The organism is Streptomyces monomycini (assembly GCF_022271435.1).
GTDB classification, from domain to species: domain Bacteria; phylum Actinomycetota; class Actinomycetes; order Streptomycetales; family Streptomycetaceae; genus Streptomyces; species Streptomyces monomycini.
This window is the reverse complement of the sequence record NZ_JAFIQY010000037.1, coordinates 1-54,067: the sequence shown is the minus strand read 5'-3', so window position 1 is coordinate 54,067 and position 54,067 is coordinate 1. Positions and strand designations below refer to the sequence as shown.

General features: G+C 73.5%; 57 protein-coding genes (1 of these 57 cut by a window edge). 39 read left to right on the top strand and 18 right to left on the bottom strand.

Annotation, left to right across the window (positions count from 1 at the left end; all coding sequences use genetic code 11):
* From JXZ78_RS31085 to JXZ78_RS31070, 4 genes are all read right to left on the bottom strand, one after another.
* Positions 1–677, bottom strand: partial view of an acyltransferase domain-containing protein gene (locus JXZ78_RS31085; RefSeq protein WP_030019045.1) — the 5' portion only. The gene continues 565 nt to the left of window position 1, outside the view; only the first 677 of its 1,242 coding nucleotides appear in the window; the start codon lies at positions 675–677; its stop codon lies off the left edge, out of view.
* 34 nt (positions 678–711) lie between these two features.
* Positions 712–2,451 carry a fatty acyl-AMP ligase gene (locus JXZ78_RS31080; protein WP_030019044.1) on the bottom strand — a complete coding sequence of 580 codons (1,740 nt, stop codon included), beginning with the start codon at positions 2,449–2,451 and terminating at the stop codon, positions 712–714.
* Between the two features lie 124 nt (positions 2,452–2,575).
* A complete protein-coding gene (locus JXZ78_RS31075) occupies positions 2,576–2,791 on the bottom strand; it encodes an acyl-CoA carboxylase subunit epsilon (protein ID WP_030019043.1) in 216 nt (71 codons plus the stop codon).
* Positions 2,792–2,866: 75 nt separating this feature from the next.
* Positions 2,867–3,541 carry an antibiotic biosynthesis monooxygenase family protein gene (locus JXZ78_RS31070; protein WP_030019042.1) on the bottom strand — a complete coding sequence of 225 codons (675 nt, stop codon included), beginning with the start codon at positions 3,539–3,541 and terminating at the stop codon, positions 2,867–2,869.
* A gap of 217 nt (positions 3,542–3,758) precedes the next feature.
* Between JXZ78_RS31070 and JXZ78_RS31065 the strand changes: the two genes are divergently transcribed.
* From JXZ78_RS31065 to JXZ78_RS31025, 9 genes are all read left to right on the top strand, one after another.
* Complete coding sequence (locus tag JXZ78_RS31065; RefSeq protein ID WP_030019041.1) at positions 3,759–3,977, top strand: hypothetical protein; 219 nt, start codon at positions 3,759–3,761, stop codon at positions 3,975–3,977.
* A gap of 90 nt (positions 3,978–4,067) precedes the next feature.
* Positions 4,068–5,828, top strand: a complete 1,761-nt coding sequence (locus JXZ78_RS31060) for an acyl-CoA dehydrogenase family protein (RefSeq protein ID WP_030019040.1) — start codon at positions 4,068–4,070, stop codon at positions 5,826–5,828.
* A gap of 47 nt (positions 5,829–5,875) precedes the next feature.
* The gene (locus JXZ78_RS31055) at positions 5,876–6,733 is read left to right on the top strand and encodes a 4'-phosphopantetheinyl transferase family protein (RefSeq protein ID WP_238783482.1); all 858 of its coding nucleotides are present in this window, start codon (positions 5,876–5,878) and stop codon (positions 6,731–6,733) included.
* 70 nt (positions 6,734–6,803) lie between these two features.
* On the top strand, positions 6,804–7,574 hold the full coding sequence (locus tag JXZ78_RS31050; protein ID WP_050502256.1) for a thioesterase II family protein: 771 nt from the start codon (positions 6,804–6,806) through the stop codon (positions 7,572–7,574).
* 30 nt (positions 7,575–7,604) lie between these two features.
* Positions 7,605–8,429: an AfsR/SARP family transcriptional regulator gene (locus tag JXZ78_RS31045; protein ID WP_030019037.1), complete on the top strand. Its 825-nt coding sequence runs from the start codon at positions 7,605–7,607 to the stop codon at positions 8,427–8,429.
* Between the two features lie 116 nt (positions 8,430–8,545).
* Positions 8,546–8,815, top strand: a complete 270-nt coding sequence (locus tag JXZ78_RS31040) for an acyl carrier protein (protein ID WP_030019036.1) — start codon at positions 8,546–8,548, stop codon at positions 8,813–8,815.
* Complete coding sequence (locus JXZ78_RS31035) at positions 8,812–9,591, top strand: SDR family NAD(P)-dependent oxidoreductase (RefSeq protein ID WP_238783481.1); 780 nt, start codon at positions 8,812–8,814, stop codon at positions 9,589–9,591. Before JXZ78_RS31040 ends, JXZ78_RS31035 begins: the two co-directional genes overlap by 4 nt.
* Positions 9,591–9,980, top strand: coding sequence for a SchA/CurD-like domain-containing protein (locus JXZ78_RS31030; protein WP_030019034.1), 390 nt, complete (start codon positions 9,591–9,593; stop codon positions 9,978–9,980). Before JXZ78_RS31035 ends, JXZ78_RS31030 begins: the two co-directional genes overlap by 1 nt.
* Positions 9,977–10,429 carry an anthrone oxygenase family protein gene (locus JXZ78_RS31025; protein WP_030019033.1) on the top strand — a complete coding sequence of 151 codons (453 nt, stop codon included), beginning with the start codon at positions 9,977–9,979 and terminating at the stop codon, positions 10,427–10,429. Before JXZ78_RS31030 ends, JXZ78_RS31025 begins: the two co-directional genes overlap by 4 nt.
* Before the next feature lie 107 nt (positions 10,430–10,536).
* Here the strand turns inward: JXZ78_RS31025 and JXZ78_RS31020 are convergent, their stop codons facing one another.
* On the bottom strand, positions 10,537–10,935 hold the full coding sequence (locus JXZ78_RS31020; RefSeq protein ID WP_033037350.1) for a SchA/CurD-like domain-containing protein: 399 nt from the start codon (positions 10,933–10,935) through the stop codon (positions 10,537–10,539).
* 175 nt (positions 10,936–11,110) lie between these two features.
* On the opposite strand from JXZ78_RS31020, the gene JXZ78_RS31015 reads away from it, so the two are divergent.
* The 11 genes from JXZ78_RS31015 to JXZ78_RS30965 all read left to right on the top strand — a co-directional run bounded on the left by JXZ78_RS31015 (position 11,111) and on the right by JXZ78_RS30965 (position 19,077).
* Positions 11,111–11,446, top strand: coding sequence for a TcmI family type II polyketide cyclase (locus JXZ78_RS31015; RefSeq protein WP_030019031.1), 336 nt, complete (start codon positions 11,111–11,113; stop codon positions 11,444–11,446).
* Between the two features lie 52 nt (positions 11,447–11,498).
* Positions 11,499–11,933 carry a cupin domain-containing protein gene (locus tag JXZ78_RS31010; RefSeq protein WP_030019030.1) on the top strand — a complete coding sequence of 145 codons (435 nt, stop codon included), beginning with the start codon at positions 11,499–11,501 and terminating at the stop codon, positions 11,931–11,933.
* The gene (locus tag JXZ78_RS31005; RefSeq protein ID WP_030019029.1) at positions 11,930–13,219 is read left to right on the top strand and encodes a beta-ketoacyl-[acyl-carrier-protein] synthase family protein; all 1,290 of its coding nucleotides are present in this window, start codon (positions 11,930–11,932) and stop codon (positions 13,217–13,219) included. The genes JXZ78_RS31010 and JXZ78_RS31005 overlap by 4 nt, the downstream gene beginning before the upstream one ends.
* The gene (locus JXZ78_RS31000; protein WP_030019028.1) at positions 13,216–14,448 is read left to right on the top strand and encodes a ketosynthase chain-length factor; all 1,233 of its coding nucleotides are present in this window, start codon (positions 13,216–13,218) and stop codon (positions 14,446–14,448) included. The genes JXZ78_RS31005 and JXZ78_RS31000 overlap by 4 nt, the downstream gene beginning before the upstream one ends.
* Before the next feature lie 29 nt (positions 14,449–14,477).
* Entirely contained in the window at positions 14,478–14,939 is a 462-nt protein-coding gene (locus JXZ78_RS30995; RefSeq protein WP_030019027.1) for an SRPBCC family protein, read from the top strand.
* 10 nt (positions 14,940–14,949) lie between these two features.
* Complete coding sequence (locus JXZ78_RS30990; RefSeq protein ID WP_030019026.1) at positions 14,950–15,405, top strand: anthrone oxygenase family protein; 456 nt, start codon at positions 14,950–14,952, stop codon at positions 15,403–15,405.
* Between the two features lie 58 nt (positions 15,406–15,463).
* Positions 15,464–16,216 (top strand): SDR family NAD(P)-dependent oxidoreductase, encoded by a 753-nt coding sequence (locus JXZ78_RS30985; protein ID WP_030019025.1) that lies wholly within the window; start codon positions 15,464–15,466, stop codon positions 16,214–16,216.
* Positions 16,216–16,539, top strand: coding sequence for an antibiotic biosynthesis monooxygenase family protein (locus JXZ78_RS30980; protein WP_030019024.1), 324 nt, complete (start codon positions 16,216–16,218; stop codon positions 16,537–16,539). The genes JXZ78_RS30985 and JXZ78_RS30980 overlap by 1 nt, the downstream gene beginning before the upstream one ends.
* Entirely contained in the window at positions 16,529–16,840 is a 312-nt protein-coding gene (locus JXZ78_RS30975; protein WP_030019023.1) for an antibiotic biosynthesis monooxygenase family protein, read from the top strand. The genes JXZ78_RS30980 and JXZ78_RS30975 overlap by 11 nt, the downstream gene beginning before the upstream one ends.
* A gap of 39 nt (positions 16,841–16,879) precedes the next feature.
* Positions 16,880–17,743 (top strand): NAD(P)-dependent oxidoreductase, encoded by an 864-nt coding sequence (locus JXZ78_RS30970; RefSeq protein WP_030019022.1) that lies wholly within the window; start codon positions 16,880–16,882, stop codon positions 17,741–17,743.
* 128 nt (positions 17,744–17,871) lie between these two features.
* Positions 17,872–19,077, top strand: a complete 1,206-nt coding sequence (locus JXZ78_RS30965) for a nucleotide disphospho-sugar-binding domain-containing protein (protein WP_030019021.1) — start codon at positions 17,872–17,874, stop codon at positions 19,075–19,077.
* An 80-nt stretch (positions 19,078–19,157) separates the two neighbouring features.
* On the opposite strand, the gene JXZ78_RS30960 is transcribed toward JXZ78_RS30965, so the two are convergent.
* Complete coding sequence (locus JXZ78_RS30960; protein WP_030019020.1) at positions 19,158–20,012, bottom strand: LLM class flavin-dependent oxidoreductase; 855 nt, start codon at positions 20,010–20,012, stop codon at positions 19,158–19,160.
* Positions 20,013–20,272: 260 nt separating this feature from the next.
* Between JXZ78_RS30960 and JXZ78_RS30955 the strand changes: the two genes are divergently transcribed.
* Complete coding sequence (locus JXZ78_RS30955; protein WP_030019019.1) at positions 20,273–21,487, top strand: FAD-dependent oxidoreductase; 1,215 nt, start codon at positions 20,273–20,275, stop codon at positions 21,485–21,487.
* Between the two features lie 168 nt (positions 21,488–21,655).
* Here the strand turns inward: JXZ78_RS30955 and JXZ78_RS30950 are convergent, their stop codons facing one another.
* The 3 genes from JXZ78_RS30950 to JXZ78_RS30940 all read right to left on the bottom strand — a co-directional run bounded on the left by JXZ78_RS30950 (position 21,656) and on the right by JXZ78_RS30940 (position 25,221).
* Complete coding sequence (locus JXZ78_RS30950) at positions 21,656–22,408, bottom strand: SDR family NAD(P)-dependent oxidoreductase (RefSeq protein WP_030019018.1); 753 nt, start codon at positions 22,406–22,408, stop codon at positions 21,656–21,658.
* Positions 22,409–22,687: 279 nt separating this feature from the next.
* Positions 22,688–24,016 carry a lysine N(6)-hydroxylase/L-ornithine N(5)-oxygenase family protein gene (locus JXZ78_RS30945; protein ID WP_050502255.1) on the bottom strand — a complete coding sequence of 443 codons (1,329 nt, stop codon included), beginning with the start codon at positions 24,014–24,016 and terminating at the stop codon, positions 22,688–22,690.
* Positions 24,017–24,207: 191 nt separating this feature from the next.
* On the bottom strand, positions 24,208–25,221 hold the full coding sequence (locus tag JXZ78_RS30940; RefSeq protein WP_030019016.1) for a methyltransferase: 1,014 nt from the start codon (positions 25,219–25,221) through the stop codon (positions 24,208–24,210).
* Between the two features lie 246 nt (positions 25,222–25,467).
* On the opposite strand from JXZ78_RS30940, the gene JXZ78_RS30935 reads away from it, so the two are divergent.
* The 3 genes from JXZ78_RS30935 (at position 25,468) to asnB (ending at position 29,948) form a co-directional block, all read left to right on the top strand.
* Complete coding sequence (locus tag JXZ78_RS30935) at positions 25,468–27,072, top strand: FAD-dependent monooxygenase (protein WP_030019015.1); 1,605 nt, start codon at positions 25,468–25,470, stop codon at positions 27,070–27,072.
* A gap of 228 nt (positions 27,073–27,300) precedes the next feature.
* Positions 27,301–27,999, top strand: a complete 699-nt coding sequence (locus tag JXZ78_RS30930; RefSeq protein WP_050502254.1) for a thiaminase II/PqqC family protein — start codon at positions 27,301–27,303, stop codon at positions 27,997–27,999.
* Between the two features lie 83 nt (positions 28,000–28,082).
* Positions 28,083–29,948, top strand: coding sequence for an asparagine synthase (glutamine-hydrolyzing) (asnB, locus tag JXZ78_RS30925; RefSeq protein WP_030019013.1), 1,866 nt, complete (start codon positions 28,083–28,085; stop codon positions 29,946–29,948).
* A 25-nt stretch (positions 29,949–29,973) separates the two neighbouring features.
* Here asnB and glnT read toward each other — a convergent pair whose 3' ends face one another.
* Positions 29,974–31,332, bottom strand: coding sequence for a type III glutamate--ammonia ligase (gene glnT, locus JXZ78_RS30920; RefSeq protein WP_030019012.1), 1,359 nt, complete (start codon positions 31,330–31,332; stop codon positions 29,974–29,976).
* A 257-nt stretch (positions 31,333–31,589) separates the two neighbouring features.
* Between glnT and JXZ78_RS30915 the strand changes: the two genes are divergently transcribed.
* Positions 31,590–33,341, top strand: a complete 1,752-nt coding sequence (locus JXZ78_RS30915) for a tryptophan halogenase family protein (protein WP_050502253.1) — start codon at positions 31,590–31,592, stop codon at positions 33,339–33,341.
* 219 nt (positions 33,342–33,560) lie between these two features.
* The gene (locus JXZ78_RS30910; protein WP_030019010.1) at positions 33,561–35,117 is read left to right on the top strand and encodes a right-handed parallel beta-helix repeat-containing protein; all 1,557 of its coding nucleotides are present in this window, start codon (positions 33,561–33,563) and stop codon (positions 35,115–35,117) included.
* A gap of 147 nt (positions 35,118–35,264) precedes the next feature.
* On the opposite strand, the gene JXZ78_RS30905 is transcribed toward JXZ78_RS30910, so the two are convergent.
* Positions 35,265–35,744 (bottom strand): hypothetical protein, encoded by a 480-nt coding sequence (locus JXZ78_RS30905; RefSeq protein ID WP_157851505.1) that lies wholly within the window; start codon positions 35,742–35,744, stop codon positions 35,265–35,267.
* A gap of 125 nt (positions 35,745–35,869) precedes the next feature.
* Between JXZ78_RS30905 and JXZ78_RS30900 the strand changes: the two genes are divergently transcribed.
* The 6 genes from JXZ78_RS30900 to JXZ78_RS30875 are packed head-to-tail and all read left to right on the top strand — an operon-like array spanning position 35,870 to position 41,132.
* Complete coding sequence (locus JXZ78_RS30900) at positions 35,870–36,220, top strand: cupin domain-containing protein (RefSeq protein WP_030019008.1); 351 nt, start codon at positions 35,870–35,872, stop codon at positions 36,218–36,220.
* Complete coding sequence (locus tag JXZ78_RS30895) at positions 36,217–37,590, top strand: class I tRNA ligase family protein (RefSeq protein WP_063726047.1); 1,374 nt, start codon at positions 36,217–36,219, stop codon at positions 37,588–37,590. The genes JXZ78_RS30900 and JXZ78_RS30895 overlap by 4 nt, the downstream gene beginning before the upstream one ends.
* The gene (locus JXZ78_RS30890; RefSeq protein WP_050502252.1) at positions 37,587–38,696 is read left to right on the top strand and encodes an NAD(P)/FAD-dependent oxidoreductase; all 1,110 of its coding nucleotides are present in this window, start codon (positions 37,587–37,589) and stop codon (positions 38,694–38,696) included. Before JXZ78_RS30895 ends, JXZ78_RS30890 begins: the two co-directional genes overlap by 4 nt.
* A complete protein-coding gene (locus tag JXZ78_RS30885) occupies positions 38,693–40,075 on the top strand; it encodes an FAD-binding oxidoreductase (protein ID WP_050502251.1) in 1,383 nt (460 codons plus the stop codon). Before JXZ78_RS30890 ends, JXZ78_RS30885 begins: the two co-directional genes overlap by 4 nt.
* Positions 40,072–40,452, top strand: a complete 381-nt coding sequence (locus JXZ78_RS30880; protein ID WP_050502249.1) for an avidin-fold protein — start codon at positions 40,072–40,074, stop codon at positions 40,450–40,452. Before JXZ78_RS30885 ends, JXZ78_RS30880 begins: the two co-directional genes overlap by 4 nt.
* Positions 40,449–41,132 (top strand): SDR family NAD(P)-dependent oxidoreductase, encoded by a 684-nt coding sequence (locus JXZ78_RS30875; protein WP_238783480.1) that lies wholly within the window; start codon positions 40,449–40,451, stop codon positions 41,130–41,132. The genes JXZ78_RS30880 and JXZ78_RS30875 overlap by 4 nt, the downstream gene beginning before the upstream one ends.
* A gap of 81 nt (positions 41,133–41,213) precedes the next feature.
* Here the strand turns inward: JXZ78_RS30875 and JXZ78_RS30870 are convergent, their stop codons facing one another.
* Positions 41,214–41,888 carry a thiaminase II/PqqC family protein gene (locus tag JXZ78_RS30870; protein WP_033037348.1) on the bottom strand — a complete coding sequence of 225 codons (675 nt, stop codon included), beginning with the start codon at positions 41,886–41,888 and terminating at the stop codon, positions 41,214–41,216.
* A gap of 118 nt (positions 41,889–42,006) precedes the next feature.
* Positions 42,007–42,330 (bottom strand): antibiotic biosynthesis monooxygenase family protein, encoded by a 324-nt coding sequence (locus tag JXZ78_RS30865; RefSeq protein ID WP_030019001.1) that lies wholly within the window; start codon positions 42,328–42,330, stop codon positions 42,007–42,009.
* Between the two features lie 230 nt (positions 42,331–42,560).
* Here JXZ78_RS30865 and JXZ78_RS30860 point away from each other — a divergent pair, with 230 nt between their 5' ends.
* Positions 42,561–44,066 (top strand): peptide MFS transporter, encoded by a 1,506-nt coding sequence (locus JXZ78_RS30860; protein WP_106968724.1) that lies wholly within the window; start codon positions 42,561–42,563, stop codon positions 44,064–44,066.
* A 13-nt stretch (positions 44,067–44,079) separates the two neighbouring features.
* Here JXZ78_RS30860 and JXZ78_RS30855 read toward each other — a convergent pair whose 3' ends face one another.
* The 3 genes from JXZ78_RS30855 to JXZ78_RS30845 form a co-directional block, all read right to left on the bottom strand.
* On the bottom strand, positions 44,080–44,514 hold the full coding sequence (locus JXZ78_RS30855; protein WP_030018999.1) for a VOC family protein: 435 nt from the start codon (positions 44,512–44,514) through the stop codon (positions 44,080–44,082).
* A gap of 239 nt (positions 44,515–44,753) precedes the next feature.
* A complete protein-coding gene (locus JXZ78_RS30850) occupies positions 44,754–45,737 on the bottom strand; it encodes a cupin domain-containing protein (RefSeq protein WP_030018998.1) in 984 nt (327 codons plus the stop codon).
* A 56-nt stretch (positions 45,738–45,793) separates the two neighbouring features.
* The gene (locus JXZ78_RS30845; RefSeq protein ID WP_030018997.1) at positions 45,794–46,150 is read right to left on the bottom strand and encodes an antibiotic biosynthesis monooxygenase family protein; all 357 of its coding nucleotides are present in this window, start codon (positions 46,148–46,150) and stop codon (positions 45,794–45,796) included.
* 108 nt (positions 46,151–46,258) lie between these two features.
* On the opposite strand from JXZ78_RS30845, the gene JXZ78_RS30840 reads away from it, so the two are divergent.
* Positions 46,259–46,732 carry a MarR family winged helix-turn-helix transcriptional regulator gene (locus tag JXZ78_RS30840; protein WP_050502248.1) on the top strand — a complete coding sequence of 158 codons (474 nt, stop codon included), beginning with the start codon at positions 46,259–46,261 and terminating at the stop codon, positions 46,730–46,732.
* Between the two features lie 114 nt (positions 46,733–46,846).
* On the top strand, positions 46,847–47,830 hold the full coding sequence (locus tag JXZ78_RS30835) for a hypothetical protein (protein WP_030018995.1): 984 nt from the start codon (positions 46,847–46,849) through the stop codon (positions 47,828–47,830).
* A 61-nt stretch (positions 47,831–47,891) separates the two neighbouring features.
* On the opposite strand, the gene JXZ78_RS30830 is transcribed toward JXZ78_RS30835, so the two are convergent.
* Entirely contained in the window at positions 47,892–48,551 is a 660-nt protein-coding gene (locus tag JXZ78_RS30830) for a DUF2306 domain-containing protein (protein WP_030018994.1), read from the bottom strand.
* Between the two features lie 301 nt (positions 48,552–48,852).
* Between JXZ78_RS30830 and JXZ78_RS30825 the strand changes: the two genes are divergently transcribed.
* Positions 48,853–49,614: a TetR/AcrR family transcriptional regulator gene (locus tag JXZ78_RS30825; protein WP_030018993.1), complete on the top strand. Its 762-nt coding sequence runs from the start codon at positions 48,853–48,855 to the stop codon at positions 49,612–49,614.
* Positions 49,615–49,648: 34 nt separating this feature from the next.
* Here the strand turns inward: JXZ78_RS30825 and JXZ78_RS30820 are convergent, their stop codons facing one another.
* On the bottom strand, positions 49,649–50,596 hold the full coding sequence (locus JXZ78_RS30820; RefSeq protein WP_030018992.1) for a LysR family transcriptional regulator: 948 nt from the start codon (positions 50,594–50,596) through the stop codon (positions 49,649–49,651).
* 207 nt (positions 50,597–50,803) lie between these two features.
* Between JXZ78_RS30820 and JXZ78_RS30815 the strand changes: the two genes are divergently transcribed.
* From JXZ78_RS30815 to JXZ78_RS30805, 3 genes are all read left to right on the top strand, one after another.
* On the top strand, positions 50,804–51,706 hold the full coding sequence (locus JXZ78_RS30815) for an alpha/beta fold hydrolase (RefSeq protein ID WP_078624087.1): 903 nt from the start codon (positions 50,804–50,806) through the stop codon (positions 51,704–51,706).
* A gap of 64 nt (positions 51,707–51,770) precedes the next feature.
* Positions 51,771–52,616: a DUF4253 domain-containing protein gene (locus tag JXZ78_RS30810; protein ID WP_030018990.1), complete on the top strand. Its 846-nt coding sequence runs from the start codon at positions 51,771–51,773 to the stop codon at positions 52,614–52,616.
* An 88-nt stretch (positions 52,617–52,704) separates the two neighbouring features.
* Complete coding sequence (locus JXZ78_RS30805) at positions 52,705–53,853, top strand: winged helix DNA-binding domain-containing protein (protein ID WP_030018989.1); 1,149 nt, start codon at positions 52,705–52,707, stop codon at positions 53,851–53,853.
* Positions 53,854–54,067 lie beyond the last annotated feature (214 nt).

Here is a 54,067-nt window from a genome sequence, read left to right as displayed (position 1 = left end):
CAGACGGCCAGCATGCCGCCCCCGCCCGGCAGCCGCTGGGCACACCTGCCGGACAGCGCGGCCAGCGCCGCCGCCTCGGCCAGCGGCAGGGCCCCGGCGATCACGGCCGCCGCCAGCTCCCCCACTCCGTGGCCGACCACCGCGACCGGCCGCACCCCGGCGTCCAGCAGGGTCCGGGCCAGGGCGTAGCCGACGGCGAACGCCACCGGTGGCGACAGCGCGGCACGGTGCGGGCCCGGACCGCCGTCCCGGATCAGGGCGGCGACCGAACAGCCGACGTGCGGCCGCAGCGCCTCGTCCGCCTGGTCCAGGCAGGCGCGGTACGCGGCGGATCCGCGCAGGAGGCCGGCCGCCACGGCGGGGTGCGGACCGCCCGGGCCGCCGAGCACGAACGCCGGGCGGATCCGGCGGCCCGCGTCCCGGCGGACCCGGCGCGCGGTGAGCTGGTGCGCCAGGGCGCCCACGGAGGGGTACACCCAGAAGTCCTCGGGGTCGAGCAGCGGGCCGAAGCCCTCCTCGATCTCGCCGAACAGGCCCAGCATCGCCACCGAGTCCAGTCCGCACTCCGCGAGGAGCGTCTGGGGGCCGATCTCCCGGGACGCGTAGCCGGAGATGCGCCGGATGAGCCAGTGCAGCGGGTCCGGCTCGTACGGTCCGCCGCGTGGTGGTGCCTCCACGTAATCCCCCTTCGCTTCCCGCCCCCCGCGGGTCTCACCCGGCCAGGGCGGCGGATCCGGTGCTGAGGTCGCCGTCGAGCCGCTGGTGCAGCGGGCGGATCCGGCCGCGCAGGAACAGGTCGCGCATCGCCGAGCGCTCCACCTTGCCGCTGGTGGTGCGGCGCACCGTGCCCGGGCGGACCAGCAGCACCCCGCCGACCCGGACGTCGAACTCCTCGGTGAGGCAGCGCTCGACCTGGGTGGCGAGGGATTCGAGGTTCACGTCGAAGCCGGTGCGGGTGCGCAGTTCCTGGACGACCACGACCCGCTCCCGCTCCCCCGGTACGCCGAACGCCGTACCGGGCCCGAACAGCGCGCTGACGCGCTGCACCGTGCGCTCGACGTCCTGCGGGTAGAGGTTGCGTCCGGCCACGACGATGACGTCCTTGAGCCGCCCGGTGACGAAGAGCCGGCCGTCACGCAGCGCGCCGAGGTCCCCGGTGCGCAGGTAGCCGCCCTCGCCGTCCGCCGTGACGGCCTGGAAGGTGCGGGTGGTCTGGCCGGGGTCGCGCCAGTAGCCGCGCGCCACGCCCCCGCCGCGCACCCAGATCTCGCCGATCCGGCCTTCCGGCAGTACGGCCCGGGTGTCCGGGGCGACGATGCGGACGTCGCAGCCTGCGGCGGTCCCGCAGGACGCCAGGCGGCGCGTCGGCCGGCCCGGTACGGGGGCGCGCCACAGGTTGCGCTCCAGGGCTTCGGCGTCCACCGCGCACCCGTCATCCGGCTTCTCGTCCCGGCCGCCGGAGACCAGCAGGGTGGCCTCGGCCAGCCCGTAGCACGCCGAGAAGGCCTCGGGGCGGAATCCGGCGGGAGCGAAGCGCTCGGTGAAGTCCCGCAGCGTCGCGGGCCGTACGGGCTCGCCGCCGGAGACGGCGGTCCGCCAGCGGCTCAGGTCGAGTCCGGCCGCCTGCTCGTCGGTGACCCGGCTCACGCACAGCCCGTACGCGAAGTCGGGGGCGCCGCTGACGGTGATCCCGTACCGGTCGACGGCCTGCAGCCAGCGCACCGGGTGGCGGACGAACGTCTCGGCGGGCAGCATCACCGAGGTGCTGCCCAGCCACAGCGGGTGCAGCAACTGGCCGACCAGGCCCAGGTCGTGGTGGAGCGGGAGCCAGCCGCCCAGCCTGGTGCCCGGTTCGGTCTCCAGTGCCTCGTGCATCGCCCGCTGGTTGGCCAGCAGGTTGGCGTGGGTGACGACCACCCCGCGCGGGCGGCCGGTGGAGCCCGAGGTGTACTGGAGGTAGGCGACCGTGTCGGGGGCCAGCGCCGGGGGCCGCCAGGGGTCGGCGGCGGGCACCACGTCGGCGGGCAGACAGAGCGTGCCGCCGTGTCCGCACTCCGCCAGCATCCGCGACATCTCGGGGGCGAGCGCGGCGTCGGTGAGCGCCACGCACGGCGCGGTGTCGCGGACGATCCCGGCGATGCGCTCCATGTGGTGGGCCCGTCCGCCGCCCGGCGGGGCCGGTACGGCGACGGCGCCCGCGTACAGGCACGCCAGGAAACTGACGGCGAACCGGTGGCGGGAGCGGTGCAGGAGCAGCACCCGTTCGCCCGCGGCACCGTGGCTCTGCAGCCAGCCGGCGAGCCGGCGCGCCGAGGTGTCCAGGCTCCGGTAGGTGACCGTCTCCGGCTGCGGCCACTGCGCGCCGTCCGGCAGCAGGAGCAGGGCTTCCCGGTCCGGGTCCGTCTCGGACCGGGCCAGCATGACGTCGGTGAAGGTGCGATGTGCGGTCAATGCGTCCCCCTCGCGAGTGATGCCTCGGTGCTGTCCTCGAACGCGGGCCGGCGGTCCGGCGGCGCGCACGCCCGGGCCGCGGCGCACAGCGGTCCGTGCCGGCCGGTGGTGGCACGACGACGGATCATGGCGCGGACCAGGACACCGCGGAGCGGCGCCGGGAGGGCGTGCTGCCCCAGGAGGCGCGGCGCGGGGCACCGGGGGTCCCCGGGCGGCCGGGCGCCGCCGGGGAGAGCGGCGCCGCGGCGCTCAGCAACGTCGTCAGCACGGCGGTCAGGGCGGCGAGTTCGGCGTCGTCGGGGTGACCGCGGAGCACGGTGAAGAGGGCGTGATCCGGCATGGCGCCAGTCTGTGCCGGTCAGCTCGAACGCCGGTGGAACTCCGCCTGCGGAACGCTTGAGCCGGTCCATCGGGGTCAGCTCCGTCCGCCGACGGTCCGCACCCGCTCGAAGGCGAGTCCGGACGCCAGGTGGCGCAGGTGCCGCTCGCCTTCGAGGAAGCGGTCACCACGCGTGGCGGCTTCGCACGACGCGGCGCTGTCCCACCAGATGAGGCCGAGGTAGGCACGCGGTTCGACGGTGTACCGCAGCAGCAGGCAGCCTCCGCACCCGGGGTCGTTCAGGAACTGGCCTGCCAGAGCGCCGAATTGCGCCTCGAAGGCGGCCGCCGGGCCGGACAGCGTCACCCGTACCAGCAGCGCGTGTGCGGCTCCGGCCACGGCGGGGCCGTCGCCCAGGAGCCCGACCGCGACCGCCTGCCCGGGTTCGACGGCCGCCAGCTCACCGAGCCGGTCCAGCCGTGCGCAGACCGCGTCCGAGTGGACCGCGCCGAAAAGGTGCTCGGACGACTGCCAGAAGGCCAGGTGGACGTAGCCGCCCGGGCGGTCCAGGGATTGCAGGACCACTTGGTTCGCCAGGCCCTTCGCGAGGTTCCAGGCCCGTACCTGGCGGGCGAGTTCGTCCTCGAACTCCTGCGCGCCGCGCTCGTCGCCGAGTACGAACCGCACGACGGAGGCGACCTGCCGGCCCCGCTCCCCGCCTGAGACGGCGGGAGACGGCTCGCGTCCCTCCCCGCCTGGGACGTTCCACATCACTGCGCATCTCCCTCTCGGAAATCCGGTGATCACCAAGAACCGGAGGGCTCGCCTCCGGCATCCGGAACGGGCAGGTGCGGGGCCGGACGGCTCCGGTGGCACGGCAGCTCACGCGCGGGTGCCGCCGGGCCCCGCCGCGAGGGTTCTTCGAGGTCCGGTCGAGCACCGCTTGCCAGGCTGCCGCGCCCGAGCCGTAGCCGAAGGGACCGACACCATGCCACGTACCGACCGTTCCGCCGGACCGCGACCGGCCGGCGTGCTGCGCAGCCTGCTGCGTCCGGTGGCCCGCGCCCTCGTCATGTACGGCTGGCTGTGGCTGCCGGGCGTACCGCCCCAGGAGTGCTACGGCGCCACCTGGCCGTACGGGCGCGAGGACCCGGCACGGCCGGTGCGCGCCGGCAAGTCCAGCACGGCCGACTTGAGCGGCCCTTGACCGCGGCGCGAGGCCACGGGCACCGCGTGGGGGCGGCAGCCGCGAGACGGAAGCGGCGGACAGCGAGACAGCGAGGGGAAGGCGCAGACGATGACCGTGGCCACGAGCGCCGCCGGGCCGGGCCCGGCGGCGGGGGCCGGGGCCGCCCCGTCCGCCGAGGCCGCCGTGCGGGAGCGCGTCGCCCGGCTGGAGCGCGGCTTCGGGGACCTGGACGACCCGGGCAACCCGCTGGGTGCCGCGCAGTTCGTACGGGCGGACGCCGGACGGCGGCTGCTGCCGGCGGCCGAGGCGCTGCTGGACGGTTTCCGGTTGCAGGCCGAGATCGTGCCGGAGGAACTGGGCGGCCGGCTGGGGCGGCTCGATGTGCTGGCGCGGGTGCTGCGGGCGGTGTTCCGGCGGGACGCCGCGCTGGGGCTGGCCTGCGGGACGGGTCCGTACCTGGCCGCGGCGGCCGTGTGGGCCGGGGGCTCGGCGCGGCAGCGCCACCGCACCGCGGACCTGCTACTTGCCGGCGGCCGGATGGCCTGCGCCTATCCGCAGCCGGCCGAGGGCAACGCCTTCCTGCACAACGGTTTCACCGCTTCCCCGGACGGTGCCGGGTACCTGCTCGACGGCCGCAAGGAAGCACTCAACAACGCTGCCCGCGCGGCGTCCCTGCTGCTGTTCGCGCGCGTGGACGAGCCCGGCGGGGACGGTCACCGCGCCTTCCTGATCGACGCGCCGCAGGCGGACGCGCCCGGATTCCGGCTGCTGCCCCGGCGGTCCACCACCGGCGTCCGCGGCTGCCTCGTGCACGGCCTGGAGTTCACCCGGTACCCCGTGACGGCGGACCGGCAGCTCGGCACCGGTACCGGGGCGGAACTGGCCGCCCGTGCCTTCCCCGCCATCCGCAGCACCGGCCCCTCTATGGCGCTGGGGTGCGCCGACACCACACTGCGCACGGCGGTCGCCTTCGCTCGCGCACGCAGCCGGGCGTCGGTGCGCGCGCCCCGCACCCGTCGGACGCTCCAGGACGCGTTCAGCGACCTGCTGCTGTGTGACGCGCTCGCGCTGGTGGCCACCCGGGCGGCGCATCTGCTGCCGCGCGAGAGCGCCACCCTCAGCGCGGTGGTGAAGTACCTCCTGCCCATGTTCCTGACCGAGACGGCTTATGACCTGTCGGCGGTGCTCGGGGCGGAGTCGTACGCGCGGCAGGGCGCGTACGCGGTCTTCCAGAAGGCGCTGCGGGACCTGCCGATGATCGGTCTCGGCCCCGCGGGCAGCGAGGCGAGCCGGGCGGCCGTCGCGGACCGGCTGCTGCGGCTGCCCGGACTGCGGCCGCCACCCGAAGGGGCGGCCGGCGCGGCGCTGTTCCAGTGCCATGAGCCGGGGCTGCCCGCGCTGCGACCGCGGGAGTTCGTCCTGCCCGCGGAAGGCGACTCCCTGGTGGGCGGTCTGGAGGAGACCGTCGAGCTGGCCCGCGCGGCGGGCGGCGGCGAGCTGGACCGGGCGCTCGCCGGGTACGCCACCGCGCTCGGCCGTGAGCTGGAGCGGCTCCGGCGCGACTGCGCCCTGCTCGGCCGGTCCGGCGGCCCCGCGCGGGCCCGGGTGTACGGGCTGGTGGACCGGTACGCGCTGATCGTCGCGGGCGCCGCCTGCCTGGGGGTGTGGCGGTACCGCACCGGCCCGGACGACGGCCTGCCGACCGGGCCGGCCTGGGCGGTCATGGCGCTGGCGCGGGTCCTGCGCAGGCTCGACCCGGCGGCGCCCCGGCCTCCCGCGTCGGCCGCGGAACCGCTGCTCACCGCATTGCTGAACCGTTTCGACGACGCCCGCAGCTTCGACCTGTACGCGACCCCGCTCGGACGATGACCCCGCTCGGACGTTGCCCCCGCCCGGCCGATGACGAGGAGACGGCGATGCCCCACCCGCCCCGTACCCCTCCGCCGCGCCCCGTACGCCCCGTGACCGGGCCGCTCCCCGTCACCGACGCCTCCTGGCAGCCGGTGCGCCGGGAACTCCGCTCCACCGGCGCCTCGGTGGTCTACGGGGCCGTCGCCGACTGGCTCCCCGCCGACCTCGGCGACCCCCGGCTCGCGGCGGCGCTCGGCCAGGACCACGCGCGGCTCCGCCACCTGACCAGGCCCCAGGTCCGGCGGCGGTTCGTGGCGTCCAGACTGCTGCTGAAGACGGCGGCCGGCGCGGTCCTCGACGCCGCCCCCGAGGAGCTGGACCTGGCGTACAAACCCGGCGGACGCCCGTACCTGCGCGGCATCGACCAGCTCGACGTGAGCCTGAGCCACACCGAGGAACTCCTCGTGGTGGGGCTGACCCGGCACAGCCGCATCGGGGTGGACGTGGAACACGCCGACCGCCGGATGCTCGGCCTGGGCACCGAGCGCCAGATGTGCACCCCGTACGAACTGGAGGCGCTGCGCCGCGTCGCGGAGGACCGGCGCAACGGCGAACTGGTGCGGCTGTGGACGCTGAAGGAGGCCTACAGCAAGGCGATCGGCCAGGGGCTGCGCTTCCGGTTCACCGAGTTCGGGTTCGGTGCCCGGGGCGGACGGATCCGGCTGCTGCGGCCGGACGGCTCGCCCGGCGTCGGCGGGGAGTGGGACTTCGGCAGTTGGCGGGTGGCCGGCCGGTTCACGGTGAGCGCGGCCGTGCACGACCCCGGGTTCGGCGGCCGGCCGGGGCCCGGCGGGCGGTCGCCCTTCGACGCCGCGTCGACCGGGCCGCTGCCGCTTCCCGACCGCGGTTCCACCGCTTGTTGAGCGCCGTTCCAGCAGATGCGGTGACGCTCGTTCCGTCTCGCCTGCCGACATCGTACGGAAAGGAGATACGGTGCGTGCTCTTCACGGTTTCCTCGCTGCGCGATGGCCCGACGCCGGCTCGGCCCGCAGACTGCTGTGCTTCCACCACGCCGGCGCGGGGGCCATGTCCTTCGCCGGGTGGCAGCGGCGGGTCGGCCCGGGCGTGACGGTCCTGCCGGTCCGGCTGCCCGGCCGGGAGTCGCTGCGGCGCGAGGCCCCGGTCACCGAGGCGGCGACGCTGGTCGAGGCGCTCACCCAGGAGCTGGGGCCGCTGCTGGACGCGCCGTACGCCTTCTACGGGCACAGCCTGGGGGCCCTGGTGGCCTACCGGTTCGCCCACCACCTGATCGAGTCCGGGCACCGGGGGCCGGAGTTGCTGGCGGTCGGCGCGTGCCCGGCGCCGCAGTCGCCCTCCCGGCTGCTGACGGGCGCGGCGGGGGCCGGCCTCACCGACGAGGAACTGGTGGGCCTGCTGGTCGACGGCGCGAGCGTGCCCGAGGCGATGCTCGCCCGCGGCGGGTGGCTGCGTGCGACGCTCCGCACCCTCCGGGCCGACCTGCGGCTGGCCGCCGGTCTGCGCGAGACGGCGCCGGCCGCCCTGCCCTGCCCGCTGTGGGCGTTCGCGGGGACGGAGGACCCACTGGTCGACGTCGCGCAGGTCGGTGCCTGGCGGCACTGCACGACCGAGCGGTTCCGCCTGCGGACCGTGTCCGGCGGCCACTTCTTCGTCCGCGGCCGGGAGGCGCCGCGGGCCGTGGGAGAAGCGCTGCACACGGTCATGCCCGTGCCCCGTACCGCCTGAAAGGTTCGTATACAGATAGGGGATCCGCGGATGGACATCAGCGTACTGGGGCCGTTCAGAGCGGTTCAGTCGGGAGCGTCGGTGACACCCACCGCCGTCAAGCCCCGCAAGGTGCTCGCCCTGCTCGCCCTGCAAGCCGACCAACTGGTCTCGACCTCCTCACTGGTGGAGGAGGTCTGGGGGGAGTCGCCGCCGCGCAGCGTGCAGACCACCCTGCAGACCTACATCCTCCAACTGCGCACCCTCATCTCCGCCGCTCTCGGCGAGGACCGCGCGGGACTTCCGAACGGCGCGAAGAGTGTCCTGGTGACCGAACCCGGCGGTTACCTCCTCGACACCATGGGCGGGCTGGTCGACGTCCAGGAGTACGAGGCGCTGGCCACGGCCGGCCACCGGGCGCTGGAACAGGGGGACTGGGGCGGCGCGGCGAGCTGCCTGGGCCGGGCGCTGGCGCTGTGGCACGGCCGGGCCCTGGTCGACGTGCAGTGCGGTCCCCTGCTGGAGGTGGAGGTGACGCGCCTGGAGGAGTCGCGGATGAGCGTCCTTCACGCGCGGATCGAGGCGGACCTGAGGCTGGGCCGCCACCATGAGGTCATCGGTGAGCTGTCCGGGCTCGCCGCCCGGCATCCCTTGCACGAGGGCGTCCACGGACAGCTCATGGTGGCGCTGTACCGGGCGGGGCGCCGCGGTGACGCCCTCAACACCTACCGGCAGTTGCGTGCCGCGCTGGGCCAGCACCTCGGCCTCGACCCGTCGCCGGGCATCGAGGACCTCCAGCAGGCGGTGCTCGACTCCTCACCCCTGCTCGGCCTGGACGGCTCGCTGCCGCTCGGGCGCCTGGTCCGGGCCGGCTGACGCCCGGCCCGTGCCCGGGGCTCCGCCCCCGCCCGCTCTCCGCGTCACCGCGCACCGGGCCCCGGCCGCCATCCGGGACCGGACCCTGACCGCTACCCGAGGAAGGAACACGGACGATGAGCGACATCTCGCTGGCCGAACTCAACGAACTGCTGCTGGAGTGCGTCGGGGCACCGGAGGAGGGCATGAGCCTCGACGGTGACGACGCCCTCGACACGCCGTTCCTGGAGTTCGGCTACGACTCCCTGGCCCTGCTCCAGGTGACGGGCGTCATCGAGCGCCGCCACGGCATCGCGCTCAACGACGACGCGGTGGCCGAGGCCGTGACGCCGCGCCTGCTGCTGGACCTCGTCAAGGAGGCGCCGCGCGCCGGGGCGGCCCGGTGACCTCCCCGGCCCCCCGCTCTCCCGGCCCGCCCGCCCCGGGAGCCGGCTTCGACGGCCGCCGGGTGGTGGTCACCGGCGGCACCCGCGGCATCGGCCGGGCCGTCGCGCTGGCCTTCGCCCGGGCCGGCGCCCGCCTCGCCGTCGTGCACCGCAGCGGCGGCGAGGCGCCCCGGCAGGTCGCCGAGGAACTGACCGCCCTGGCGGGCACACCACCGGTCCTGGTGCGCGCCGACGTCACGCGGGCGGCCGGTGCCCGCGCGGTGGCGGACGCGGTGGGTGAACACCTCGGCGGCGTGGACGTGCTGGTCAACAACGTCGGGGTGGACGGTCACGCGAAGTTCGAGGACCTCACCGAGGCGGAGTGGCACCGGGTGCTGAACCACAACGCCACCTCCGTCTACCAGGTCACCCACGCGCTGGCGGGGCAGCTCGCGGAGGGCGCCTCGGTGGTCAACATCGGCGCCTCGGCGGGGCTGCGCGGGCGGCCCCTCGGCGTGCATTACAGCGCCTCCAAGGCCGCCCTGGTCGGTTTCACCCGGGCGCTCGCCAAGGAGCTGGGCAGCCGGGGCGTCCGGGTCAACACCGTGGCCCCCGGCGTGACCGCGGCCGGTCCCGGCACCGGCCCGCCGCCCCCGGTCGCCGAACGGATCGCCGCGATGACGGCGCTCGGCAGGCTGGGCCGTCCCGAGGACGTGGCGGGCGCGGTCCTGTTTCTCGCCGGTGACGCGGCCGCGTACGTCACCGGTGTCACTCTCGACGTAGACGGAGGAATCTGATGCCTTACGCCGCCATCACCTATCGCGTGAAACCGGGCCACGAGGAGGAGATCGCGGAGGTCTTCGCGGGCTTCCAGCGGGTCGACCGGCCGGAGTTCACCGGGGAGTCCGGCGAGCAGGCGGGCCGGCTGCTGGGCACGGCCGTGTTCCTCAAGGACGACGTGCTGGTACGGGTCATCCACTACGAGGGGGACTTCGCCGCCGTCGGCCGCCACATGGCCGCGCAGAAGGGCGTGCACGTCCTGGAGGAGAAGCTCGCCCCGTACCTGGCCGAGCGCCGGGACACCCGTTCCGCACAGGACTTCGCCGCCTACTTCCGCGACGCGACGATGCGCTCGATCGCACAGCTCACCGTCGACACCCACCCCACCGCGACCCGGGCGTCATGACCGGTGCGCTCGGCGTCGCGGCGCTGCTGGGCAGCGGCATCACCGCGGGGGTGCTGTTCGCCGTGGCGTTGAGCGTGCTGCCCGCGCTCTTCGCCATGGACACGGGCACGTACGTGTACGCGCACCAACTGCTCGGGCGCAACTGGGACCCCACCATGCCGGCCATCGTGCTCGGCAGCGCACTGGCCGACGGGGTGCTCGCCGCCCTGGCTGACGGTACGGCGCGGCTGCTGTTCGTGCTCGCCACCACGCTGCTGGTAGGGGTGTCGGCCGTGTCGCACCTGTGCAACGTGCCGATCAACCGGCGGGTGAAGGCCGTCACCGACCCCGCGGCACTGCCACCGGACTGGCAGGACCCGCGGCCCCTGTGGCGCCGCTGGCACCTGCTGCGTACGGGGCTCGCCGTCCTGGCCCTGGCGGTGACGGCCGCCGCGGTCACGGCCGCCTGAACTCCGGTACGGCCGTCACCGGAGCCCCGGCACGGCAACGACTCCGGCCCTCCCGCACGCCCGGTGCGGGAGGGCCGGAGGCGTGAGCGCGCGGCAGACCGCGGGGCTCACGTTCGCGGTGCCTCCTGTCCGGGCTCCTCCCGGTCGCGTACGGAGATCTCGGCGACGGTGGTCAGGAGACTGCGCCGGAACGTGGCCACGAACCCCTCCGTCGTGTCGGTGTCCCGGGGGCGGCTCAGGTACGGCTTGAGCTTGCGCTCCACCTCGCGCACCCCGGGCTGGCCCGCCATGTGCCGGGCGACGGCGTCCAGGTCGCCGGTGTACTCGATGACGCGGACCAGGGTGTCGTCGCGCAGGAAGACGGCGGTGGCCAGGATGGTGCCGGCCGCGCGGCCCCGCGCGTCGGTGACGCTGCTGCCGCGCACCCGCCGGAAGTTCCCGAAGATCTCGGCCAGTTCCTTCTCGTGACCGGGCTTGACGTCGTACGTGATCGCTGCGAACGGCATGGGGCGGCTCCTGGTGGCTCGGACGGGCTCCCAGTGCATCCGGGCCGGCTCGCGGGCAGCTCAAGGGGCCGTACAGCAGCGGCGGGCGGGCTGGACGCGTTTTCGAGCGGACCTCCAGACGCCGGTGCGACGGTCCCGACCGATGCTGTCCGTGGCACATTCCGGGAGGTACGCCGTGCACCGCACCCTGATCGTCGCCCGCCTCAAGCCCGACAAGACCGAGGACATCGCCCGGATCTTCGGCGAGTCCGACGCCACCGACCTGCCGCACCTGGTCGGCGTCTCGCGTCGCACCCTCTTCCGGTTCCACGGGCTCTACTTCCACCTCGTCGAGGCCGACCAGGACATCACGCCCAACCTGTACCGGGCCCGCAGCCACCCGCTCTACGAGGACATCAACACGCGGCTGGCCGAGTGCGTCGAGCCCTACGACCCGGGCTGGAAGGAGCCCAAGGACGCGATGGCCGACCCCTTCTACATCTGGACGAAGGACGAGGGGCGGGTCAGGTGACCCCCGGACGCCACCGGACCCGTCCCACCGTCCCCGCCGGGAGGAAACACCCATGACCACCGCCATCACCCGGACCGTCAAGGTCCCAGCGGGCGAGGTCGCGCCCAACACCAAGCGCGGCGGCGACCTCCGCGTCACCCTCAGCCCCCGCACCGTCGGCTGCACCTCGGGCTTCGGCGGCGTGCTGACCCTGGAACCCGGTGACTTCGTCACCGAGCACTACCACCCGTACTCCGAGGAGTTCCTGCACGTCGTCGAGGGCGACCTGACGATGACGCTGGACGGCGAACCGATCGGGCTCACCGCCGGCGACTCGCTGCTGGTGCCCATCGGGGTACGGCACCGGCTGGTCAACACCGGCCAGAGCGCCGCGCGGTGCGCCTTCCACCTCTCGCCGCTGGCGCCGCGGCCGGAGCTCGGGCACGTGGACACCGAGGAGGCCCAGCGCCCCGGGGAGGCCAACCCGGACGTGAGCGGGGCGTCGTGAGACGACGGGCCGTCATCACCGGTATCGGCGCCGTGGTGCCGGGCGGGGTGGGCCGGGAGGCGTTCTGGGACCTGCTGTCCGAAGGGCGCACCGCCACCCGCCGCATCACCCTGTTCGACCCGGCCGCCTTCCGCTCGCAGGTCGCCGCCGAGGTCGACTTCGATCCGGCCGCCGCGGGCCTGGAACCGCGCCGGATACGCCGGATGGACCGCGCCGCGCAGTTCGCCGTGGTCTCCGCCCGCGAGGCGGTCCAGGACAGCGGACTGGACTTCGCGGCACTGCCGCCCGAGCGGCTGGCGGTGAGCATCGGCAGCGCCGTGGGCTGCACCATGGGGCTGGAGGAGGAGTACGTCGTGCTCAGCGACCGCGGCCGCAAGTGGCTGGTCGACCACGAGTACGGTGTACCGCACCTCTACGGCTACATGGTGCCCAGCACCCTGGCCGCCGAGGTCGCCTGGGAGGTCGGCGCCGAGGGGCCGGTCGCCCTGGTCTCGACCGGCTGCACCTCCGGCCTGGACTCCGTGGCGCACGCGGTCCAGCTGATCGAGGAGGGCAGCGCGGACGTGGCGGTGGCCGGCGCCACCGACGCCCCGCTGTCCCCCATCACCTCGGCGTGCTTCGACGCGATCAAGGCGACGTCTCCGAACAACGCCGACCCCGAGCACGCCTCCCGCCCCTTCGACCGGGACCGGGACGGCTTCGTGCTCGCCGAGGGGGCGGCCGTACTGGTGCTGGAGGAGCGGACGGCCGCCGAGCGGCGGGGCGCCCGGATCTACGGCGAGATCGCCGGCTTCGCGAGCCGCAGCAACGCCTATCACATGACCGGGCTCAAACCCGACGGGCGGGAGATGGCGGAGGCCGTCACGGTCGCCCTGGACCAGGCCCGGCTCGACCCCGGCGCCGTGGACTACGTCAACGCGCACGGGTCGGGCACCAAGCAGAACGACCGGCACGAGACGGCGGCGTTCAAGCGCAGCCTGGGGGCGCACGCCCACGACATCCCGGTGAGTTCCATCAAGTCCATGGTGGGCCATTCGCTGGGCGCGATCGGTTCGATCGAGGTGGCCGCCTGTGCGCTCGCCCTCGAACGGCAGGTCGTGCCGCCGACGGCCAACCTGCACCACGCGGACCCGGAGTGCGACCTGGACTACGTGCCGCTCACCGCGCGCAAGCACGCGATGGACGTGGTGCTGAGCGTCGGCAGCGGCTTCGGCGGTTTCCAGACCGCGATGCTGCTGGCGCGTCCGGGCAGCGCGGCCGCCGCGGCCGGAAGGACCGACACATGACCCTCACCCGGCCCGCCCGGGCCCCGGTGTTCACCGGTATCGGCGTCGTCGCCCCGACGGGCCTCGGCGTCGAGGACCACTGGGCGGCGACCCTGGCCGGCCGTTCGGCGATCGGCCGGACCACCCGCTTCGACGTGTCCGGTTACCCCGTACGCCTGTCCGGCCAGGTACCGGGCTTCGACGCGCGGACCGCCGTACGGCCCGGCCGGCTGATCTCCCAGACCGACCACTGGACGCATCTGGCGCTCGCCGCCGCCGAGGAAGCGCTCGGGGACGCGGGCGTCGACCCGGCCGCGCTGCCCGAGTACGAGATGGCCGTGGTGACCTCCTCGTCCTCGGGCGGCACGGAGTTCGGCCAGCGGGAGATGACGGCGCTGTACCGGCACGACCCGTCCTGGGTCGGCGCCTACCAGTCGATCGCCTGGTTCTACGCGGCCACCACCGGCCAGCTCTCCATCCGCCACGGGATGCGCGGCCCTTGCGGCGTCCTCGCCTGCGAACAGGCCGGCGGACTCGACGCCATCGCCCAGGCCCGGCGGCTGACCGGCCGGGGCGCGCGGCTGGTGCTCACCGGCGGCACGGACGCCTCGCTGTGCCCGTACGGCCTGAGCGCGCAGCTCTCCACCGGGAAGCTGTCCACGGCCACCGATCCGGAGCGGGCCTACCTGCCGTTCGACGCCGGGGCGTGCGGCTACGTGCCCGGCGAGGGCGGTGCCGTCCTCGTCCTGGAGAGCGCCGAGGCCGCCGAGGCGCGCGGGGCCGGGACGGAGTACGGGCGGGTGCTCGGCCACGCCGCCGGATTCGACCCGCCGCCCGGCTCGGGGCGCCCCCGCGCGCTGCGCCGGGTCGTCGAACAGGCCCTGCGCGCCGCCCGGCTCGCCCCGCGCGACATCGACGTGGTGTTCGCCGACGCGGCCGGGGTGCCCGCCGACGACCGTGCCGAGGCCGAGGCCGTCGCCGCCGTCTTCGGACCGTCGGCGGTACCGGTCACGGCGCCGAAGACGCTCACCGGCCGGCTCTACGGCGGCGGCGCGCCGCTCGACGTGGCGACGGCTCTGCTGGCACTGCGCGACGGGGTCGTCCCGCCCACCGTCGGCACCCGGCGCCCCGCCCCGGGACTGGAGATAGACCTGGTGACCGGAGCGCCACGGGAAGCGCCGCTGCGGCGGGCGCTGGTCCTGGCGCGCGGTCACGGGGGGTTCACCTCGGCCCTGGTACTGGGCCGCTGACCAGCACGACGACGTGAGGAGCACGCACCATGAGCGGACACACCGACAACGAGATCGTCATCGACGCCCCGATGGACCTGGTGTGGCGGATGACCAACGACGTGCCACAGTGGCCCGGCCTGTTCAGCGAGTACGCCGCCGCCGAGGTGCTGGAGCGGGACGGCGACACCGTGCTGTTCCGCCTGACGATGCACCCGGACGAGAACGGCCAGGTCTGGAGCTGGGTGTCCCGGCGGACGTCGGACGCCGAGAGCCGAACCGTGCGGGCCGAGCGGGTGGAGACCGGCCCGTTCGCGTACATGAAGATCTACTGGGAGTACGTCCAGGAGCCCGGCGGCGTACGGATGCGCTGGGTGCAGGACTTCCACATGAAGGACGCGGCCCCGGTCACCGACGAGCAGATGACCGAACGCCTCAACCGCAACACCACGGTCCAGATGGCCCTGATCAAGGAGAAGGTCGAGGCCGCCGCGCGCGCCCTCGTCCGCTGAGGGGCCCCACGTGCTGGCCCTGTTCGCTCCGCTGACGCTGCTGCTCAACGGGCTGGCGGCCGGCGTGCTGTTCGGCACCCAGCTCGGCGGCTTCCCCTATCTGGCCTCCCTGCCCGTCGACCGGTACGTGCACGCCCACGCGTTCTTCGGCACCCGTTACGACCCGGCGATGCCGCTCTGTCTGGTCGGCACGGTCGGCTGCGACACGGCGCTGGCGTTCCTGGCGCCGGAGCCTGCCGCGCGGGCGGCGTTCGCGGTGGCCGCCGTGCTGGCCGTGGCGACGGCCGTCATCTCGGTCACGCGCAACGCCCCGGTCAACCGGTGGATGCGCACCCTGGACCCGGACCGCCTGCCGGCCGACTTCGCCGACCCGCGCCGCAGTTGGGGCGCCTGGAACCGACGGCGCAGCCTGCTGGCCGTCGCCGCCCTCCTGGCGAACTGCGCCGGCCTGGGCGTGCTCCTCTGACCCCGCCCGCCCCCACCCCTTCCCCTCTCTGCTTCGCCCCGTCCCCTACGGAGGAATCATGGAACTCGCACTGCGCGGAAAGAAAGCTCTGGTCACCGGCGGCACCCGGGGCATCGGCCGGGGCATCGTCCTCGCCCTGGCCCGGGCCGGTGTCGATGTCGTCACCTGCTACCGCTCCGACAGCGACTTCGTCGGCTCCCTGGAGGCCGAACTGAAGACGATCGGCGGTGACCACCACGTCGTACGGGCCGACCTGACCCGGCCGTCCGACGTGGCCGAGCTGCTGCGGCAGGCCGGGGAGCGGTACGGCAGGCTCGACCTGCTCGTCAACAACGCCGGCGCCATCAGCCACGTCCCCTACGCCGACCTGCCGCTGGAGGAGTGGGAACGCATCCTCCGCACCAACATCACCGGCACCCACCTCGTCGTCCAGCACGCGCTGCCGCTGCTCGGCGAAGGCTCCTCCGTCGTCAGCATCGGCTCCCGGGCCGTGGACGCGGGCGTACCGCTGCGTGCCCACTACACCGCCACCAAGGCGGCCGTCGTGGGCTTGAACCGCTCGCTGGCCCGGGAGTTCGGTCCCCAGGGCATCCGGTTCAACGTGGTCGCCTGCGGGGTCATCGAGACCGAGAACTTCCACGCGCTGCCCGAGGAGCAGCGCACCCTGATGACCCAGCGCTACGGCGGGAAGACCGCCCTGGGCCGGCTCGGCACACCCGAGGAGGTCGCGGGCGCGGTGCTCTGGCTCGCCAGCGACCTGTCCCGCTACGTGACCGGCAACGTCATCGGCGTCGACGGGGGGATCTCCTGATGACCTTCCGTGTGATGCTCCGGATGGAGATCGAGCCGGGCCGCGAGGACGACTTCGAGCGGGTGTGGCGCGAGGGCAGCGACGCGGTGACCGGGCATCCGGCCAGTCTCGGCCAGTCGCTCGCCCGGGCCACTGCCGAGGAGGGCACCTACTACATCGTCAGCGACTGGCTGGACGAGACGCGGTTCCGGGAGTTCGAGGACAGCCCCGCGCACCTGGAGCACCGGGCCAAGCTCCACCCGTTCCGGCGCAGCGGCTCCTTCCACCCCATGGAGATGGTGGAGCACATCGAAGGCAGGGCGGTGGCGGGCCGTGCCCGGTGAGGCGCGGGTCATCGTCTACCAGGCCGCGTACGACGAGGCGCAGCTCGACGCGGTCCGGGCCGCCTATCACCAGGTCAGCGAGCGGATGGCGAAGGTGCCGGGGCTGCTCGGCAACGAGCTGCTGCGCAGCCCCGCGGACCCCACCGCGCTCGCGGTGATGAGCCGCTGGGAGTCCCTGGCCGCCTTCCTGGAGTGGGAGAAGGGCGCGGACCACCGCCAGGACACCGCGCCGCTGCGCCCGTTCCGCGACACCAGGACCGCCGCCCCGTTCGCCGTGTACGAGGTCGACGCCGCGTACTGAGGTACGCGCGCGCCGCCGCGTCGAAGGAGAGGAGTGCACATGGACCACCGGCAACTGGCGTTCATCGGCCTCGGAGCCATGGGCGGCGGGATGGCGCACCGGCTGCTGGAGAGCGGGTACGGGCTGACCGTCCACAACCGGACGGCCGGCAAGGCCGACCCGCTGCTGCGGGCCGGGGCGCGGGGCGCCGGCTCCCCCGGGGCCGCCGCCGCGGGGCACCGGGTCGTCCTGCTGAGCCTGAGCGACGAACAGGCCGTCGAGGAGGTGCTGTTCGGCCAGGTGGTACCGGTCCTGGAGCCCGGGGCGCTCGTCGTCGACACCTCGACCGTCTCGCCCGGCTTCGCCCGGGAGGCGGCCGGGCGGCTGGCGGACCGGGGCCTGCGGCGCGTCGAGGCGTGCGTGGTGGGCAATCCGCCGCAGGCCCGCCGGGGTGAGCTGCGGATCTTCGTGTCCGGGGCGGAGGCGGACCTGGCCGAGGTGCGGCCGGTGCTGGACGCGCTCGGCTCCCAGGTGGTGCACCTCGGCGCGCCGGGCACCGCGACCAGTCTCAAGATCGTGCTCAATCTGCTGCTCGGCGCCCAGGTCGCGTCGATGGCCGAGGCGGTCTCCTACGGGGTCGCGGCCGGTCTGGACCGGGAGCGGGTCCTCTCCACCATCGCGGAGTCCGGGTTCAGCTCCCTGGTCATGCGGTTCCGCGCGGACCTGATGCTGCGCGGCTCGTACGAGCCGGCGTACTTCCGCGCCGACCTGATGGAGAAGGACATCGGCATCGCCGTCCGGGCCGCCCGCGAGAGCGGGCTCGGGCTGCCGGTGCTGGACACCGTGCGGGAGCGGTTCGCGTCCGTGGTCGCCGCGGGCGACGGCGCCAAGGACGCCTCCGTCATCGTCGACCATTCCGTGTAGCCCGGCCCACCGCGTACGGCCCGGTGTCTCCCCCGGTGGAGGCCGCCGGGCCGTACGCGGCGGGCCGTTTCCGGCCCTCTCCCCTGCCCGAGCGGGGCCATGTCGTCACGAAGGGACAAAGACGAGTCATGCGCGTACTGTTCACGTCCTGGGCCTGGCCCTCGCACCTGTACGCCCTCGTGCCGCTGGCCTCGGCCTTCCGGGCCGCCGGGCACGAGGTGCTGGTCGCCGGGCCGCCCGCGCTGAAGCCGGAGACGGACCGCACCGGGCTGCCAAGCGCGGTGGTCGGCACGGACACCGACGCGGCCGGCCTGGTGCGGGGCTACGTCCTGCCGTCCGCGGCCGTCGGCCCGTCGGCTCCGCCCTCCGGCGGAGAGCCCCTGCCGGGCAACAACGCTCCGCGCGCCCTGCGGATGGTCGCGGCACTCGCCGCGTCGATGACCGACGGTCTGGTGGAGCTGGCCCGCGACTGGCGCGCGGACCTGGTGGTGTACGAGCCGACCGCGCTGGCCGGCCCGGTCGCCGCCGCGGCGGCCGGGGTGCCCGCGGTCCGGGTGCTGTACGGCACGGACCTGCTGGCACGCGCCCGCGCGCTGCTGCCGCAGGCCGTGGCGCCGTTCCTGGAGCGGTACGGCATCGAGGATTTCGACGCGCTCGGCACACTGACCGTCGACCCGTGCCCGGACGCCCTCCAACTCCCCGTCGCGTACCGGCGGATGCCGGTGCGGTACGTGCCGTACAACGGGTGTGGTGAGGTCCCCCGGCCGCCGCTGCCCGACACGCCGCCGGGAGTGCGCCGGGCCCTGGTGACCTGGGGGCACACCATGGCCCGCCTCGACGGCCGGCTCTTCCTCGGCGGCCAGGCAGCCGCGGCGCTGGCGGGGCCCGGTGTCGAGGTGGTGCTCGCGGTGTCGGCCCGGCAGCGGGACCTGCTCGGCCCGGAACTGCTCGACGGGTCGGCGGGGGTACGCGTGGTGACGGACGTCCCCCTGCACGCGTTGGTGCCCTCGGCCGACCTGGTGGTGGCCCACGGCGGGGCCGGCACGGTGCTCACCTCGTTGCGGGCGGGCGTGCCGCTGCTGCTGGTCCCGCAGTTGCCGGACCACAAGGGCCACGCCGGGCGGGTGGTGGCCGTAGGGGCGGGCCGGGCGCTCACCCGTGACGAGGCCACCACCGAACGCCTTCGCTCGGAGGCGTACGAGCTGCTGGACGACGACGCCGCGCAGGCCGCCGCGCGCCGCATGAGCGCCGGCATGCTCGCCCGCCCGACGCCGGCGCAGGTCGCGGCGGAACTGTCACGCACACTGCCGGTCCGCGCGGCGGGGAGCCGCTGAGGGGCCGGGCCAGATCCCACCGGCGCCGCACACGACGAGGGCCGCCCACCGGTTCGACGGTGGGCGGCCCTCGCGCCGGCTCAGAGCACGGCTTCCGCCAGGGACTCCAGGTGCCGCGGGTCGGCGGAGCACGGCATCAGGATCAGTTCGTCGCAGCCGAGGTCCGCGTAGCTCTGGGCGAGGTCCACCAGTTCCCGCCGGTCGGTGACGGCCATGGACGCGATGCGCTGGGCGAAGGGGCCCGCGAAGGCGTAGTAGTCGCCGAGGTACGCCTGGGCCAGCTCGCGCGCGCCGGGGCCGAGCGCGGCGTAGGCGAGCGACACCAGCCGCGGCCGGCCGGCGCGGCCCTCCTCCTTCCACGCCTCGCGGGCCCGTGCGACCAGGTCGCCGTACGCCGACGCGGAGCTGCCGCCGCAGAACCAGCCGTCGCCGAGGCGGGCGGCCCGCCGCATCGCCGCCGGCGAGTGGCCGCCGACCAGCAACTGCGGCTGCCCGGTGCTCAGTTCGGGTCCGATGCCGGACACCTCGCCCTTGCCCTGCCAGATGTCGCGCAACTCGGCGAGCTGGGCGTCCAGCCGGCGTCCGCGGTCGTGGTAGGTGGCGTCCACGGCCTGGAAGTCGTCCTCACGGCCGCCCGCGGCGACGCCCAGCACCAGCCGGCCGCCGGACAGCGCCGAGACGGTGGCCGCCTGCTTGGCCAGCAGCGCCGTCTGGGTGCGGTAGGGGGCGATGAGGATGCCGGTCGTCAGGCGTACGCGTTCGGTCACCGCGGCCGCGGCGGCCAGGGCCGTCAGCGGTTCGTAGTTGTCGTAGACGAGCCGGTCGATCACGCCGAGACTGGCGAATCCGGCGTCCTCGGCCCGGCGGGCCCAGGAGGCCAGCGCGGGGCCGTCCTTGTCCGGGACCGTCGTCGGCAGGCCCAACCCGAATTCCATACCTGATCAGCTCCTTGTGTGTGCGGTGGGGCACGGTGTGCCGGGCGGGGCGGGGTGTCGGCGCAGTCCGCCGTCCGCCGAGACCGCGGGCCCCGGCGCACCGGCCGCGGGCCCGGCCGGGTCCGGTGGGACCCGGGCGTGCGGCCACCTTGCAGGCGCCGTCTCAAATGCGCGTCCAGTTCCGGTGGACGGACTTTCCAGGGATTTCCGAGCCGCCGTCCGCACAGTGGGCCGACACACCGTGCGAGAGGAGCGTGCCGATGGGCCGGAACGGAATGCGGGTCCTGGTGGTCGGAGGGGGCGTCGGCGGTCTGTGCCTCGCGCAGGGCCTGCGCGGCGCCGGGGTGGACGTCACGGTCTTCGAACGGGACGGCGGCCCGGACGAACGGCGCCAGGGGTACCGGCTGCGGATCAGCCCGGAGGGCGAGGCGTCGCTGCGCGCCTGTCTGCCGCCGCCGTTGTGCGAACTGCTCGTGGCCACCGCGCACCGGCGCGGCGAGAGCGGCCTCGACGCGTACGACGAACACCTCACCCCTCAGTGGACGCCCGGCTTCGACGATCCGCGGGGCGAGCGGCCCGACAAGATCGACGCGGTGGACCGGGACGTGCTGCGCCGGATCCTGCTGGCCGGGCTGGAGCCGGTGGTCCGGTACGGCAGGACCTTCACGCGCTGCGAACGGCTGCCGGGCGGCGGGGTGCGGGCCCACTTCGCCGACGGCAGCAGCGCCGAGGGGGACGTCCTGGTGGCGGCGGACGGGGCCAACTCGCAGGTGCGGACGCAGCTGCTGCCCGGCCGCCGGCCGGCCGACCTGGGCGTACGGACGGTGTTCTCGCGCATCACGCGCGCGGACGCGGTGCGCGCGGGGCTGCCGGAGCCGCTGCGGGACCGTTTCAGCTATGTGATCGGCACGGACGGCAGCCATCTCGGGCTGATGCCGATGTCGTTCCGGGACGGGGTGCGCGGGACGGCGGCCCGGCTCTGCCCGGGGCTGACGCTGCCGGATACCGGGGACTACTACATGGCGGTGCTGAACGTGCACCGGGCGGACCTGGGGATGCCGGACGCGGAGTTCTTCTCCCTGGACGGGCCCGGCCTGTGCCGCTTCGCGGCCGCCCGGACCGCGGCCTGGCACCCGGGGCTGCGCGGCGTCTTCCGGCACGCCCGGCCGGAGCTCACCTTCGGCGTGGCCCTGCGGGCGCACACGCCCGTGCTGCCCTGGGAGACCGGCCCGGTCGTCCCGCTGGGGGACGCGGTGCACACGATGCCGCCTTCGGGCGGGGTCGGCGCCAACACCGCGGTGCGGGACGCCGCGGCGCTGACGGAGGCGCTGACCGCGGTGGACCGGGGCGAGCGCGGCCTCGCGGACGCGGTGGCGGCCTATCAGAAGGCCATGGTGGAGTACGCGACCGAGGGCGTGGAGATGTCGTTGCGCATCGCGCGCTGGTCGATCAAGAAGGTGGACGTCGGCGGGTGAACGGCCGGGGGTCCGGGGCCGGTCACCCGGCCCCGGACCCCCGCGTGCGGGAGGCGCGGCCCGCAGGACACCGCCCCGGCCGCGGCGGCGCGCCGTCGGCTCGCCCGGCTGCCCCGGCCGGGGGAAGTCCGGGGCAGCCTGGTGGGCCGACGGCGCGGGCGGCGCGGGTCAGCGTCCGCCGGCGGTGTGGACGACCTCGCCGTTGACGTTGCCGTTGCCGTCCGAGCCCAGGAAGACGATGAGGCGCGCGACCTCCTCCGCGGTGGTCAGCCGCCCGCTGGGGGTCTCCCCGGCGCTCTTCTCGATGACCGCCGGGTCCACGCCGGCGAGCTGTTCGGTGATCGTGCCGCCGGGGGCCACCACGTTGACGAGGATGCCGTCGTGGTTCCACATCAGGCCGCGGGCGAAGCCGTGCAGCGCCGACTTGGCGGCGCTGTAGATCTCGGAGCCCGGCATGCCCGCGGTCGCGGTGACCGAGGAGAGCAGCACGACCCGCCCCCAGCCACGCTCGCGCATGCCGCGCAGCGCCTGCCGGACGGTGAGGATGTGCCCCTCGACGTTGGCGCGCATCTTGCCGAACCACTCGTCGGTCGGCAGGTCCTCCAGCGGCGGCTGCTGGTCGGGATCGACCCACACCCATGTCTGGGCGTTGGCGACGACCACGTCGATCCCGCCCCAGCGGTCCTCGGCGGCCCGGACGCCGGCGGTCACGGACTCCGGGTCGCCGAGGTCCAGGCGGACGGCGTGGGCGCGCTCGGCGCCGCCCAGCTCCTCCACCACGGCCTTCGCGGCGGACTCGCCGGTGTGGTACGTGACGATCACCCGGGCGCCCTCGGCGGCGAAGGCCTTCGCGGCGGCCCTGCCGATGCCGCGCGTCGCGCCGGTCACCAGCACCCGCTTGTCCTGCAAGCCCAGATCCATCGTTCGCCTCTCTGCCTGAATACGGTCGTGCCGACGTGGTGCGGTGCCGTGGCTGCACGGCGGGAGCCGGGCGCGTGCGGCCGCCCACCGGGCGTGACGCCTCGTCATGCGGCGTACCGCGGAGCCCGGTTCAGGGACTCGCGGGCGCCCCGGCCGATTTAGCTTGGCAGCCGAGTAGCTAGATTGTCAAGATACTTGGGCGCGGGGCCGCTGGACAGGTCCGGGGACCGTTCGTAGCCGGGTCCGGGAGACCGTTCATGCGAAGCCGGGCCCGCCCGCTCAGAGCCAGGCCGTGCTGACGTGCTCGTCCCGGATCACGTACACCTCCCGGTCCAGCACGGAGTTGAGGATCGTGGCGGCCCGCACCGCCAGCAGGCTCAGGTTGGGGTCGGCTATGCCGTGCCCGGTCCGGCTGCGGTTCTGCACGTAGAGCCGGTTGTGCTCGGCGTACTTCCACCGCACCGAGTAGTCGGCCTCCAGCACCGGCTGGCCCGCCTCGTCCAGCTCCGCCAGCGCGAGCAGTTCCGGGGCGAGCGGCAGGTCCGCCGCCTCCCGGCCGGTGGCGAGCACCACCAGGGGCGCCGCGTGCCGTTCCCGGCCGCCCCAGTCCCGTTCGCACCACAGGACGAGCTGGCCGTCACGCTCGCAGGCCCGCACCACGTCGCGCCCGGGCAGCAGCATGACCGGGTAGCGCCCCTCGCGCAGGTACATCTCGTAGTTGAGCTGGTAGATCTGCTGGATCGTGCTCAGGGAGATACCGTCGCTGGTCAGCTGCTGCTCGGCCACGTACCGCTGCCGTACCTCCGCGGGCAGGCCGTGGAAGAACCGCAGGTAGGTGGGCCGGAAGAAGTCGTTGGCCGAGGGCGAGTCGTCCATCGGCGCGAACCAGTTGCGCCGGCCGATCCACCGGATGTCCCGGAAGCCGTGCTGGATCAGTTCCAGCACGGACTCGGCACCGGTCTGCCCGCCGCCGACGACCACGGCCGGCTGGTACGGCAGTACGGCGGCGCCGCGCAGCCGGGCGTGCAGCCGCTCGGCCAGGACGAGCCCGTCGGCGGCGATGCCCTCGAAGCAGGCCGGGACGCGCGGGCGGGTGCCCAGACCGAGGACGACGTGGTCCGCGGTGGCCACCGGGCCGTCCGGGCCGTGCAGCACGAACCGCCCGGCGGTCCCGGTCCCGGTGTGGCCGATGCGCTCGACGGGGCTGCCGTACCGGACCGTGCCCAGTTCACCGGCCGCCCAGGCGAGGTAGCGGGCGAACTCCAGCCGCGGGATCTCCTCGTACTGGGCGTTGATGAAGGAGTACATGCGCCCGCCGGCCACCAGGTAGTTCAGGAACGACAGCCGGTTGGTCGGGTCGACCAGGGTCACCAGGTCCTTGAGCCAGGACGTCTGCAGGCGGGTGCCCTCGCTGAGCTGGCCGGGGTGCCAGGCCGCCGAGGACCGCCGTTCGTAGAGCCGGACCCCGCCGGGGACCTCCCGCTCGCCGAGCGCGGCGAGACTCAGGTTGGCCGGGCCGGCCCCGATGCCGGCCACCGTGTGATGGGGCAGCCGGGCGCCGGACCGGTCCCCCGGCACTGCGACGGGCTGCTGGCGCTGCTCGCTCATCATTCTCCTCCCGGCCACGGGTGCGCAGGTTTCCGACGGGCCGTCGTCGGTACGGTCCAGGGTCCGCAGCACGGATCGGGCGGCGGTCGAGAGCGGGCGGAGCGCGGGGGCCGGGCCACCGCCCGCGCCCCGCGGGAGCCGGAACGCCGGAGCCGCCGCCCCACGGCGGCCGGGCGGCGGCTCCGGCGCGCTCAGGCACCCTTGCGGCAGATCACCAGGGTGTCGTAGTCGCTCAGCGGGGTGACCTCGGTGCTCACGAAGCCGGCCTGTTCGGCGGCCGCCGTGATCTCGGAGGCCTGGTACTCCTCGCCGCCGTCGGTGACCAGCAGCATGTCCAGGCTGATGACGAGGTTCTCGATGTGGGCAGGCTCGTCCTCCAGCATCCGGTCGTAGATCAGCAGGGTGCCGCCCGGGTTGACCGCCTCGTACGCCTTGCCGACCAGGAAGGCCCGCTGCTCCCGGTCCCAGTCGTGCAGGACGTGGCCCAGCAGGACGACGTCCGCGTGCGGCAGCGGGTCCTCGAAGAAGCTGCCGCCGGTGAACGCGACCCGGCCGGTCAGGCCGCGCTCGGCCACCTTCTCGTCGAACAGCGGCGCCATCGCGGGCAGGTCGAAGACGTGCCCGGTCAGGTGCGGGTGCGCCTGGACGATCAGGGAGCACAGGTTGCCGCGGGCGCCGCCCACGTCCAGCACCGAACCGTGGCCGGACCAGTCGTACTTCTGCGCCAGCTCCGGCCCCACCACGTTGGTCAGCCCGTCCATCATGCCGACGAACTGCCGCAGCACGGCGGGGTTCCGGGTCACCTGCCCGAAGTCGCTGCCGGACTGCTGCTCGCCGGTGCGCAGCCCTTCCGCGAGCCGGCCCCAGGCCGGGTAGAGGTTGCGGTTGGAGCGCTCCAGGAACCCGCCGACGTACCCCGGCGCGCCCTGGACGAGAAAAGCGTCCGAGCCCGGCGCGTTGCGGTACCGGCCGTCGGCGCGCTCCAGCACGCCCAGCGCGGTCAGCAGGTCGAGGAAGTCGGACAGCCCCCGGCCGTGCAGGCCGAGCGCGGTACGGATCTCCTCCTGCGTCGAGGGTCCCTTCTCGTGGAGCGTGCTGAACAGCCGCAGCTCGACGGCGGTCAGCAGCGCCTTGGCGTCGCAGAACATGTTGCCCAACCGGATGATTCCGGCGGGGGTGGTGACATCGGGCAGGGTGTGCGTCATGCGCGAGGCTCCTTCCGGCACCGACCGTGGCCTGGTGCCACACGGTCGGCGGGACCTTCCCAGCCGCGGGTCGAGCACCCCTTGAGAAACCGCCGGGCGTACGGAGGGCCGTCCTCCAGCACTGCTTGAGGACGCGCCAGTACTCCTCGAAGGGCGCCCCGCGGCCGGACGGCCGGCGGGTTCCCGGTTGTCGGCAGGGCCTGGAAGCGGTCCGGGTCCGGCCCAGTCCACGCAGAGGGGACATGCATGTCTGACCTGAGAATCCCGGTGCTCATCGTCGGTGGGGGCCCGGTCGGGCTCGCCACCGCGCTGTTCTGCGGCCGGCACGGGCTGCGGACGATGGTGCTGGAGAAGCGCGACGACACCTCCACGCTGCCCCGCGCCCCGGGCTTGCAGGCACGCACCATGGAACTGTTCCGGGCGGCCGGGCTGGGGCCGGACATCCGGGCCCTGGAGATGGGCGACTCCCACCCGTACTTCGAGGGCGGCATCATCAAGGTGCGCACCTTCGCGGAGATCGACGACGCGGAGGTGCTGGAGGTGCCGTCCCTGGACGGCCCCACGGTCAGCCCCGAGCGGGTGATGGGCTGCGGCCAGGACCGCTACGAGAAGGTGCTGGTCGCCAAGGCCCGGGAGCACGGCGCCGACGTGCGTTTCGGCTGCCGGCTGATCTCCTTCGAGCAGGACGCCGAGGGGGTGACCGCCGTCGTCGGCGAGAACGCGACCGGCGAGGAGTTCACCGTACGGGCGGACTACCTGGTGGGGGCGGACGGCGCGAGCAGCCGCACCCGGGAGGCCCTCGGAGTGCGGCGCGAAGGACGCGGCACCGTGTTCAACGCGCTCAGTGTCTACTTCCGCGCCCCGGAACTGGAACGCCTGCTCAAGGACCGCAAGTTCATCCTGTGCTACGCCTCCGCGGGCGGCGGGCTGATGGGCCTGTCCCGGCTGCACGGCTGCGACCCGTGGCTGGCCGCGCCGCTGTACTTCCCCGAGAAGGGCGAGTCGCCGGACGACTTCACCGACGAGCGGTGCGTGGAGATCGTACGGCAGGCGGCGGGCCGGGACATCGACGTGGAGATCATGGACAAGGTGCCCTGGCGCGGGGCGCAGCTCGTCTCGGAGACGTTCCGGGCGGGCCGGGTCTTCCTGGCGGGCGACGCCGCGCACGTCCACCCGCCGGCCGGCGGGTTCGGCGCCAACACCGGCATCCACGACGCCCACAACCTGGCCTGGAAGCTGGCCGCGGTGCTCAAGGGCTGGGGCACCGACGCGCTGCTGGACACCTACGACGCCGAACGGCGCCCGCTGGGCACCGCCATGTCCGAACAGGCGCTGGTGCGCAACCGGATCCGGCACGGGTACGCCACCGAGGCGGACCGGACCGGCTTCGTGGACGACGTGATCATCACCCTGGGCTACCGTTACCGCTCCGCCTCCGTCCTGGCCGCCGACCCGGACGCCCGGGTCCTCAGCCCCGAACTCCGGCTCACCGGCGAACCCGGCACCCGGGCCCCGCACGTGCGGCTGCGGCGCGGCACCGAGGAGATCTCCACGATCGACCTGTTCTGGGACTCGTACGTGCTGCTCACCGGCCCCGGGGGCGGGGCCTGGGCCCGGGCCGCCGAACCGGTCGCCAGGAAGCTCGGCGTCCCGCTGCGCACCTGGTCCGTCGGCGACCGGGCGGAGCTGCGGCCGGTCGACCGCGACTGGGCCGAGGCGTACGGGGTGGGACCGGGCGGCGCCGTCCTGGTCCGCCCGGACGCCTTCGTCTCCTGGCGCGCCGAGCGGGTGACAGGCGATCCGCAGGAAGTGCTGACCGACGTGCTGTCCCGGGCCGCCTGCCAGGACTGACGTCGGCCGGCCGGTCACGCGGAACGGGAAGGCCGTTCGCGGCGGACGGAACGGCCGTACGCGGAGTGCCGGTCGGCCGTACGCGGTCTCCCGACCGGCCACGGCGCCGCCCCCGGTCCGCCGGGGGCGGCGCCGTCCTTCGCGCGCGGCGCGGCGGCACACGGAGGCCGGCCGCCCTGCGAGCCGTCTCCGATCCATCTTCGAGCCCCCACCCCCACGCTCGTCCGCATGGAGCGCGACACCACCGACCGGCACCCGCCGGTACGGACCGAACTCGCCCGGGTCGTACGCGACACCGCCCGGCGCCTGACCGACCACCCCTTCTACCGGGGCCTGGCCGACGGAACCCTGCCGGAAGCCGCACTGGCGCACTTCCTCCAGCAGGACCACTGGCACGTCCTGCCCGCCTACGCCGCCGCGCACGCCCGCTGTGCCGCGGTGGCCGCCGGACACCCCCACGCCCTGCTGTTCAGCCGGATGGGCACCGGCACCGCCGAGGACGCCGAACGGCGTCGGGAGCGGGTACGGCGGTGGGGCGAGGACCTCCGGCTGCCGCTCGCGGACGGCACCCCCGCGCTGCTGCCCACCACGCTCGGCTACACCTCCTTCCTGGGCGCCGCCCCGGCCCGTTCCCTGACCGCGGGGGCCGGCGCGGTCCTGCCCGCCGCCTGGCTGTTCCTGCTCGTCACCGACGAACTGCTGACCCGGTGCGCACCGGGCTCCCGCTACGCCACGGTGATCGAGGAGTGGCACCCCGGCGACACCTACCGCGGGCTGGTGGACGTGTTCCTGGGCGCCGTGGAGGAGATCGCCGCGGACAGCGCGCCGGCCGGCCGCCGCGAACTCGTCACCTCCGCACGGCACGCCGCCTACTTCGAGTGGGCCCACGTGGACGCGGCCTGGCGGCAGGAGGCCTGGCCGTTCTGACCCGTCGCACCGGCAGCGCACCGACGGCCGGCGACATCCCGAGATCCGACCGACGACACAGTCGACAGTGAGGAGAGCTCCACATGTGCGGCATTACCGGTTGGGTGGACTACGCCCGTGATCTCCGTCGCGAGAAGGCGACGGTCGAGGCCATGAACAACACCCTCGGCCTCCGGGGCCCCGACGCCCGCGGTGTGTGGGTCGGCCCGCACGCGGGGCTGGGCCACACCCGCAACTCGATCATCGACCTGGCCGGCGGCATCCAGCCGATGGCCGCCGAGGAGGACGGCCGGACCCTCGCCGTCCTCACGTACAGCGGTGAGGTCTACAACTTCAAGCAGCTCCGCTCGGAGCTGGAGTCGCGTGGCCACCGCTTCCGCACCCGGTCCGACACCGAGGTGGTGCTGCGCTCGTACCTGGAGTGGGGCGCGGACTGCGCGGAGCGCCTGGAGGGCATGTTCGCCTTCGGGGTGTGGGACCTGCGGACCGAGGAACTGCTGCTGGTCCGCGACCGGCTGGGCATCAAGCCGCTGTTCTACAGCGTCCGGCCGGACGGTGTGCTCTTCGGCTCGGAGCCCAAGGCCCTGCTGGCACACCCCGACATCGAGCCGGTCGTCGGCGTACCGGAGCTGCAGGAGCTGTTCTCCACCGCCAAGACCCCGGGCCAGGCCGTCTTCCGCGACATGCGGGAGCTGCTGCCGGGCCACACCATGACGGTGAGCCGCTCCGGCGTCCGCGAGCGCCGCTACTGGGCCCTGGAGGCCCGCCCGCACACGGACGGCCTCGACGCGACGGTGGGGCACATCCGCTCCCTGCTGGAGGAGATCGTCACCCGCGAGCTGGTGGCCGACGTCCCGCTGTGCACCACGCTGTCCGGCGGCATCGACTCCAGCGTGGTCACCTCCCTGGCCGCCAAGGCCCGCGAGGAGGCGGGCGACGAGGCGGTGCGCACCATCACCGCCACCTTCGTCGGCTACAGCGAGAACTTCCGCCCGGACGACCAGCGCGACACCCCGGACGCCCCGTACGCCGCCGAACTGGCCCGGCACGTCGGCGCCGACCACACCGACATCGTGCTCGGCACCGCCGACCTCATCAGCACCCGGGCCCGCGAGGCGGCGGTGCTGGCGCAGGACATGCCGACGATGCTCGGCGACATGGACACCTCGCTGTACCTGATGCTGCGCGCCACCCGCGAGCACTCGACGGTGGCCCTGACCGGCGAGACCGCCGACGAGATCTTCGGCGGCTTCAAGTGGCTGCACGACAGCGAGCTGGTGGCGGCCGACAACTTCCCGTGGATCGAGGCGGAGAAGCGCCAGGAAGGCAGCCGTGGCGGCGGTCTGGGGCGCGGTCTGTTCGGCCGCGGACTGCTGGACAAGCTGGACATGCCCGGCTACTACGCGGACGCCTTCGCGCAGACGCGTGCCCTGACCCCGCACCAGGAGAACGAGGACCCGCACGAGCACCGGATGCGGGAGCTGTGCTTCTCCCACCTCAACCGCTGGCTGCCGATGCTGCTGGACCGCGGTGACCGGCTGGCCATGGCCTCCAGCCTGGAGACCCGGGTGCCGTTCTGCGATCACCGGCTGGTGGAGTACGTCTACAACACGCCCTGGTCGTTCAAGACCTTCGACGGCCGGGAGAAGAGCCTGCTGCGCGCCGCCGCCGGCGGTGGCCTGGTGCCCAAGTCGGTGCTGGAGCGCCCGAAGAGCCCGTACCCGGTGACCCAGGACCCCGCGTACACGCGCGCGCTGCACGACGCGATGGCCGCGGTCCTGGCCGACCCCAACTCGCCCGTACTGCCGCTGCTGGACGTCGAGGCGGCACGCAAGGCGGTGGCGGACCAGTCCCCCACCGCCCACGAGTGGCACAGCCGGTCCAACCTGGAGATGGCCCTCGGGTTCGACTTCTGGCTGCGGCACTACGGCATCACGCTCGACCTGTAACGACCGCGGAACGCCGTCGGGCCGCTCAGACCTGGAGGTAGGTGCGCAGCTCCCACTCCGACACCTGACGGTGGTAGGTGTCGAACTCGGCACGCTTCTGGTCCGCGTAGTAGTCGGCGTAGAAGCCGTCCGGCGTCTTGCCCAGGCCGTCACGCAGCACGTCGTCCTCGGCCAGGGCCTCCGCCGCGTGCAGCAGGGTGGGCGGCAGCGGACGCAGCCGCCGGGTGCCCGTCCCCGTCGCCTCCAGGTCCGCGTCGAGCGGACCACCGGGGTCGGCGCCGCGCGCCATGCCGTCCGCGCCGGCGGCCGCGAGCCCGGCGAGCGCCAGGTAGGGGTTGGCGGCGGAGTCCACGCAGCGCACCTCGATCCGGTCCGAGTCCGGCACCCGGACCAGGTGCGTGCGGTTGTTGCCCCCGTAACTGGCGTACCCCGGCGCCCAGCTGGACCCGGACAGCGTCGCGGCGCCCGCCCCGAGCCGCTTGTAGGAGTTGACCGTCGGGCAGGTCAGCGCCATCAGCCCGGGTGCGTGGTCGAGCACGCCGGCGATGAATCCGTACGCCCGCCGTGACAGGCCCAGGCCGTGCGGGTCGTCCGGGCCCTCGAAGACGTTGCGGCCGTCCTGCCACAGCGACAGGTGCAGGTGCAGTCCGCTGCCGGTGAGGCCGCCGAACGGCTTGGGCATGAAAGTGGCGACCAGCCCGGCCCGGTGCGCGGCGAGCCGGACCAGGTGGCGGAAGACCACGACGCGGTCGGCGGTGCGCAGCGCCTCCGCGTAGCCGAAGTTGTGCTCGAACTGGCCGTTGGCGTCCTCGTGGTCGTTGGAGTAGTTCTCCCAGCCCATGGCGTCGACGGCGCGGCTGATCGTGGTCAGGTGGTCCAGCGACCGGCTGGCCGCGTGCGCGTCGTAGCAGGGCCCGGCGGTGTCGTCCAGCTCGTCCGCCACCCGGATGCCGCCGTCCTCGGTACGGCGCACCAGGAAGTACTCGGGCTCGGCGCCCGCCTTCAGTTCGAGCCGCTGTTCGGCGAGCTGGGCGAGCTGCCTGCGCAGGATGCCGCGGGGCGCGTACGGCCAGGGCTCGCCCCGTACGTACAGATCGCACTGGAGGATGCCGAGGTTCTCCTGGATCGGCACCCGGACGTAGGAGGTGGGGTCGGGAATCGCCACGACGTCCGGATCGGCCGAGCTCTGTCCCAGGCCGTCGGCGGCGTTCCCGGCGAAGCCCAGCCCCTCGCCGAGCAATCGGTCGAGGGTGTGCGCGGGCGCCAGCTTGGCGCAGGTCTTCCCGCGCAGGTTGACGAACATGACCAGCAGGAACTCCACCCCGTCCCGGGCCACCGCCTGGGCCAGCTCGGCACCGTTCGCCGGTGGTGTGTGCGCCGTCATCGTGTCCTCCCCTTCGAGCGTGCACGTGTGGTCTGCCCGACAGGGTGAACAGGGGGGCTTGAGAGCGGCTAGGGCGCTCCGGATACCGCGGCGTCCCGACGCCCTGTGCGGGGGCCTGGCGCGGCGGACCGGCTCGGGCAACGATGCCTGACGCGTCAGGACGCGGCACTCCCCCCTCAAGGCCCGCTCTAGCGCCGTGGCACACGGTGGGTCCGGTACGACATGTCGGGAATCCGGTGAACCGAGAAGAGGTACGGATGGACCACAAGGCACTGAACAGCGGGCTGGCCGCGCGGCCGGGGAACGCGCTGGAGCAGGTGCTGGGCACCCTGCCCCGCGAGGAGGCGGACGCGGTGCGCGGCTGGCTGCCGGGGGCCGGGGGCGGCGCGGAGCCGCTGGCGCTGCTGCGGTCGCTGGCGGCCTCGGGCGGGGACCTGGAGCGGCCCGACGCGTCCACGCCCCGGGCGATCCGCCGGGTGGGCGTCATCGGCGGCGGGACGGCGGGGTACCTCGCGGCGCTCGCGCTGAAGGCCAAGCGGCCGTGGCTGGACGTGACGCTCGTGGAGTCGCGGCACATCCCGATCATCGGGGTCGGCGAGGCCACCGTGACGTACATGACGCTCTTCCTCCACCACTACCTCGGGATCGACGCCGAGGAGCTGTACCGCCGTGTGCGCCCCACCTGGAAGCTGGGCATCAGGTTCGACTGGGGGCCGCACCCGGACGGCTTCATGGGGCCGTTCGACTGGTCCAGCGACTCGGTGGGCCTGCAGGGCGCGCTCCGGACGTCCGGCAGCATCAACGGTTCCACCCTGGGCTCCGCGCTGATGACGGCCGACAAGGCAGCGGTGTACCGCCAGGGCGACGCGCCGCTGTCGCTGATGAAGTACCTGCCGTTCGCCTACCACCTCGACAACGCCCTGCTCGTGTCGTACCTGACGGAACTCGCCGAGCGCCGCGGCGTCCACCACGTCGAGGCGACGGTGGCCGACGTGGAACTCAGCGGCCCCGAGTGGGTCGAGAAGCTGCGGACCGCCGACGGGCGCGACCTGTCGTTCGACCTGTACGTGGACTGCACCGGTTTCCGTTCGCAGTTGCTCGGCCGGGCCTTCGAGACGCCGTACATCCCGTTCTCCAGCACCCTGTTCACCGACTCGGCCGTCACCGGCAACGTCCCCCACGGCGGGAAGATCCGGCCCTACACCCAGGCCACCACGATGAACGCCGGCTGGTGCTGGCGCATCCCGACGCGGGACAGCGACCACCGCGGTTATGTGTTCTCCTCGGCGGCGATCTCCGACGACGAGGCCGCCGGGGAGCTCGCGGCCCGCTTCCCCGGCATCTCCGACCCGCACTTCGTACGGTTCCGCAGCGGGCGGCACGCGAAGGCCTGGCGCGGCAACGTGATGGCCATCGGCAATGCGTACGGCTTCGTGGAACCGCTGGAGTCGACCGGGCTGTTGATGATCGGCGTCGAGGTGCAGACGCTGGTCTCGTGTCTGCCGGCGTCCTGGGAGGGCCCGCAGGTACGGGAGACCGTCAACGCCGCGCTGGGGCAGCAGTGGGACGCGATCCGGTGGCTGCTGGGCCTGCACTACCGGTTCAACACCCGGCTGGACACGAAGTTCTGGCAGGAGTGCCGCGCCTCCGCCGACGTGTCCGGTTTCCAGCCGCTGCTCGACGTCTACGCGGGCGGGGCGCCGCTGACCCGCCGCAACGCCTTCGTGCAGGACATGCTGAACCGGGTGGCGCCGTCCTTCTTCGGGCTGTTCGGCATCGACTACCTGCTGCTGGGCCAGCAGGTGCCCGCGCGGATCCTGCCCATGGACGAGCCGCTGTCGGCGTGGCAGACGCGCAAGCGGGCCGCGGACGCCCTGGTGCGTACGGCGCTGCCCACGCGGGAGGCGCTGGAGGCGTTCGACGCCTGTCCGGAGCTGAACCGCCAGCTGCTGGAGGACGACGACAGCTGGGCCGGCCGGGAGATCGCGCGGCGGATGGGGATGCGGTGACGTCCCGCCCGCGGCGCCCGGCCGCCGCGGGCCGGGCGGGCGCTGACGGCAGCCGACGGTGACGACCGTCACCGAACGTAAGTACCCTGCTACCACATCAATTCGAAAATCCACAAGAGGAGTCCAGGCCTTCTCTAGTCCCGCTCATGCGGACCCGACCACGATGCGGCGCACACCCATGCCGACGACGGCCGTCCGCGTGGGCGGAATGGAGGAGATGTGCGTAAATGGTTCGCCATCGGGCCGGTCGCGACCGCACTGGCCGGCGCGCTGGCCCTGGGTCCCGCGCCAGGGCCGGCCGCCGCGGCACCGTCCGGCGCCACAGTCGGCGCCACGACCCACACCAAGGCCGGCACCACCTATTTCGTCGACTGCGCCGGCGGCGACGACAACGCCAACGGCACCACGGAGAGCACCGCCTGGCGGTCCCTGGCCCGGGCCAACAAGGTGAAGTTCGCGCCGGGTGACTCGCTCCGGCTGCGCGCCGGGACGACCTGCCAGGGCACCCTCGCCCCCAAGGGGTCGGGCACCGCGCAGGCACCGGTGTCCGTGGAGCCCTACGGCAAGGGCGTCGCCCCCGTCGTCGACGGGGGCGGGGCATCCGCCGCCGTCCTGCTGGAGAACGTCGAGTACTACCAGATACGGAAGATCACCGTCACCAACACCGGCGCGACACCGGCCCAGCGCGCGGGTATCCGGGTGCTGCTGCGGGACTACGGCATCGGCCACCACTACGTGATCGACAACGTCACCGTCCGCGACGTCAACGGCACCGACCACCGCTATCCCCACCCCAGCGGCGGCATCCTCTTCGAGGCGGCCGGCTCCTCGGTACCGACCGGCTTCTCCGGGATCGCGGTGACCGACACCACGGTCGACCACGTGGACCGGACCGGCATCGGCATCACCTCCGACTGGCAGAAGCGCCCGGAGAACCCCAAGGGCCCCGGTACCGAGTTCGTCCCCAACGAGGGCATCGTCATCAGCCGCAACACCGTGAAGGACGTCGGCGGTGACGGCATCCTCCTGTTCAACGGGAACCGGGCCCGGGTGACCGAGAACACGGTCGACGGATTCAACATGCGCTCCACCGATTACAACATCGGCGCGTACTCCTGGAATTCGAACCGTACCGTCATCGAACACAACACCGTGCGGCACGGGAAGGCCCCGGGCATGGCCTTCGCCGTGGAAGGGGGAAACGTCGGTACCACCTACCAGTACAACTACTCGCAGGACAACGGCGGTGGTTTCCTCTACTTCTGCCAGGACGACGGGGAAATAGCCAAGGACGGAGTCGTCCGCTACAACATCAGCCAGAACGACGCCGCCGACGCCCAGGGACTCGGCCTGCTCAATTCCTTCTGCACGGGCGTGTCCAATCTGCAGATCTACCAGAACACCTTCTACGCGCCGAACGCGGGCAGCCTCGTGGAAGTCGCCCGGCCGAACGACTTCACCCTGCAGAACAACGTGTTCGTGGGCGCGAAGGACAGCTCGACCGTGAACGACCGCTACGGCACCTACCGGTACAACCTCTTCGACCGGGTCACGGCGCTCCCGCCGAACGGCGAGCACAACCTCGCCGGCGACCCGCTGCTGACGGCGCCCGGCACCGCGACCTCCGTGTCCGACGCCAACGGCTACCGGCTCAGGACCGGCTCACCGGCCCTGAAGGCGGGCGACCGCGTCACCGGTGACGGCGGGAAGGACTTCTACGGCAATCCCGTGCCGGCCGTCCCGCACATCGGCGCCTACCAGAAGGCTCCGCAGTAGGCGGATGCCTGCCCGGGGCCCGCACCAGGGCTCCGCGTCAGGTCCGTGAACGGCCCGTCCCGCGGGGCGGCGGGCGGTTCCCCGGGGTGCCCCGTGGCGTCGGCGGACGCCACGGGGCACCCCGCCGTACGCCGGTCCGGGGCCGCTTCAGTACTCCCCGTGGACACCGGCCGCCAGGTAGCGGCCGATGTCCGGCGGGTCGCGCCGCAGCACGTGCTCGACCCAGGCGTCCCGCTCACAGCCGATCGCCGCCAGCTCCCACACGCAGGCGGTGGCGTGCCCCGGAGCCTCGGTCAGCCGCTTGAGGTCCGCCCAGTCGGCGAGCCAGGTGCGGGTGTGCAGGATCAGCCGGTTGGCGCTCCACCAGCCGACGACGGCATAGACGCCGTCCGCGTCCTCGTGCACCACGCTGAACGCGTGGCAGAGGTCCTCGGCGTACGGCTCGGGGAGGCTTTGGCGCACCGCGTCCCAGGCGAAGGCGTGCACCTCCGCGGGCGGCAGTTCCCGCAGCGCCGAGACGGCGTACCGCTTGACCGTCCAGCCGTTCGCCGTCCCGTGTTCCAGCGTGCGCACGGAGCGCGGCGCATACCGGGTGGGGCGCTGCCCCACCTGTAATTCGGTGGTCATGGCCTCATGGTGGCACGTACGGAACGGGCCGCCCAACCCCCTTCGACCACTCCTTGAGCGGTGTCCTGGATGTTTTCCCCGTCGGCCGCGCGCCGCGCGGAAGGACTACCGGCTGGGAGCTGGCCGTGCAGACGTTCACCCTGGATGAATCGCAGCTGAGTCAGGAATACGGGATCGGCATCGGACGCTGGGAGGAGCACCCGAAGAAACAGCCGCTGCCGTTCGACGCCATGTGGTGCCGCATTCCGGCGCATTCCGAAAGCGCGCCGGACGAGCACCCCGAGGTCGAACTCGCCGTCGTGGTCGGCGGCACCGCCGTGTTCACCGTGGACGGTAGGGACATCACGGCCGGACCGGGTACGGCCGTCCTGCTGTCCCCCGGGGAGCGGCACGTCATCAAGGCGGCCGGGGAGCCGGTGCGCATCCTCAGCGTCTACTGGCTGCCGTCGGCGGCGGGCACCGGTGAGGCCGGATGAGCACGGCGACGGCACCCGGCGGCCGGGGCACGACCGTACTGCTCTCCCCGCCGCCCACCCCCAACGGCCCGCTGCACGTGGGGCATCTGGCCGGCCCGTACATCGCCGCCGACGTCGCCGCCCGCGCGGCCCGGCTGCGCGGCGAGCGGGTGCTGACGGTGTGCGGCCTGGACGACCACCAGAACTACGTCCCCGCCAGGGCGCGGCAGCAGGGCACCGAGGTGCGCGAGGAGCGCGACGGGCACGCCGCGCGGATCCGCGCGGTGTTCGACCGGGCGGGCGTGCGCCACGACGTGTTCACCGACCCGCTCGGCGACGTCGGTTACCGCACCGCGGTGGCCGGGTTCCTCGACGAACTGGTCGCCTCCGGGACGCTGCCCGTACGGGAATGGGAGACCCCCGCCTGCCCGTCCTGCCCGGGCGTCCCCCACCACGCGTACGTGTCCGGGGACTGCCCCCGCTGCGGGGCGGGTGCGTGCGGCGGTACCTGCGAGGGCTGCGGCTGGTTCACCACGGCCGGGAACCTGGTGGACGCGCGGTGCACCCGCTGCGGCTCCCCGCTCACCGCCCGGCGCACCGTACGCGGCCCCGTCCTCCCGCTGGAGCGCTACCGGGAGGGCCTGAGCCGCGTCTGGGCCGCCGCCGACGCCCCGCCCAGCGCCCGGCTGCTGCTGCGGCAGTTGTTCGGCCTGCCGGAACTGCCCGACGTCCCGCTCAGTTACCCGACCGACTGGGGCATCGAGTCCGTCACCACACCGGAGCACCGTGTCGACGTGTGGTCCGAGATGGCGCTGGGCTACCTGTACACCATCGGGCAGCGGCTGGAGCCCGGCGCGGCCGGGATCGACGGGCACGTGCGCGCCTGGCGCGGCGTCGACGCGCTGTGGGCCTTCCTGGGCCGGGACAACACGTTCTACTACCTGGTGCAGTTCCCCGCGCTGTTCCTGGCGTTCGGGCTGCCGCCGGACGTCCTGGGCGGCCTGGTGGTCAACGAGTTCTACCACCTGTCGGGCGCCAAGTTCTCCACCAGCAGGGGCCACGCCGTCTGGGCCCACGACCTGCTGGACCACGAGGAGCCCGAGGTGCTGCGCGCCTTCCTGTGCTGGGACCGGCCCGCCCCCTACGCCACCGACTTCACCCCGGAGCGCTACCGCGCCCTGACCGCGAGCTGGGACCTCGCGGCCCCGGCGGGTGACGGTCCGGAGCACGCCACCGAGCGGGACCGGGCCGCGCGGGCCCTGACACCGGAGCACTTCGACGCCGCGTACGCCGCCCGGTGCCTGCTGCGCCCCGGCGGCGACCCGGAACTGCGCGGCGCGCTCACCGGCACGGCGGGCGCCCCGGTCCCGGAAGGAGCGCGGGCCGGATGAGAATCTGCGTCGTGGGCGCGGGGGTGGCGGGCGCGCTGCTGGCCTGGCGGCTCGCCGCGGAGCACGGGGTCCGGGTGACGCTGCTGACCGGCGCGCCCCGGCCGGACGCCACCGCCGCTTCGGGCGGCCTGGTGCGCGCCTTCGAGCGCGATCCGGAGACGGCGCGGCTGGCCGCCTCAAGCCTCGCGGAGCTGCGGGCCAGCCGCACCCTGCGCAAGTGGTCCGCCTACCGCCCCGGTACGTCCCTGTACGTCCTGGCCCCTGCTGACGGGGACGGGCACGACGCCGTGCCGGACGCGCTGCCGCCGACGGCCGAGCGGTGCGACCGGCGGCGGCTGGCCGACGAGTTCGGCGTACAGGGCCTGCCGGAGGGAGCGGCCGGGGTACTGGAGCCGCACGCCGGCCACCTCTCCCCCGACGGTCTGCGCCGTGCGGCGGTCATCGACCTCGTCGCCCGGGGAGCGGAGGTGCCGTCCGGCCGGCTGCGTGCCGTGGCCTTCGACGGCCCGGAAGGCGGCGTCACGTACCGGACCGCCACCCAGGAGGGCACGGCCGACGTCCTGGTGGCGGCCACCGGCGCCTGGACGGGCCGGCTGCTGCGGTCCCTCGGCGTCATCGCCGGCGACACCGTACGGACAAAGGTCATTCAGTGTGCCGTCTACCGGGCCGGCGGGCCGCTGCCGCCCGCCTTCGTCGACGAGACCAGCGGCCTGTACGGGCGGCCCGCCGGCCCCGGCCGGATGCTGCTGGGCCTGCCCACCGAACGCTGGGGGGCCGAGCCGGGCGCGGCGCGCTTCCTCGACCACGAGGAGCGCGCCGTCCGGGCCGCGGCCGCACGGCGGCTGCCCGGACTGTCCCTGGGGCGGCTGATGCGCCCCGTGGCCGCCGTGGACGCCTACGGACCGGCCGGGCGGCTCACCCTGGCGCCCGTACTCGGCGCCCCGGGGCGGCTGTTCACCTTCACCGGCGGCAGCGGCGGCTCGGCGAAGCTCGCGCTCGCCGCTTCCCGGGAGGCGGCGAGCGGTCTGCTGGCCGGCCTCTCCTGCGGTACGTCCCGGACCGGCCGCGCCCCGATCACCACCATCACACGGAGGGAGACGTCATGAGCGCCGACGTGCGCAGCACGCTGGAGGCAGCCTGCCCGGGGAGGGTGATCACCCCCGGGCACCCCGCCTACGACCGGGTGCGGCTGCTGTTCAACGGAGCACACGACCACCGCCCGGCCGCCGTCTGCCTGCCCAGGGACACCGCCGAGGTGCGGGCCGCGGTCCTGGCCGCTCAGGAGACGGGCCTGCCGGCGGTGATCCGGGGCGGCGGGCACAACGTCGCGGGAGCCGGGTCCGTCGACGCGGGGGTGGTGATCGACCTGCGGCTGCTGAGCGGGGTACGTGTCGATCCCGGCGCCCGCACGGCCCGCGTCGGCGGCGGGGCGACCTGGGCCGACGTCGACCTGGCGGCCGGTACGTATCAACTCGCCACCACGGGCGGCACGTTCGACGACACCGGTGTCGGCGGGCTCACCCTCGGCGGCGGCATCGGGCACCTGATGGGCCGCGCGGGTCTGAGCTGCGACAACGTACTGAGCTACGAACTGGTCACCGCGTCCGGCGAGACGCTCACGGTCTCCCCGGAGACCCACCCCGAGACCGACTGGGCGCTGCGCGGGGCGGGCCACCACTTCGGCGCCGTCACCGAGTTCACGTTCCAACTGCACGACGTGCCGCGCGTGTACGGCGGTTTCGTCGCCTACCCGGCCGACGACCCGGCGGCCGCCGTCCGGTTCTTCCGCGACCTGATGCAGGACGCGCCCGACGAGCTGATCTGCACCCTGCTGCTCGAACGGTACGGGCCGATGCAGGAGCCCGCGGCCGTCGTCAGCGTGTGCTACTCGGGGGACGACCCCGCGTACCCGGCCGAGCTGGACAAGGCGCTGCGCGCCACGCTCACCCCGCTGACCTGGGCCGTGGGCGAGCGGTCGTACGTCTCCATGCAGCAGTGCCTGGGGCGGCTGCCGTTCGGACTGCGGCACTACTGGAGCGCGCGCTGTGTCGACGGCCTGCCCGACGAGCTGACCGAGGCCCTGGCGGAGAGATTCCGCGCCGCGCGGATCACCGACCCGTACAACGACACCATCCTGATCGAACCGATCCACGGCGCCGTGCGCGACCGGGCCCGGGTACCGGGCGTGGTGCCCTTCCGCACCGCCCGGTTCAACATCACCGGCATGGCCATCTGGGACGCCGGGCTGTCGGCGGCCGACGCCCGGCAGCGGGAGTGGGCCAAGTCGGTGTCCCGGCTCGCCGAGCCGTACAGCACATGGGGTGCCGGCTACCTCAACTACGCGGACCGGGACAGCCTCACGGCCGACCGGGGCGAGCAGACCTACGGCCCGGAGAACTTCGCCCGGCTGCGCCGGCTCAAGCAGCGACTGGACCCGGACGGCTTCTTCCGGTCCGGCTACACCCTGACAGGAGCTTCCCGATGACCCACGCCTCCCGCCCGTCCGCCGCCCCGGCGCCCTCGCTCTACGACGGGCTGACCTTCCGGTCCACGGCCGCGGAGACCGCCTCGGGCCCCGGTGCGGCACAGGTCCCGGCCGGCGACTACCACCAGCACCGGGACCTGGTCTGGGCGGAGTTCTCCGGCGGCCGGGTGCGCCACGGCCGGCTGGTCGGCCGGTGCGGCTCCGACGGGGTCATCACCGCCGCGTACTGCCAGGTCCTCACCGACGGGGAGGTGGTCTCCGGGCAGTGCGTCAGCCACCCGGAGCGGCTCGCGGACGGCCGGCTGCGGCTGCGCGAGGAGTGGAGCCGGGCGGACGGCTCGCACGGCACCTCCTACATCGAGGAGGTACGGACGTGACGGGACCGGCGCGTACCGCCCTGGTGACCGGGGCCAACCGCGGCCTCGGCCTGGCGGTGGCCACGGAACTGGCGCGCCGCGGGCACCGGGTGCTGTTCGCCGCGCGGGACGGGGCGGCGGCCGGGCGGGCCGCCGCCGGGGCCGCCGGCGACACGGCGGCGCTCACGCTCGACGTCACCGACCCCGACGCGGTCCGTGCGGCCGCCGCCGGGCAGCCGGTCGACATCCTGGTCAACAACGCGGGCGTCCTGTCGGACTGGGGCACCGCCCCCTCCGCCGCCGACCTGGACGGCGTACGCCACAGCCTGGAGGTCAACCTGCTGGGTGCCTGGCGGGTGACCCAGGCGTTCCTGCCCGGCATGGTGGAACGGGGCTGGGGGCGGGTGGTCAACATCTCCAGCGGCGCCGCGTCGTTCGCGTACGGCCCGTCCCCCCAGTGCCCCGGCTACACGGCGTCGAAGGTGGCCCTCAACGCGCTCACCACGATGCTGGCGGAGGAGGTCAAGGGAACGGGGGTCCTGGTGAACGCCATCAATCCCGGCCTGGTCCGTACCCGTATGCAACCCCAGGCGGAGCAGGCGCCCGAAGAGGCGGCCCGCCACATCGCGGACGCCGCGACGCTCGCGGACGACGGCCCCAGCGGGGTCTTCCTGCGCCGGGACACGGTCATCGACTGGTGAACCCGCCGAACGGGCCACGGGCCCGGCCCCCGTACGGGGGCCGGGCCCGTGGCGCTTCCGGACGGTGCCCGGCGCCGGTGCTCAGCGGGCCGCAGGCTGTCCGGCCTCCGCCCAGGCGGCCTTGGTGACGGACGCGGTGTAGCGCAGTCCCAGCGTGAAGTACTCGACGAGTTCCGTCCGGCCGGGCGTGGCCATCAGGCCGCCCAGTTCGTCGTACGCGTCCTCCAGCTCGGAGACGGCCTCCGCGTACTCGGGGCCGGGCTGGAAGATGTCGATCCAGGCACTGTGGCGCGAGCCGGGCACCCGGCGCAGGCGCAGGTCGTCACCGATGCGCTGCCGGAACCAGGTCAGCGGCAGCAGCGCGCCCATACCGGCGGCCACCGTCGTCGCCGTCGCCGCGTGCAGGAACGTGGTGTGCGCGTGGGTGATGGCCCCGGCGGGCGCCTCGGGGTCGGCGCGGGGGACGCCCAGCGCGGCGTCCAGTGCGTTGTGGGCCGCCAGCAGCCGGTCCCGCGCCCGGACCGTGCCCGCCGCGGCCCGCGCCAGCAGGACCACGTGCCGGTCCCAGCGGGTGGCGGCGGCGGTGCGGGCCTGGGCCCGTGCGTAGGCGGGCAGGACGTGACCCGCGCACTGCTCGACGAAGTACGTCAGCGCGCCGGCGGGCAGCGAACCGTCCCGCACGCCCGCCCAGAACGGATGCTCGATGATCTCCTTCCACTCGGGTTCCGCCCGTTCCTTCAGCTCCTGGTGCAACACGACGGTGCTCCTCTCCGGTTCATGGGGCTGGTGCATGGGCCCTGTTCGAGGCTGACGAAGTGTGTGCCGGTGACGGCGCATGCCTGGCGGGGGGGGGCCACGGCCCGCCCGCCGCCTGCTACCGCGCGGACTCCCCCGGCAGCAGGCACAGCGTCTGACTGAGCCGCATCTCGCCACCGCTGCGGAAGGGGGCGAGCCGCCGGCGGTTGTCCACGTGCTCCTCGCTGTGCTCGAAGCGGTGGAAGCTCGGGGCGTCGACCCAGTCGGTGACGACGTAGTAGACGTCGTCCTCGTCGGCCGAGCGGGCCAGGGACTGGCACAGGTTGCCCGGCTGGGCGGCGATGCGCCGCCCGATCTCCTGCCACACCCGCTCGAACTCGTCCCCGTGGCCGGGGTGGATCTCCATACGCAACATCACACGGAATGGGAGGGACTGCGGCATCTGGCCAGCCTCCGTCCTCTGTCGGCGTTCGCGGACGCCGCCCAGCGTCGGCGACCGCGCTCGACAGCGGCTCGAACCCACGGCTGTACACGAACCCGCGCCCCCCGGTGCGGCCGGAGCGCCGGTGCCCCCGCCCGTCCTCGACCCGCCGGGGCCTCCACCCGTCCTCGACCCGCCTTTGACGCGCCGGAGTGAGCCTCACCTCCCCCGAGCGTCGTGATGGAGGAGCCATGACCGCGCCGATGCACCCGCGGGCCGCCGAACCGGCCCGCCCGCCCAGAGCCGGGGACCGCGGCCCGCTGGGCCGTCCCCGCTGGTTCTTCACCCTCTTCGCCACCGACGTCTGGGAGCGCTTCAGCTTCTACGGGATGTCGGCGATCCTCGTCCTGTACGCCACGGCCCCGGCCTCCGGCGGCGGCCTCGGCATGAGCAGTGGCGACGCCGCCGCGCTCTACGGCCTGTACCTGGCCGCGGTCTTCGTCGCGTCGGTGCCGGGCGGCTGGATCGGCGACCGGCTGCTGGGCGCCCGCCGTGCCGTCCTGTACGGCGGTGTCCTGATCGGCCTGGGCCATGTGTCGCTGGCCGTTCCGGGCCATCCGCTCTTCTACCCCGGGCTCCTGCTGATCGCCGCCGGGACCGGGCTGCTCAAGCCGAACATGGCCGGCCTGCTGAGCGCGTTCTACCCGCCCGCGGACCGGGCCGGCCGGGACGCCGGGTTCGCCGTCTTCTACATGAGCGTCCAGATCAGCTCGCTGGTGGCGCCCCTCGTGGTGGGTGCCGTGGGCGAGACCGTCGACTGGCACCTCGGGTTCGGCCTCGCCGCGTTGGGCATGGCGCTGGGCCTGTTGCAGTACGTACGCGGCACCCGGCACTTCGGCACCGTCGGCCACGCCCCCGAACGCGCCGCGACCCCGGCGCAGCGCACCCGGGTGCTGTGGGGCACCGGGCTGGCGGTCGCCGCCCTCGTGATCGGGTACGGCACGGACGCGGCGCTGGGCACGTTCCGGATCGCCCACGTCATGGCGCTGACGGGCCTGCTGACCGTACTCGTCCCCGTGCTGTTCTTCCGGCGGCTGCTCCGCGACCCCCGGCTGACCCGGGCGGAGCGGGTCCGGGTGAAGACGTACGTCTGGCTGTTCCTGGCCTCGGCCGTGTTCTGGGCGTTGTCACTGCAGGGCGGGTCGGTCTTCTCGGTCTTCGCCCGGGACTCGACGGACCGTACGGTGCTCGGGTTCACCGTGCCGGCGAGCTGGTTCCAGTCCGCGCTGCCGCTGTTCGTCCTGCTCACCGCGCCGCTGTTCGCCGCGCTGTGGAAGCGGGCGGGCGACCGGCTCACCACCGCCGCCAAGTTCGCCATCGGCATGGTGTGCGTGGGCGCGGCCTTCACGGTGATGTCGCTCGCCGCGTGGCAGGCCGCGTCGGCAGCGGACGGCCGCGTTCCGGCGGTGTGGCTGCTGCTGGCCTTCCTGCTGCTCGCGGCAGGCGAGGTGGCCTTCGCCCCGGTCGGTATGAGCGCCGCGACCGCCGTGGCCCCGGCGACGTTCGTCAGCCAGATGGTGGGCCTGTTCTGGCTGGCCGGGGCGCTCGGCGGCGGCCTGGGCGGCAACGCCCTGAAGGTGGCGGGCGGCGGATCACCGTCCCCGGCGTACTTCCTCGCGCTGGCCCTGGCCGCCCTGGCCACAGGCCTGGGCCTGTTCCTCGGGCGCGGGGCGCTGGCGCGGAAGCTGGGGGTGTGAGGCCGGCGAGTGTTCAGTCGACGCAGAACTCATTGCCCTCGATGTCCAGCATCGGGATGCACGACTCGTTCTCCTCATCGGCGTACAGCGTCCGCACGTGGGTCGCACCGAGCGCGACCAGTCGCGCGCATTCGGCCTCGAGCGTGGCGAGGCGCTCGTCCCCCACCAGCCCGGTGCCGACCCGGACATCCAGATGCACCCGGTTCTTGGCCCTCTTGCCTTCGGGAACACGCTGAAAGTACAAGCGCGGGCCCACCCCTGAGGGATCACTACAGGCGGACCACGCATCCCGCTCCTCGGGCGGCAGCGTACGGTTGAAGTCGTCCCAGGTGGTGAACCCCTCCGGTGGCGGCGGTACGACATACCCCAACACCTCGCACCAGAAGCGGGCGAGACGCTCGGGCTCTGCGCAGTCGAAGGTGACTTGAAACTTCTTGATCGCTGACATCGGCGCACCGTACCGCGGACGAGGGACACCGCGCCGCCCATTTCCCCGGAGGGACCCGCACCGCGTCGGGCCGGCGCCCCAAGGCCGAGGACGGCCGCGGCAGGAACGGCCTGTCCGCTCCTCGCCGCCGTCGCCCTCGCCTCGACATTCCGCTCCCGCGGACGACAACAACGCTGAACAGCGGCGCGCCGACGCGCCGGTCAGGTGTTCAAACGGCGGGGCCGGAAAACATAGACCTTTCAGGGCTGAAGCGCGGCCAGACGTCCCGGGGTGTACGGATCGGCGGTTCGGGTCGTCCTGGCGACCTGCGGGAGTTCGCGGTCGGAGAAAAGCGCGATGTGCCGGCTCTCCTCGTCGCACACGCTGGTGTGGGCGACACCGAGGGGGATCCGCACGCAGTCCCCCGGTCCGAGTTCGACGATGCCGCGCTGGCTGACCAGCGTCCGGCGGCCGCTGATCTGATACTGGATCTCGTCGGCGTCCAGCGTGCGGCGGTACATCCGCTCACCCCCGGGCAGCAGCCGCACCGTGCCCAGGCGGAATCCGGCGCCGTGGTACAGCCAGGCAGTCCCGGACTCCTGCGCGCCGGTGAGGACCTGGAGGCGCTCTTCGTCCGTGTGCACCTGCCGCAGCAACAGCAGTTCGTCGACGGGGGCGACGGTGATGTCATGCCCGGGAGTCCCCATGCACTGGGTGACTGCCTCGTTGACTTCTCCCGCCTCCCAGCCGGGAAAGGGCGGGAACACCGCTTCGGACTGCCGGACACCGGCACGTACCTCCCGGACGGGAGCGGGCGTGTAGAACAGCAGGTGACTCTCCCGGCGCCCGTAGTTGTCGTGGGCGACGCCGCGTGGCAGCCGGGAGAATTCTCCCGGCCGGTGCTCGACGACTCCCAGTTCGGTCATCAGCGTGCGTTCGCCCGCGATCTGGTACGAGATTTCGTCGACGTCGCAGTTGCGGTGGTAGAAGGGCTGCCGATTGTCCATCGTCTGCCACTCGACGCGGACCTGCGCACTCTCGTAGATGCCGCGCGGCGGGGCGAACGGCACGGCCTCGTACTCCACCGGGAAGTGGACGACACTGAGGGGCTCGTGGTCGCGCCACAGCTTCATCGGAAAGGGGCTGGGGTGCGGCGGTGAGAGCAGCAGATGCTCATCGCGCTCGATCGTGCGGGAGGGCCTGTCGGAGCAGACGACCTCGACGTTTTCGGTGACGGTGCCCATGAGACGTCCTTGTCCGTCGGGGAACTTCGCGGGCCGGCCGGGGACCCGGAGGGAATTCAGGAACCGGCTGTGCCGGCGTGGTGCACGGACCGGACCTGCGCCAGGGTCTGGTCAAACGCCTGCGCGATGCCCGCGGCGTGCCGCACATGCCCGCGGACCTCCGGGTCCCGGAGAGCCGCGGCGTAGCTGGCTTCGTCGGCCCACTGGGCGTAGTTGACGACGCGCGTGCCGTCCAGGCTGACGTGCAGGTTGGCCGAGATGAAGCCGGGAACCTTCACGAAGATCGACCGCGTGGCCTCGTCGAGGGCCTCCACCAGGGCGGTCTGGTGCCCGGGGTCGACGGTGAAGACGTTGACCAGGGTGATCCGGGTCGTGCCCGTGGTGACGGAGATGGTGGTCTCGGGACTGGTCATGGTGGTCCTCCTGGCGCTTCGTCCTGGGGTGCGAGGGCTGCTCGCCCTCACTGAGTTAGCACCCTAATCCGAGTTAGCAGGCGAATCCAAGTTGGTACGCTGACGGGCATGCCCTCCCATGCAGACCCGGAAAAGTCCCTGGGCTTCGCGCTCAAGAAGTTGCAGCAGACCTTGCGGTCCCGGATGGACGCCGCCCTCACCCAGGCCGGCCTGACGACACCGCAGTACCTGGTACTCGCCCTCCTGGAAGACCACCCGGGCATCTCCAACTCCGAACTCGCCCGCCGCTCCGCGGTCGCCGCGCCCACCATGCTCAAGATCCTCGACGCCCTCGCCAAGGCCGGTTACATCGAGCGCGCCGACCGTACGCCGCAGTTGCGGACCCGGGGCACGACGCTGACCGACAGCGGCCGCAGCCGGCTCGCCCTGGCCTCGGCGACGGTGGAGAAGTTCGAGAGCCTCCTGCGGGACGCGGCGGGGGCAGACGGACCCGTCATCTCCGCGTGGCTGCGCACCTGCACAGACCTGCTGATGGGGGCACCTGCCGCAGCCGATCCGGACGCCGCGCCCGCTTCTGGATGACGACGGCAGGGCGTACCGCATTCCTACGCGTCCACCTCCGTACACCCCTACCAAGGACACCGCAGGACGACACAGGGCGGCCCGCGCGCCCTTCCGGCCGAGAAAGGTACTTCCATGCCGCTACTGCTGAGCCGCTCCGACCTGAGCCAACTCGCCGCCGACGATGAAGAACTCGACAGCGCCATCGATGCCGTCGAGAGATCGGCCGCCCCGTGCGCTTCCGGCGATCGGGCGCAGACCATCTTCGCGGGCCTGGACCTCGCCAACGGCGACGAGTTGGCCGCGCAGTTCGTCTCGCTGGCGAGCGGCCCCGCCACCCTGCGGCTCTTTCCCAACAGGGTGCAAGGGGAGCGCCCCAACGCATGGCTCGGCATCCAGCTGGACGGCACCACCGGCGCCGTCGACAGCATGATCGCGCTGGATGACTTCAACGTGCTGCGCACCTCGGTCCCCGCCGCTGTCGGTGTACGCCATCTCGCTCCCGCCGACGCCACCACACTGACGGTGCTGGGCAGCGGAGCGCAGGCCCGGAGCCATGTACGCACCATCCGTCGCGTGATGCCGGGCCTGACGCACCTGAAGCTGTGGAGCCCGTCGCACGAGAGCCGGACGGCGTTCGGTGCGGACCTGCGCTCCCAACTCGGCGACGCGATACGCGTATCGGTCGCGGCCACCATAGAGGAGGCGGTGACCGGGGCCGACGTCATCACCGCGGCGGGCCGTTACTCCCCTGGCGAGGCAGCGGTGCCCGACCCCCGGTGCGTACGTCCGGGCGCGCTGGTGATCAGCATGACCGGCGCGGGCGGCAACCTGCTCGCACACGGCGCCCGCTTGGCCGTACCCACGGCACGGCGCCCTGAACTGGTGGCCTTCGGCTTCGCCAGCGGCTTCATCGGCGACCCTCCTCCGCCGGCCCCCGTGGGCGCGTTGGAACTGGCAGATGTGATGACAGGCAAGGTGCCCGCCCGCAGCTCCCCCACGGAGACGATCGTGTTCGAACTCGCCGCGCCCTACCCATGGGACGTCCCGATCCTGGCGTGGATCCGCGCGTGGGCGGATCAGCGGGGGCTGGGCACCGCGTTCGACTTCTCCGGCTGAGAAGTCACCGGCCGGTGAGTGGCGGTTCGTAACATGGGCCGAGACCCGCCGGCCCGGGCGCCTACCGGCGCGAGGCCACCGCACGCTGGACGATGAACCATTCGGCGACGCCCGCGCTGACCAGGATCGAGGCCCACGCCGACGTGGTGTAGACGCTCTCCACGGTCAGCCACTCGTAGCGCGAGCGGGCCGCCAGGCCCAGGACGAGGAAGACCCGCAGCACCACGGCCGCGAAGGAGAGGGCATAGTTGCGGATCATCCAGATGCGGTGCAGCCGGACCTGGCCCCGCCGGATCGTCCGGTACGCCTGCGCCAGGGAGTACAGCCAGGCGGCCGTCAGCAGGTAGAAGGCGACCTGCGCGGAGAACCCGTTGACGGAGAACGTGGCCGCCAGGACGGCCGCCACGGAGGCGAACACGACGCTGACCATGTACACCCGGCCGACGATCCGGTGCATGGCCCGGTACTTGTCGCGCAGGGCCGGGACGAACTGGACCGGCCCGAGCAGCAGGACAAGACCCGCGGGGAGAGCGTGCAGTGCGATGGTCAGGTAGTGCAGGGCCACGTCCGGATTGAGAGGGAGCCTGCTCTGCGTCGGGTCGCCGGCCAGGTAGGCGGGGACGCTGTAACCGGCTATGGCGACCGCCGACACGGTGAGCGTCGCCCAGGCCGCCCACCACATGCGACGAGCCGGCCGGGATGTGACTGCTGCTGTTGCCATCGGGTGTCTCCCTGAATGTCCATGAATATCTGTGCTGAAGAAGGGCGTCGGGGCATCGCCCTCGTCGGGGCATCGCTCTCGTCGGAGCATCGCCCTCAAGGCCCGGCGAGGCGGGCGGCGGTTCGGTTGAGGCGGCGCGCCGACGGAGCGGGCAGGGCGGGGCCGGAAAGGGTTGCGGTGTCCCGCCTCGCCGCCGCTTCGGACGACGCTAGCGATCGACCAGGAAATTTGGCAGTGTCAGATTTTCCTGACGCCCTTCGCCCCTCTTGTCGCCGTCAAGGGCCCGCCGTACGATCACCGCATGCCGACGGCCCAGCCCCCATCCGCCAAACCGACCCTGCGCGAGCGGCGGCGGGCCGCGGCCGTCCGCGAGATCCTGACGGCCGCCGAGGAGCACATCGACGGCGCAGGCCCCGCCGCACTGTCCCTGCGCGCGGTCGCCCGCAGCCTGGGCATGACCGTGCAGGCGCTCTACCACTACTTCCCGAGCCGGGACGACCTCGTCACCGCGCTCATCACGAAGGCGTACGACGACCTCGCCGACGCCGTGGGAGCCGCCGTGGACGCCGCGCCGGACACCACACCCCCGCCGCGCCTGGTCGCCGCGGCCGAGGGCTATCGCACCTGGGCCATCACCCACCCCGAACGCTTCCAACTGCTGTACGGAGCACCCCTGCGGCACTACGAAGCTCCCGTGGACGGCCCCACCACCCAGGCCCTGCGGCGGATGAGCGCCATCTTCCGGCGCGAGCTGTTCGGCGGCTTCACCGAAGCCCAACTCGCCGCAGCCGACACCGGAGACCTCTCCCCGTCACTCCGTGACCACCTGCACCAGCTCCCACCCGACGCCGTAGGCTCCCTCCCGCCTCCCGCCGCGGCCCTCTTCCTGAGCGCGTGGGGCCACCTGCACGGCCTCGTCGTCCTGGAGGTGTTCGGCCACACCGCGTTCATCGGCGCCCACCAAGCCGAAATCTTCCGGATGGCCATGGGCAACCTGCTCAAGGACGTCCATGGCCGGATCCCCGCCGGCCGCGTCCCCAGCCTCACAGGGCAATACACCTAGGGCGGCTCGGTCACCGCGCGCCTGTGTGTGAGCGTCAGGTGCGAGGCGGGGCCGGGCGACGGCCGGGACGGTGGTCGAGTGCGGCGTCGGCATCGGGGCAGCTGCGCCGGATGACGTCGAGGAAGGCGTGCAGTACCGGGGACTGTGCCGAAGCCGCGAAGGACAGGAAGAGGTCCGGCAGCGGCGTACGGGGCGTCACCTCGCACAGCCACGTCCCCGGGCGCGGGGCCGCCGCCATCCGGGACGGCCCCAGGCCGACGCCCACCCCGGAGGCGGCGAGGCCGATGATCGTGTGGACGTCCCGCGCGACGGTCGCGCCGCACAGTGCCGCGGCCTCCTCGCCCAGCAGGGCGCGCAGCCCGGCGGAGGTGGCCGGCTCGTCCTCGCCGGAGGCCACGATCAGCCGCTGGTGCCGCAGTTGGTCCACGCTCACCGACGGGCGCCCCGCATACGGGTGCGCGGTGCTCACGACGGCGACCAGGTGGTCGTGGCCGATCGGTACGGACACGAGGTGCTCGGCCCCGGCGCCCCGCGGGTGTCCGAGCGTGACCGCCACGTCCAGTTCCCCTGCCACGAGGGCGGCGGTGCTGCGGCTGGTCGCCATCTCGTGCAGTTCCAGCCGCACATCGGGGCGCTCGCGGCCGAACCGGCCGAGGACGACCGGGAGGGGTTCGAGCAGCGCCGAGGCGATGAAACCCAGACGCAGGCGGCCCGTCTCGCCCCGCGCGGCCCGGCCCGCGTCGGACGCGGCCGCCGTCATCTCACCGAGCGCCCGGCGTGCCCGGGCGAGGAACGCCACGCCCGCGGCCGTCGGGAACACTCCCCGGCGCGTGCGGTCGAACAACCGGGCGCCCACCTCGCGTTCCAGGTCGGCGATCTGCTTGGACAGCGGAGGCTGCGCGATCCCCAGCGCATCGGCCGCCCGGCCGAAGTGCGCGTGCTCGGCGAGTGCGAGCGCGTACCGCAGATGCCGTGCTTCCATGACGCCCCTCCTCCGGCTCTCCGACTTCCCGGTCCCTCAGCCCTCTCAGGCCTTCCAGCTCACTCGGTCCACTCGACCGTCTCAGCTCTCGCGGCCCTCTCAGCCCTCCGGCCCTCTCGGCCCTCCGGCGATATCTCAGAGGTATCGCTGCTCACCTTCTCAGATCTTTCGCTGGATGACGCTGCGGTGGTCGACTGGGATGGCGGTATGAGCAACGTTTCTCCGTCCCGCCGTACGGGCCACGCACCGGCCCGTACCGGCGATTCCCCAACTGACAGCGTCCCCGGCACCGTCTTCGTCCTCGTGCACGGCGCCTGGCACAGTTCCGCGCACTGGGCGCCGACCCAGCGGGCCCTCACCGGGCTCGGTGCCGCGAGTGTGGCCGTCGACCTGCCCGGGCACGGCTGCGAGGCGCCGCTGCCCACCGGTTACCTGCGGCCCGGCCAGCCAGGCCTGCTGACCGAGAAGTCGCAGGCCGCCGACGTGACGATGGACGACTGCGCCGACGCCGTGCTGGCCGCTCTGCGTCAGGTCCGGCACCACCGGAACGTCGTGCTCGTCGCCCACAGCGCGGGCGGCGGCCCGGCGTCACTGGCCGCCGAGCGGGCGCCGGAACTCGTCGACCGGATCGTCTACCTGTCCGCCTTCGTCCCCGGTGGGCGTCCCCGTTTCTCCGACTACATCGACGCACCCGAGAACGCCGGCGCCCTGGGGCAGGGCCTCCCCCTCGGTGACCCGCAAGCCCTGGGCGCGATACGGATCAACCCGCTCTCACCGGACCCCGCGTACGTCGAGATGCTGCGGCAGACCCACTACCAGGACACGCCTCCGGACCGCTTCGACCGCTGGCGGTCCCTGCTGAGCACCGATCTGCCACTGGCGATCGTGGACGCCCCGGTCACCGTCACCCCGGCGCGGTGGGGCCGGATTCCGCGCACCTTCCTGCGCTGCGCGGACGACCACGCGCTGCCTCCCGCCGTGCAGGATCTGATGATCGAGGAGGCCGACCGGGCCGTGCCCGCCCACCCGTTCACCGTACGCACCCTCCCGGGCAGCCACAGTCCGTTCGCCGCGCGGCCGCGGGACCTGGCTGCGGCTCTGGTGCGGTGAGGCCGCACCGGGGGAGGGACGCTGCTGCCGGGGCGTTGTCAGACCCCGCCTTTACCATCCGGGCATGAACAAGGAACTGCTCAGCCCGCCCCTCGGCACCCTCCTCCCGCCCGGCCGGATGATCACAGCCGACGAGGGTGACAGTGACGTGGCGCCCCTGTGGCTGAGCGACGACGCCGCCTCCGCCGGCCTCTGGGCACGTCTGCGCGCCGAGCACGCCGCGACCGGGTGGTGGCCGCTGCTGCTCGACCGGCTCGGTCCGGGCGACGACGAGTTCCGGCCCTGGGCCTCGGGCGAGCTGAATCCCGAGGACATGTCCTCGCCCGAGGCCCACTCCCCCGCGCAACTCCTTGCCACGTGGTGGGAAATGTACGCTCAGGACGAGCACGCTCAGGACGGCAACGGCAACGGCAACGGCGATGGGGAGGCCCCGCGGTCGCCGGACGGTCCTCCGGCCCTCACCGCCCCGTTCGGGCTGTCCTGGCCGGGGTGCGCGCCCGGCCAGGAACCGGCGGCGGACCCGGACGCGGCGGCCGCCGCCTTCGCCCAGCTCTTCGCCGCGCGCAGACCGCACCTACGCCTGGGCCTCGTCGCGGCGGACCGCGGAGCCGACGCTCTGACAGCCGTCGGCTGGAGCGGCCCGGCGAACTACGACAACGACACCGCCAAGTACTCCGCGGTCGTACGGGACTGGGAACGGCGTTTCGGCGCCCGGGTCGTGGCGGTCGGCTTCGCGACCCTGCACCTCAGCGTCGCCGCGCCACCGACGGACAAGGAGGACGCCCTGCTCGTCGCCGCTGAGCACTTCGCCGTCTGCCCCGACAACCTCTGGCAGGGCTCCCAGCCATCCCTCGACTCGTACGCCGAACACCTCATAGGCGCCGGTCAGTGGGAATTCTGGTGGGACTGAGACGCCGCACCGGTGGGACGGAGTCCGAGCATCGTGCGGTTGCCCTGATCGCCCCCGCGACCACCGGACGAGGCAGGAGAATCACCGCATGGTGATCACTGAGCGTTCCCTCAACCGCTCCACGCTCGCACGGCAGTTGCTGCTCGGCCGCGAACCGGCCGGCGTCACCGACGCGCTGCGGCAGGTGGTAGCCCTCCAGGCACAGCAGCCTGCCTCGCCGTACATCGCTCTGTGGAACCGCCTCGCCGGCTTCACCCCGGGCGACCTCGACGCCGTCGTGTCCGGCCACGAAGCGGTCAAGGCCACGCTCATGCGGGTCACCTTGCACCTGGTCCACTCCGAGGACTACCGGACCTTCCGCGAAGCCATGGAGCCGACGCTGCGCGGCTCCAGGCTCGGCGACGCTCGTTTCCGGGCGTCCGGGCTGACGGCGGCCGACGCCGACACCCTCGTCCCGGAGCTGCTCGCGTACGCCGACCGGCCACGCACCGCCGCCGCTCTGCAAGGCCATCTCGAAGAGCGTCTCGGCGCACCGCTGGAGCAGTCGGCCTGGCGGATGCTGCGCCAGTACGTTCCCCTCTGGCACGCGCCCGCCGAAGCGCCGTGGCGGTTCACCACCCGCCAGGCCTACGTCGCGGCAAGCGGGCGACCGGCGCTGACCGATCCCGAAGCGGCCGCGGCGGGCCTACAGGTGCTGGTGCGCCGCTACCTCGCGGGATTCGGTCCGGCGTCGGTGGCGGACGTGGCCCAGTTCTCGCTGATACGGCGGGACCGTGTCAAAGCCGCGTTGCAGGCGCTCGCCGACAGCCTCGTACACCTGGCAGGCCCGGACGGCACGGTGCTGTACGACGTCCCCGACGCACCCCGGCCCGCCGAGGACACCCCGGCCCCGCCCCGGCTGATGGCGATGTGGGACAGCGTCCTGCTCGCCTACGCCGACCGCGGCCGCGTCATTCCGCCCGCGTACCGCAAGCTCGTGATCCGCGTGAACGGCGACGTACTGCCCACGCTGCTGGTGGACGGCTACGTCGCCGGCGTGTGGCGTCCCGCCGACGGCGGCATCGAGGCCACCGCCTTCCACCCCCTCCCGGACGAGGTCTGGGAGGAACTGGCCGCGGAGGCCCGGTCGCTCACGGCCTTCCTGGCCGACCGGGACCCCGCGCCCTACCGCCGCTACGACCACTGGTGGGCCAAAGGCCTCCCGGCCGCCGAGACACGGCTGCTGCCCGGCGACTGAGCCGCCGAGCGGTCGAACGGCCGGACCTACGAAGGTGAACGGCCGAACGATCTGCTGCGGAGGCTCCGTCGCCGGGGCTGCGGTCAGCGTTGGAGGAAGGTGAAGAGGTTCTCCCAGCGCTGGACGATCTCGTCGGTGGCGTAGCGCTGGATGTTGGTGCGGGCCGTCTCGCCCATGCGGTCGCGCAGGGCGGGGTCGCTGAGGAGGGTTTCCA

What these genes read in the sequence shown, in the direction of transcription:
- JXZ78_RS31075 (WP_030019043.1), bottom strand. Translation starts at nt 2,791, where the DNA reads ATGCCGGATCACGCCCTCTTCACCGTGCTCCGCGGTCACCCCGACGAC.
- JXZ78_RS31070 (WP_030019042.1), bottom strand. Translation starts at nt 3,541, where the DNA reads ATGTGGAACGTCCCAGGCGGGGAGGGACGCGAGCCGTCTCCCGCCGTC.
- JXZ78_RS31065 (WP_030019041.1), top strand. Translation starts at nt 3,759, where the DNA reads ATGCCACGTACCGACCGTTCCGCCGGACCGCGACCGGCCGGCGTGCTG.
- JXZ78_RS31060 (WP_030019040.1), top strand. Translation starts at nt 4,068, where the DNA reads ATGACCGTGGCCACGAGCGCCGCCGGGCCGGGCCCGGCGGCGGGGGCC.
- JXZ78_RS31055 (WP_238783482.1), top strand. Translation starts at nt 5,876, where the DNA reads ATGCCCCACCCGCCCCGTACCCCTCCGCCGCGCCCCGTACGCCCCGTG.
- JXZ78_RS31045 (WP_030019037.1), top strand. Translation starts at nt 7,605, where the DNA reads ATGGACATCAGCGTACTGGGGCCGTTCAGAGCGGTTCAGTCGGGAGCG.
- JXZ78_RS31040 (WP_030019036.1), top strand. Translation starts at nt 8,546, where the DNA reads ATGAGCGACATCTCGCTGGCCGAACTCAACGAACTGCTGCTGGAGTGC.
- JXZ78_RS31030 (WP_030019034.1), top strand. Translation starts at nt 9,591, where the DNA reads ATGCCTTACGCCGCCATCACCTATCGCGTGAAACCGGGCCACGAGGAG.
- JXZ78_RS31025 (WP_030019033.1), top strand. Translation starts at nt 9,977, where the DNA reads ATGACCGGTGCGCTCGGCGTCGCGGCGCTGCTGGGCAGCGGCATCACC.
- JXZ78_RS31020 (WP_033037350.1), bottom strand. Translation starts at nt 10,935, where the DNA reads ATGCCGTTCGCAGCGATCACGTACGACGTCAAGCCCGGTCACGAGAAG.
- JXZ78_RS31010 (WP_030019030.1), top strand. Translation starts at nt 11,499, where the DNA reads ATGACCACCGCCATCACCCGGACCGTCAAGGTCCCAGCGGGCGAGGTC.
- JXZ78_RS31000 (WP_030019028.1), top strand. Translation starts at nt 13,216, where the DNA reads ATGACCCTCACCCGGCCCGCCCGGGCCCCGGTGTTCACCGGTATCGGC.
- JXZ78_RS30995 (WP_030019027.1), top strand. Translation starts at nt 14,478, where the DNA reads ATGAGCGGACACACCGACAACGAGATCGTCATCGACGCCCCGATGGAC.
- JXZ78_RS30985 (WP_030019025.1), top strand. Translation starts at nt 15,464, where the DNA reads ATGGAACTCGCACTGCGCGGAAAGAAAGCTCTGGTCACCGGCGGCACC.
- JXZ78_RS30980 (WP_030019024.1), top strand. Translation starts at nt 16,216, where the DNA reads ATGACCTTCCGTGTGATGCTCCGGATGGAGATCGAGCCGGGCCGCGAG.
- JXZ78_RS30970 (WP_030019022.1), top strand. Translation starts at nt 16,880, where the DNA reads ATGGACCACCGGCAACTGGCGTTCATCGGCCTCGGAGCCATGGGCGGC.
- JXZ78_RS30965 (WP_030019021.1), top strand. Translation starts at nt 17,872, where the DNA reads ATGCGCGTACTGTTCACGTCCTGGGCCTGGCCCTCGCACCTGTACGCC.
- JXZ78_RS30960 (WP_030019020.1), bottom strand. Translation starts at nt 20,012, where the DNA reads ATGGAATTCGGGTTGGGCCTGCCGACGACGGTCCCGGACAAGGACGGC.
- JXZ78_RS30955 (WP_030019019.1), top strand. Translation starts at nt 20,273, where the DNA reads ATGGGCCGGAACGGAATGCGGGTCCTGGTGGTCGGAGGGGGCGTCGGC.
- JXZ78_RS30950 (WP_030019018.1), bottom strand. Translation starts at nt 22,408, where the DNA reads ATGGATCTGGGCTTGCAGGACAAGCGGGTGCTGGTGACCGGCGCGACG.
- JXZ78_RS30945 (WP_050502255.1), bottom strand. Translation starts at nt 24,016, where the DNA reads ATGAGCGAGCAGCGCCAGCAGCCCGTCGCAGTGCCGGGGGACCGGTCC.
- JXZ78_RS30940 (WP_030019016.1), bottom strand. Translation starts at nt 25,221, where the DNA reads ATGACGCACACCCTGCCCGATGTCACCACCCCCGCCGGAATCATCCGG.
- JXZ78_RS30935 (WP_030019015.1), top strand. Translation starts at nt 25,468, where the DNA reads ATGTCTGACCTGAGAATCCCGGTGCTCATCGTCGGTGGGGGCCCGGTC.
- JXZ78_RS30930 (WP_050502254.1), top strand. Translation starts at nt 27,301, where the DNA reads ATGGAGCGCGACACCACCGACCGGCACCCGCCGGTACGGACCGAACTC.
- asnB (WP_030019013.1), top strand. Translation starts at nt 28,083, where the DNA reads ATGTGCGGCATTACCGGTTGGGTGGACTACGCCCGTGATCTCCGTCGC.
- glnT (WP_030019012.1), bottom strand. Translation starts at nt 31,332, where the DNA reads ATGACGGCGCACACACCACCGGCGAACGGTGCCGAGCTGGCCCAGGCG.
- JXZ78_RS30915 (WP_050502253.1), top strand. Translation starts at nt 31,590, where the DNA reads ATGGACCACAAGGCACTGAACAGCGGGCTGGCCGCGCGGCCGGGGAAC.
- JXZ78_RS30905 (WP_157851505.1), bottom strand. Translation starts at nt 35,744, where the DNA reads ATGACCACCGAATTACAGGTGGGGCAGCGCCCCACCCGGTATGCGCCG.
- JXZ78_RS30895 (WP_063726047.1), top strand. Translation starts at nt 36,217, where the DNA reads ATGAGCACGGCGACGGCACCCGGCGGCCGGGGCACGACCGTACTGCTC.
- JXZ78_RS30890 (WP_050502252.1), top strand. Translation starts at nt 37,587, where the DNA reads ATGAGAATCTGCGTCGTGGGCGCGGGGGTGGCGGGCGCGCTGCTGGCC.
- JXZ78_RS30885 (WP_050502251.1), top strand. Translation starts at nt 38,693, where the DNA reads ATGAGCGCCGACGTGCGCAGCACGCTGGAGGCAGCCTGCCCGGGGAGG.
- JXZ78_RS30880 (WP_050502249.1), top strand. Translation starts at nt 40,072, where the DNA reads ATGACCCACGCCTCCCGCCCGTCCGCCGCCCCGGCGCCCTCGCTCTAC.
- JXZ78_RS30865 (WP_030019001.1), bottom strand. Translation starts at nt 42,330, where the DNA reads ATGCCGCAGTCCCTCCCATTCCGTGTGATGTTGCGTATGGAGATCCAC.
- JXZ78_RS30860 (WP_106968724.1), top strand. Translation starts at nt 42,561, where the DNA reads ATGACCGCGCCGATGCACCCGCGGGCCGCCGAACCGGCCCGCCCGCCC.
- JXZ78_RS30855 (WP_030018999.1), bottom strand. Translation starts at nt 44,514, where the DNA reads ATGTCAGCGATCAAGAAGTTTCAAGTCACCTTCGACTGCGCAGAGCCC.
- JXZ78_RS30850 (WP_030018998.1), bottom strand. Translation starts at nt 45,737, where the DNA reads ATGGGCACCGTCACCGAAAACGTCGAGGTCGTCTGCTCCGACAGGCCC.
- JXZ78_RS30845 (WP_030018997.1), bottom strand. Translation starts at nt 46,150, where the DNA reads ATGACCAGTCCCGAGACCACCATCTCCGTCACCACGGGCACGACCCGG.
- JXZ78_RS30840 (WP_050502248.1), top strand. Translation starts at nt 46,259, where the DNA reads ATGCCCTCCCATGCAGACCCGGAAAAGTCCCTGGGCTTCGCGCTCAAG.
- JXZ78_RS30835 (WP_030018995.1), top strand. Translation starts at nt 46,847, where the DNA reads ATGCCGCTACTGCTGAGCCGCTCCGACCTGAGCCAACTCGCCGCCGAC.
- JXZ78_RS30830 (WP_030018994.1), bottom strand. Translation starts at nt 48,551, where the DNA reads ATGGCAACAGCAGCAGTCACATCCCGGCCGGCTCGTCGCATGTGGTGG.
- JXZ78_RS30825 (WP_030018993.1), top strand. Translation starts at nt 48,853, where the DNA reads ATGCCGACGGCCCAGCCCCCATCCGCCAAACCGACCCTGCGCGAGCGG.
- JXZ78_RS30820 (WP_030018992.1), bottom strand. Translation starts at nt 50,596, where the DNA reads ATGGAAGCACGGCATCTGCGGTACGCGCTCGCACTCGCCGAGCACGCG.
- JXZ78_RS30815 (WP_078624087.1), top strand. Translation starts at nt 50,804, where the DNA reads ATGAGCAACGTTTCTCCGTCCCGCCGTACGGGCCACGCACCGGCCCGT.
- JXZ78_RS30810 (WP_030018990.1), top strand. Translation starts at nt 51,771, where the DNA reads ATGAACAAGGAACTGCTCAGCCCGCCCCTCGGCACCCTCCTCCCGCCC.
- JXZ78_RS30805 (WP_030018989.1), top strand. Translation starts at nt 52,705, where the DNA reads ATGGTGATCACTGAGCGTTCCCTCAACCGCTCCACGCTCGCACGGCAG.